This window comes from Streptomyces deccanensis, from assembly GCF_022385335.1.
GTDB lineage: Bacteria > Actinomycetota > Actinomycetes > Streptomycetales > Streptomycetaceae > Streptomyces > Streptomyces deccanensis.
This window is the reverse complement of sequence record NZ_CP092431.1, coordinates 7153964-7211634: the sequence shown is the minus strand read 5'-3', so window position 1 is coordinate 7211634 and position 57671 is coordinate 7153964. Positions and strand designations below refer to the sequence as shown.

Below are 57671 nucleotides of genomic sequence, written 5' to 3'. Positions count from 1 at the left end.
CGCGCCGCCTGGGTCCGACGCGCCACCGGCCTCCACCGTGTCACCGGCCACGGACGGACGACCGACCTCCGCCGCATCGCCCGCGTCCGCCGCATCGCCCGCCTCCGACGTGCTGCTCTCCGTGCGCGGGCTGCGGGTCGCGTTCGGTGGGGTCGAGGCCGTGCGGGGGCTGTCCTTCGACGTGCGGCCGCGCGAAGTGCTCGCGCTGGTGGGCGAGTCGGGCGCGGGCAAGTCCCTCACGGCCCGGGCGCTGCTCGGGATGCTGCCCGAGGGCGCGACGAGCAGCGGAACCGTACGACTGCGCGGGGACGCGGACCTCGCCGCCCAGCGGGGCCGACGTATCGCCCTGGTCCCCCAGGACGCGTTGTCGGCGCTGTCCCCCGTGCACCCCGTGGGCGACCAACTCGCCGCGGCCGTACGGTCGGTGGCGCGCGTCTCGCGCAAGGAGGCCCGCGCCCGGGCGGTCGCCGCGCTCGACCGGGTGGGCATCCCCGATGCCGTACGCAGGGCGCGGGCGTATCCGCACGAGTACTCCGGCGGCATGCGCCAGCGGGCCGTGATCGCCATGGCGACGATCAACGAACCCGATGTCGTCGTCGCGGACGAGCCCACGACCGCGCTCGACGCGGAACTCCAGGAACAGGTGCTGCGGGTCCTCGCCGCCCAGCGGGAGGCCGTCGGCGCCGCGCTCGTGCTGGTCACCCATGACCTGGGCGTGGTCCGGGAACACGCCGACCGCGTGCTGGTGATGTACGCCGGACGTCAGGTCGAACAGGGCCCGGCGGCGACCGTGTGGGGCCGCCCCCGGGCGCCGTACACGGCGGGCCTGCTGGCGTCGCTCCCACCGGACGACGGCGACCTCGGCGGAGGCAACGGCGATCGCGACCACGATGACACCGGTCCCGGCCGCCGCCGTCGCCGTCGGCTGCCCTCCATCCCCGGATCCCCGCCCGCCCCCGACGCCCTCCCGCCGGGCTGCGCCTTCGCGCCGCGCTGCCCGCTCGTGGAGGACCGCTGCCGCCGCGAGGAACCGCGGCCGTGGACGGCCAGGGACGGGCATGAGGTCTCCTGCCACCGCTGGGACGAAGTCCCGCACCCCGCGACCGACTTGTTCCTGGAGCCCGCGTGAACCCGAACGCCCCGCTGCTCGACGTGCGCGACCTGGTCGTCCGCTACGGCCCGGTCACCGCCGTCGACCGGGTGTCCTTCACGGTGGAGGCGGGCGAGACGCTGGCCCTGAACGGCCCGTCCGGCTGCGGAAAGTCCTCCACGGTCGCCGCCGTGCTCCGGCTGCGCCGCCCTGACGGTGGCGAAGTCCACTTCGAGGGGCGGGAGTTGACCTCCCTGACCGAACGCGAGCTGCGCGCGCTCCGGCCCCGTATGCAGCCGGTCTTCCAGGACCCGTACGGCTCGCTCAGCCCTCGCCACCGCGTCCGGGAGGCGGTGGCGGAACCCCTGCGCGTGCAGGGCCGCTGGGACGCCACGGGCCCCGCCCGGGTCGCCGGACTCCTGGACCGGGTCGGCCTGAGCCCGGCCCTCGGCGACCGCTTCCCGCACGAGTTGTCCGGCGGTCAGTGCCAACGGGTCGGCATCGCACGGGCGTTGGCGTCCGAGCCACGCCTGCTGGTGCTCGACGAGCCGGTGTCCGCCCTGGACCCCTCCATCCGGGCCGGCGTCCTCAACCTGCTCGCCGACCTCCAGGACGAGCTGAACCTCGGCTACCTCTTCATCTGCCACGACCGCGCGGTCGTACGCCACTTCGCGGACCGCTCGATCGAGATGCGCGCCGGAAGACTCGTACCGGCCGCCCGGACCGCCACGGCCTAGACGATGCCGCCCCGGTCCTTCGCCGCGACGCCACCCTGGCCCTTCGCCACCTCCATCACCTGGCGGAGCCCCTCGGTGAGGGCCTCGGCGTCGGGTGCGGTGTCGGGGTCGAAGGTCCACTGGGCGACAAGGCCCAGCAGAAGGGTGAGGTAGAAGCGGCCGAGCGTGTCCGCCGCCGCGTCCGTGATCTCCTCGTCCCGGCCGCCCATGAACAGCGTCACGATCCCGCGCGCGGCCTCCCGCTGGGCCCGCGCCAGATGCTCGCGCACCTCCGGGAGTTGGTCCCCCATGGCCAGCACCTCCATGCTGAGCCGCCACATCGAACCCGGCGCCCGCATGGTCTCCACGGCGTTCGCCCACACCTCGCGGAACCGTTCGACGGAGCCGGGATCACTGTCGCTGCCGACCGCCCCGCCGCCCTCGAAGGTGTCCGAGACCTCCTCGACCATCGCCACGTACGCCTGCGCCAGCAACGCGTCCTTCGAACCGTAGTGGTAGCCGATGGACGCCAGGTTCGTCCCCGACTCCCTGACGACGTCGCGCGCGGTCGTCCGCGCGAACCCCTTCTCCAGCAGGCAACGCTTGGCGCCTTCGAGCAGATCCTCACGGTGTCCCATGGGGTCAGCGTAACCGCGCGCCTGAACAAGCGTCCAAGACGCACGTTTTACACATACGTCCCATGCCCCGCGCGGTTCCGGCGATCAGCGGTCAGGTCGGCGAGCCGGTGGTGATCAGCCCCTGCCGGTAGGCGACGGCCACCGCCTCCGTACGGCTCGTCGCCCCCAGCTTGGCCAGGATGTTGGACACATGGACGCTCGCGGTCTTCCCGGTGATGAACAGCTCCTCGCCGATCTGCCGGTTGGTCCGGCCGAGCGCGAGCAGCCGCAGGACATCGCTCTCCCGCGCGGTCAGCGCGGGCACCTCCCCGCCTCCCGGTGCCTCGCCCAACCGTCCCCGCCGGGCCAACGCGTCCAGGGCGGCGCGCAGCGGCACGGCGCCCAGCCGGTCGGCGGTCTCCCCCACCGCCCGCGCCTCGGCCTCCGCCTCCTCCCGCGCCCCCGCCGCCAGCAACGCCTCCGCCAGCCGCAGCCGGCAACGGGCCGACTCGTACGGATCACCGAACGCGAACGCGTCCACCGCCCCGCGCCAGACGTCCACCTCGGGGCCGGTACGCACCCGCGTCCACTCCGCCTCGGCCCGCGCCAGCCAGGCCAGCCCCTCGGGGCCCTGCTCGCTCCCGTCCTCCCCCACGGCGGCCGTGTCCCTCGCGGCCCGCACCAACTCCTCGGCCGTGGCGGTCCAGCGCCGCACCGCCTCCTCGTCCCCGGCCGACCGCCGCTCCGCCACCGCGTCCGCGATCGCCCCGAGCGTGAGCGCGGCGAGCCGCACGGTCGCGTCGGGCCGGGCCCCCACCTGCTCGGTGAGGGTGGCGACACTCGCGCGGAACTGCGCGACCGCCGCCTGGGGATCGTGCCGCAGGACGGCCGCCTCGACGAGCGTGATGCCCGCGACCAGGGCCGCCATGAAGTCGTACTGCCCCTCCAGGAGCGCGCGCGCCCGGTCGACGGCGCCCTGTTCGTCACCCCGGGCGAGGGCGACGTACAGGGCGGGACCCACCGCGTAGCCGGCGTCCGCGGGCAGCCGGTCGGCGTCGGCGGCCGAGCGGAGGCACTCGTCCCAGCGGCCCAGCGTGTAGAGACAGAGGGAGTGGAGGTACCGCATCTCCACCGGGTACGGGGAGGAGAGCAGGCCGGTGCGGCCCGCCCGGTCCAGCCCCTCGGAGAGCCAGGCGAGGCAGTCGTCGAGGTCGCCGGATTCGAAACAGCCGACGGCCAGGTTGAACAGGGCCCGCATCTCCACCGGGACGTTGCCCGCGCCACGGGCCAGCTCGCGGGCGTCACGCAGCCGCGCCCGGCCCCGCGGCGTACGCCGGTTGCTCCGGGGGTCGAGGCCCACCACGGAGATGACCAGATCGGCCTGTGCGTCGGCCAGTCCGAGACGCTCGGCGACGGCGAGCGCCTCCCTCGCCACCCGCCCGGCCTCCTCGTCCTCCCCCACGTACCGCGCCGCCATCACATGCGTGGCCGCCGCCCACACCCAGGTACGGGACGGCGGCTCGGCGGGGATCATCGCCAGCGCCTCGCTGCTGTACCGGAACGCGGCCTGAAGATGGTCCACGCGCATCAGGTCGCCGGCGAGGGTGTAGCGCACCCGGGCGGCCAGCTCGGAGTCCGCGTCCGGGCCCGCTCCGGCGAGCGCCGAACGGGAGAGGGAGACCGCGCGGTGGTTCTCCCCGGCCCGCGCGGCGGCGGCCGAGGCGCGCAGGGTCAGGGTCACCGGGTCCAGGTCCCGGGGCCGTGCCCCGGCGTCCACGGACGACCACAGGTCCAGGGCGCCCTCCAACTGCCGCAGTTCCTCGGCGGGCGCCCCGATGCCGTGCGCGTGGTCGGCGGCCTCGACGGACGCCGTCAGCGCGTCGGCGAGGTCATGGCTCTCGCGCGAGTGGTGGGCACGCTCGGCGCTCTCCCCCGCCCGCCCCCGGCGGGCCAGCAGCTTGGCGAACACCCCGTGCAGCCGGACCCGTTCGCCCGGCAGCAGATCCGCGTAGACGGCCTCCCGGGTGAGGGCGTGCCGGAACTCGTACGTCGATCCCTCGCCCGGCAGCAGCAGTTGGCGGCCGACCGCCTCGCGCAGCGCCGACTCCAGCTCGTCGTCGGAGAGTTGCACGGCGTCCCGCAGCAGCTCGTGCTCGACCCTGCGGCCCGCGACCGCGGCCGTGCGCAGCACCTGCTGGGCCGCGCCGGGCAGTTGCTCGATCCGGATCAGCAGCACGTCGGCCAGCCCGCTCGGCAGCACCGCGCCGGGCTCCTCCGCCGTCGCGGCCAGCAACTCCTCCGCGTAGAACGCGTTGCCCTCCGCCCGCTCGACGATCCGGCCCACCGTCGCCTCGGGCAGCGGCTCGGCGCGCAGCGAGCGCACCAGCCGGGCCACCTCCGTGTCCGGCATCGGCCTCAGCTCCAGCCGTTCCACGGCGGGCAGCCGCACCAGTTCGGCGAGCAGGGGGCGCAGCGGGTGGCGACGGTGCAGATCGTCCGCGCGGTACGAGGCGAAGACGGCGAGCCGGTGGGCGGGGGCGCCGGGGGTGGGCCGCTGGAGCACGGGTCGGCTGAGCAGGAAGCGCAGCAGGTCCCGCGAGGACTGGTCGGCCCAGTGCAGGTCCTCCAGCACGAGCAGGACGGGCGTCGTGCCGGCGAGGTCCGTCAGCAGCGCGGCGACGCCCTCGAAGAGCTGGAGCCGGTCGCTGCCGTCCGCTCCGCCGCCGAGGAGGCGTGCGGTGGCCGGGTGCGCCTCCAGCAGCGGCGCGAAGCGCTCGTCGGCGGCGAGGGCGCCGAGGATCTCGGTGAACGGGAGATAGGGCAGGCCGACGTCGCCGAGGTCGACGCAGTGGCCGGTGAGGACGACGGTGCCGTTGCGTGCCGCGTACGCCGCGGCCTCCGCCAGGGTCCGGCTCTTCCCGACCCCCGCGTCCCCCGCGACCAGCACGGCCCGGGGCTCCCCGGCGCCGGCCCGGTCCAGCATGTCCCGCAGCCGGGCCATCTCGGTGTCCCGCCCGACGAACGGCGCGTGCACGATGCTCTGAGCCACGCGGCCATCCTGGCATGCGGCCGGGGGTGGGTTGTCGGGTGCGGGTGCGTGGGGGCTGGTCGCGCAGTTCCCCGCGCCCCTAAAAGCGACAGGCCCTGCGGGCCTGAAAAAAGCCGGGGCGCAGCCCCGCTTTTTTCAGGGGCGCGGGGAACTGCGCGAGAAGCCCCACCGGACGGACGCATGGGGGTCAAAGGGGCGCAGCCCCTTGGGGATGGGACGGGTAGGGGCGGCGGGGGCGCAAAAGGCGGGGCCCAGCCACCCACAGGCGACCAGGCCCCGCCCCAGCGGAACAGCGACCTCAGACCAGGTTGACCGACCGCGCCGACGTCGCCCCGATCTCCTCGGCGACCTCGGCAAGCACCGCCGGCGGCACCGTGTCGTCCACCGTCAACACCGCCAGCGCCTCCCCACCGGCCGCGGAACGCGCGACCTGCATCCCGGCGATGTTGATACCGGCCTCACCGAAGACCCGCCCCACGGTGCCGACGACACCGGGCCGGTCCACGTAGCTGAGGACGACCATGTGGTCGGCGAGCGCGAGATCCACGTCGTACTCACCGACCGCGACGATCTTCTGGTGGTGCTTCGGCCCGGCAAGCGTCCCGGACACCGACACCTCCTCGCCGCTGCCGAGCGTGCCGCGCACGGTGACGACATTGCGGTGGTCCGGCGACTCGGACGACGTCGTCAGCCGCACCTCCACGCCGCGCTCCTGCGCGAACAGCGGAGCGTTGACGTACGACACCGTCTCGTCGACGACGTCCTCGAAGACACCCTTGAGCGCGGACAGCTCCAGCACCTTCACATCGTGCTGGGTGATCTCGCCGTACACCTCGACGTCGAGGCGGACCGCGACCTCACCGGCGAGCGCGGTGAAGATCCGGCCGAGCCGCTCGGCGAGCGGCAGACCCGGCTTGACGTCCTCGGCGATGACACCGCCCTGCACGTTCACCGCGTCCGGGACCAGCTCACCGGCGAGGGCGAGGCGCACGGAGCGGGCCACGGCGATACCGGCCTTCTCCTGGGCCTCGTCGGTGGAGGCGCCCAGGTGCGGGGTGCAGACGACCTCGTCCAGCTCGAACAGCGGCGAGTCGGTGCAGGGCTCCTTGGCGTACACGTCGAGGCCGGCGCCGGCGACGCGGCCCTCCTTGAGCGCCGAGTACAGCGCGGCCTCGTCGACGATCCCGCCGCGCGCGGCGTTGACGATGCGCACCGAGGGCTTGACCTTCTGCAGCGCCTCGGCGCCGATCAGGCCGACCGTCTCGGGGGTCTTCGGCAGGTGGACGGTGATGAAGTCGGAGACCTCCAGCAGCTCGTCCAGCGACAGGACCTTCACGCCCATCTGCGCGGCGCGCGCGGGCTGCACGTAGGGGTCGTAGGCGACGACCTTCATGCCGAAGGCGGACATGCGCTGGGCGACCAGGGCGCCGATGCGGCCGAGGCCGACGACACCGAGGGTCTTCTCGGCCAGCTCCACGCCCGTGTACTTGCTGCGCTTCCACTCGCCGTTCTTCAGCGCCGTGTTCGCCTGCGGGATGTGGCGGGCGGTGGCGAGGAGCAGACCGCAGGCCAGCTCGGCGGCGGTCACGATGTTCGAGGTGGGGGCGTTGACGACCATCACGCCGGCCTTGGTGGCGGCGGAGACGTCCACGTTGTCCAGGCCGACGCCGGCGCGCGCGACGACCTTCAGCTTCTTCGCGGCGGCGATCGCCTCGGCGTCGACCTTGGTGGCCGAGCGGATCAGGATCGCGTCGACATCGGCGATGGCGGGGAGCAGTTCGGCTCGGTCCGCTCCGTTGACGTTCCGGATCTCGAAGTCCGGGCCCAGCGCGTCGACGGTGGCGGGCGACAGCTCTTCAGCGATCAGTACGACTGGTTTCGAGCTCACGTGAGTCCTCACAAATCCAATGCTGCGGACGGCCGTCCCGACGGCCGCAGGCGGTGGAGGGTGGTGTCCGCGTGGAAGACGCACGACGCTGTGGGCCCGACGCGTATGTAGTGCAGCAGTGTAGTGGCGCCGGGGGCGTCGTCCCACGCCACCGGGGAAAGGTCACCCGGACGTGAAAACGAGGCCGGTCACGGCACCGGGTGAACCCCGCCGTGACCGGCCCCTCGGATCACGCCTCTTCGTCGTTGACCCAGCTCATGAGCTTGCGCAGCTCCTTGCCCGTGGTCTCCAGCAGGTGCTCGGAGTCCTGGGTCTTGTACTCGTTGTACTTCTTCAGACCGCCGTGGTACTCGTCCATCCACTGCTGGGCGAAGGTGCCGTCCTGGATCTCGGCGAGGACCTTCTTCATCTCGGCCTTGGTGGCGTCCGTGATGATGCGGGGACCGGTGACGTAGTCGCCCCACTCGGCGGTCTCGGAGATCGACCAGCGCATCTTCTCCAGGCCGCCCTCGTACATGAGGTCGACGATCAGCTTCAGCTCGTGCAGGCACTCGAAGTACGCGATCTCCGGCTGGTAGCCGGCCTCGGTCAGCGTCTCGAAACCGGCCTTGACCAGCGCGGCCGTACCACCGCAGAGAACGGCCTGCTCGCCGAAGAGGTCGGTCTCGGTCTCCTCGGTGAAGGTCGTCTTGATGACGCCGGCGCGGGTGCCGCCGATGCCCTTGGCGTACGACAGCGCCAGCGCGAACGCGTTGCCCGTGGCGTCCTGCTCGACGGCGGCGATACACGGAACGCCGCGGCCCTCCTCGTACTGGCGGCGGACCAGGTGGCCCGGGCCCTTGGGGGCGACCATGCAGACGTCGACGCCGGCCGGGGGCTTGATGAAGCCGAAGCGGATGTTCAGGCCGTGACCGAAGAACAGCGCGTCGCCGTCCTTGAGGTTGTCCTTGATGTGGTCCTCGTAGACCTGGGCCTGGATCGGGTCCGGGACGAGGATCATGATGACGTCGGCCTCGGCGGCGGCCTCCGAGGGGGTCACCACGCGCAGGCCCTGCTCCTCGGCCTTCGCCTTGGACTTGGAGCCCTCGTGCAGACCGACGCGGACGTCCGCGCCCGAGTCGCGCAGGGACAGCGCGTGGGCGTGGCCCTGGCTGCCGTAGCCGATGACCGCGACCTTGCGGCCCTGGATGATGGACAGGTCGGCGTCAGCGTCGTAGAACAGCTCGGCCACTTTGGGTTCTCTCCTTGAGTGCAGGTGTTGCGTCCCACCGTATGACGGCGGGCGGAATGAAGGTCTGCGGGTCTCGGCATACGGGCGGCCGCGCGTCGTCGGCCGCCCGTTCGACGCGTCAGGCCGATCGGTCCAGGGCGCGCAGCGAGCGGTCCGTGATCGAACGGGCACCGCGGCCGATCGCGATCGTGCCGGACTGGACCAGCTCCTTGATGCCGAACGGCTCCAGCATCTTGAGCATGGCGGACAGCTTGTCGCTGGACCCGGTGGCCTCGATGGTGACGGCCTCCGGGGAGACGTCGACGGTCTTGGCGCGGAACAGCTGGACGATCTCGACGATCTGGGAGCGCGTCTCGTTGTCGGCGCGCACCTTCACCAGAACGAGTTCCCGCTGAACGGCGGAGCCCGGCTCCAGTTCGACGATCTTCAGGACGTTGACGAGCTTGTTGAGCTGCTTCGTCACCTGCTCCAGGGGCAGTTCGTCGACCACCGTCACGACGATGGTGATGCGGGAGATCTCGGGGTGCTCGGTGACACCGACCGCGAGCGAGTCGATGTTGAAGCCGCGGCGGGAGAACAGGGCGGCGATCCGGGCGAGGATGCCGGGGGTGTTCTCCACCAGGACGGAGAGCGTGTGCTTGGACATGGTCGGGTTCCTTTACCTACGGCTCTCAGTCGTCTTCGTTGTCGCCGAAGTCGGGGCGGACGTCCCGGGCGGCCATGATCGTGTCGTTGGAGGTGCCGGCGGCGACCATCGGCCACACCATCGCGTCCTCGTGGACGACGAAGTCGATGACGACCGGGCGGTCGTTGATCGAGTTCGCCTCCTCGATGACCTTGTCGAGGTCGTCCGGGGACTCGCAGCGGATGGCGTAACAGCCCATGGCCTCCGACAGCTTGACGAAGTCGGGGACGCGGGTGCCGCGGGCGTTGGGGTTCACGTCGTCCGGGCCGCTGTGCAGGACGGTGTTGGAGTAGCGCTGGTTGTAGAACAGCGTCTGCCACTGGCGGACCATGCCGAGGGCGCCGTTGTTGATGATGGCGACCTTGATCGGGATGTTGTTCAGGGCGCAGGTGGTCAGTTCCTGGTTGGTCATCTGGAAGCAGCCGTCGCCGTCGATCGCCCAGACCGGCCGGTCCGGGGCGCCGGCCTTGGCGCCCATGGCGGCCGGGACCGCGTACCCCATCGTTCCGGCGCCGCCGGAGTTCAGCCAGGTGGCGGGCTTCTCGTACTGGATGAAGTGGGCGGCCCACATCTGGTGCTGGCCGACGCCCGCCGTGAAGATCGTGCCCTCGGGGGCGAGCTGACCGATGCGCTCGATGACCGCCTGCGGGGAGAGCGAGCCGTCGGCCGGCTGGTCGTAGCCGAGCGGGTAGGTCTCGCGCCAGCGGTTGAGGTCCTTCCACCAGGCGCTGTAGTCGCCCTGCGCGCCCTCGCTGTGCTCCTTCTGCACCGCCTGGATCAGGTCGGCGATGACCTCGCGGGCGTCCCCCACGATCGGCACGTCGGCGGCGCGGTTCTTGCCGATCTCCGCCGGGTCGATGTCCGCGTGGACGATCTTGGCGAACGGCGCGAAGCTGTCCAGCTTGCCGGTGACGCGGTCGTCGAAGCGGGCGCCGAGCGCGACGATCAGGTCGGCCTTCTGCAGGCCGGTCACGGCGGCCACCGAACCGTGCATGCCGGGCATGCCCAGGTGCTGCGGGTGGCTGTCGGGGAACGCGCCGAGCGCCATCAGGGTGGTGGTGACGGGGGCGCCGGTCAGCTCGGCCAGCACCTTCAGCTCGGCCGTGGCCCGCGCCTTGAGGACACCGCCGCCGACGTACAGCACGGGCCGCTTGGCGGCGGTGATCAGCTTGGCGGCCTCACGGATCTGCTTGGCGTGCGGCTTGGTGACGGGCCGGTAGCCGGGCAGGTCCATGGCGGGCGGCCAGGAGAAGGTGGTCTTCGCCTGGAGGACGTCCTTGGGGATGTCGACCAGGACCGGTCCCGGGCGGCCGGTGGAGGCGATGTGGAACGCCTGCGCGATCGCCCGGGGGATGTCCTCCGCCTTGGTCACCAGGAAGCTGTGCTTGGTGATCGGCATGGTGATGCCGACGATGTCCGCCTCCTGGAAGGCGTCCGTGCCGATCGCCTTGACCGCGACCTGCCCGGTGATCGCGACCAGCGGCACGGAGTCCATGTGCGCGTCCGCGATCGGGGTGACCAGGTTGGTGGCGCCCGGCCCGGACGTCGCCATGCACACCCCGACCTTGCCGGTGGCCTGCGCGTAACCGGTGGCCGCGTGGCCGGCGCCCTGCTCGTGGCGGACCAGCACGTGGCGCACCCGCTTGGAGTCCATCATCGGGTCGTACGCCGGCAGGATGGTGCCCCCGGGGATGCCGAACACGGTGTCGGCCCCGACCTCCTCAAGCGAGCGGATGAGGGACTGCGCACCCGTGACGTGCTCGACGGGGGTGGTCGGTCCTCCGGATCGGGGCCGCGGCTGCGGATGGTGGGCCCCGGTGGCCTGCTCGGTCATCGGCATTCTCTTCTCGATGCTGAGGGTGTTTTGCGAGGTTCGTGCGGTGTGCGGCTCACGCCGACTGGTGCCCGTGCAACAAAAAACCCCTCCTTGCCACGAGGCAAGCGAGGGGAGCGCGCCGGGAACGGTCGCTGGGGATTCCGGAACACGGTCCGGTGGGTCCCAGCTTCAGCCGACGCGCTTTCCAAGTACGAGGATTCGGGTGCGCATGGCACTGACCCTCCCCCTCGCGCGCACCGCGTGTCAAGCGGGTGGGACGGGAGTCTCATTATGTGAGCGAAGGGCACTTCCGCCTCCATAAACAGCGGGTACACCACTTGTGTACACCCCCGCGCTCCGCCATGCCCGCTCACCCCCGACACGCCCCTCGGGCTCTCTCGCGCCACCCGCGAACGCGGGTTCCGCGGGCCCTCCGGGCACCGGGTAGTGCCCGAGGGACAGGGCCCGGCGGAGCCGGTACTCGTCCAGTGGTCCGGAGAAGGCCGCGCCCTGCCCGTGGGTGCAGCCCATCGCGCGCAGGACGACCACCTGCTCGGGCAGGTCCACGCCGTCGGCGACGGACTGGAGCCCCAGGTCGTCGGCGATGCGCAGCAACCCCCGGGTGATCTTGTGCAGCCGGGTGGACTCCACGATGCCCTCGACGAGGCTGCGGTCGAGCTTCAGCACGTCGACGGGGAGACGCCGCAGCGCGGTGATGGCCGCGTGTCCGCTGCCGAGGCCGTCCAGGGCGATCCGGACGCCGAGTCGCCGCAGGTGGTGCAACCGGCGCTCCAGCTCGTCGAGCGGGCCCTTGAGCTCGGTGTCGGAGAGCTCCACGACCAGGGAGCCGGAGGGCAGCCCATGGCGGGCCAGGAGCGCCTCCAGCGAGCCCGGGGGCAGTGAGCGGTCCAGCAGGCGCCGGGCGCTCATCCGGACGGACACCGGCACGTTCAGCCCGTTGGTGAGACGGTCGGCGGCCTGCTCGACGGCCTGTTCCAGCATCCAGCGGCCCAGCTCGGCGGTCTTGTCGCTGTCCTCGGAGACCCGCAGGAACTCCGCGGGCGTGAACAGCACCCCCTGGGACGAACGCCATCGGGCGGCCGTGGCGACCGACGAGATCCGGCCGGTCTCCAACTCCACCACGGGCTGGTTCAGCAGCATGAACTCGCCGTCGTGCAGCGCGGCCCGCAGCCGGGTGGCCAGCTCGGCCTTGCGTACGACGTCCTGCTGCATCTGGGGCTTGTACAGCTCGACGCGGCCCTTGCCGGACGCCTTGGCGCGGTACATGGCGAGGTCGGCGTTGCGCAGCAGCTCCCCCGCGCCGAGGCCGGGCTCGGCGAAGGAGACCCCGATGGAGGCGGCCACCCGGACGTCGTTGCCGTCGATGGTGTACGGCTGCGAGAGGGCGATCCTGAGGCGGTCGGCGAGCTCCAGGATGTGCTGCTCGCGGGCGGCCCGGTCGCGGGAGCCGTCGCCGACGATGAGGGCGGCGAACTCGTCGCCGCCGAGGCGGGAGGCGGTGTCCCCCTGCCGGACGGCGTCCTGGAGTCTGCGGGCGGCCTGGACGAGCAGCTCGTCCCCGGCCTGGTGCCCGATGGTGTCGTTGACGGCCTTGAAGCCGTCGAGGTCGATGAAGAGGACCGCCGTGTTGCGCAGGGCGGCGCCCCGGTCGGAGGAGCGGCGGCCGGAGAGCGCCTGCTGGACGCGCTTGGTGAACAGGGCGCGGTTGGGCAGGTCGGTGAGCGGGTCGTGCTCGGCGTTGTGCTGCAGCTGGGCCTGCAGGCGCACTCTTTCGGTCACGTCCCGGCTGTTGAAGATCAGGCCGCCGTGGTGGCGGTTGACCGTGGACTCCACGTTCAGCCAGCCTCCCCCGCCGGCCTTGAAGCGGCACTCGATGCGGGTGGTGGGCTCCTCGGCGGGGCTGGCGGCGAGGAAGCGGCGCACCTCGTGGACGACGCAGCCGAGGTCCTCGGGGTGGATGATCGAGGCCAGCTCCTTGCCGACGAGGTCCTCCGCGGGGCGGCCGTAGACCCCGGCGGCGGCCGGGCTGACGTAGCGGAGGATGCCGTTCGGCGCGGCGATCATGATGACGTCGCTGGAGCCCTGGACCAGGGAGCGGAAGTGGTTCTCCTTCTGGGCCAGTTCCTGGGTGAGGGTGATGTTGTCCAGGAGCATGATGCCCTGGCGGACGACCAGCGCGAGCACGACGGTGCAGGCGGTGATGAGCACGACGCGGTCGACGCTGCGGCCGTTGAGGACGTTGTAGAGGATGCCCAGGGTGCAGACGGCTGCGGCCAGGTACGGAGTGAGTGCGGCCAGGGATCCGGCGATGGGGCGGTTGGCCGGATACCGACCGTGGCCTCCTCCCTGGAGGAGCACATGGACGTGCCCTCCCGGAGAACCGTCGTGCCGGTGGCCCGGGTGCGTCTCGTGCCGGTGGCCCGGCTGCGCTTCGTGGCGGTGGCCGGGGTGCGCCTCGTGGCGGTGGCCCGCGTGCACGTCGTGCCGCTGGCCGGGGATGTGTTCGTGCACCACGCGCCCGTGCCCGCCCTCGTCCGCCTGTCCGCCGCGCTGGCCGGCCCAGGGAGCGTAGGCGAGGAGCAGGGAGCCCGCGAACCAGCCGGCGTCCAGGAGCTGACCGGACTGGTAGCTGGTGTGCAGCAGGGGCGAGGTGAACAGGGCGTCGCACATCACGGTGAGCGCGAGGGCGCCGATCGCCGTGTTGACCGCGGAGCGGTGCATCGAGGAGCGGCGGAAGTGCAGCGCGAGCACCATGCTGACCAGCGCGATGTCGAGCAGCGGGTAGGCCAGCGAGAGCGCGGTGTGCGCCGTGTTGGAGTCCTCCAGCTGGGCGTTCTGGGCGAGCGCCAGGCTCCAGGAGAGGGTGACGAGGGAACCGCCGATGAGCCAGGAGTCCAGGGCCAGGCAGACCCAGCCGGCCTTGGTCACGGGCCTCTTGGCCAGCACCAGCAGGCCGACGATGGCGGGTGGCGCGAAGCAGAGGAAGAACAGGTCCGCGTAGCTCGGTTCGGGCACGGGCCGCTCCAGGACGACCTCGTACCACCCCCAGACGCCGTTGCCCAGGGCCGCCATGGCGGAGGAGAGGGCGAAGAGCAGCCAGGCGGGTCGAAAGCGGCTGCGGCGGCTGCGCGCGTAGCGGAAGCAGGAGACGGCGGCGGCCGCCGCGGCGGCGCTGAGCCCGAAGTCACCCATGACGAGGGCGACTTGCTCATTGCCCCAGCCGAACGCGGCGCCGACGGCGTAGGCCGCGCAGAGCAGGGCGAGGACGAGCTGGGCCCGCAGGCTCCCGCCACCGCGGCCGGACGCCTGCCCGCCGGGCGACAGCGATCCGGACGACGGCTTGGCGGCCCGGAGCGTGGGGTCCAGCGTGGAGGCGGAGGACGGGCGGGTGCTCACGGGGTCTCCCCGGTGAGCGCCGCTCCCGTGTCCCGCCGGTCCCGCTGCGTCGGGTGGGTGTGCTTTCTGCGGCTGCTGTGCCTGCGGTACTGACCGTGACCGCCGCTGCCGCCGTGGCTCCCGTGCGGGTGCCTCCGCGTCGCAGCTCGCCAGGGTCGCCGTCGCCGGCTCCGCCGCGTCGGATCGTTCGTCCATAGGCCGTGCATCGCCCGTCGCCCCCCTCGCTGTCTCAAGTCCGTCCCCGGCGCCGAACGGTGCGCGGCGCAGCCCCTGTCGGGGACGATACACCAGTCTCGTCACTCAGGGACATAGTTCCTCTACGCTCAGTGACCACCTGCGGCAACACGAGCACGTTCCGCTTCCGAAGGAATGCGGAGGGTGCCCGAAGTGGATTACGCGTCGTCCGTCTCGCCTGTCGTAAGGACCACGTTGCGCAGTGGCTCCCGGTTCACGAAACGCCCCAACTGGTCCACCAACAGCCTTTTGGCACGCGGCAGGAAGGCCGACGTGGGACCGCCGACGTGCGGGCTGATGAGCACCCCGGGCGCGCGCCAGAGCGGGTGCCCCGGCGGCAGCGGCTCGGGATCGGTGACGTCGAGCGCCGCGGTGATGCGGCCGTTGTCCAGTTCTGTCAGCAGCGCCTTGGTGTCGACGACGCCTCCGCGGGCAACATTCACCAAGAGGGCCCCGTTCTTCATGTGGGCCAGGAAATCGGCGTTGACCAGGCCTTTCGTCTGTTCCGTGAGAGGCGTGGACAGGATCACGACATCCGCCTGCGGCAGCAGGGAGGGCAGTTCGGTGAACGAATGCACCGGTCCGCGCGCCGTGGTGCGCTCAGAGCGCGCGACGCGCGCCACCCGCGCCACCTCGAAGGGAACGAGCCGGTCCTCGATGGCGGCGCCGATCGCGCCGTAACCGACGATCAGCACCGTCCTGTCGGCGAGCGCGGGGCGGAAGTCGCCCTGCCAGCGCTCCTGTTGCTGGGCCCGGACGAAGTCGGGGACACCGCGCAGCGAGGCGAGGGTCAGGGTGAGCGCGAGTTCGGCCGTGCTGGCCTCGTGCACTCCGCGGGCGTTGCACAGCTGGACACCGGGAGCGACCACGGACAGCCGGGCCGTGATGTCGTCGACCCCGGCCGTGAGCGTCTGGACGACGCGCAGGTTCCGCATGGCCGCCAGCGGGTTGGCCGCCACCGCCCGGCGCTTCATATAGGGGACCACGTACAGGACGCAGTCGGCGGGGTCGCCCGGATAGGGCTGCGTGCCGTCCTCGCCCCCGTCCCAGAAGAGGTAGTTGGGGCCCTTCGGGAGCCCCTCGATCTCGTCCGGCGGGATGGAGAGCCACACGTCGGCGGTCACGTCCGGGGTCGGGTCTGCGGTCGCGTCAGCAGTCATGCTCCGGAGGCTATGTCAGGTACCCGCTACGGCAGAGGTTAGGTTGGGGGTTCGGGAGAGGGAGGGTCACGACCAGGTGGAGCGCAGGACGATCGGCGCGGCGACGCTCGAGGTGGGGGCCGTAGGACTCGGGTGCATGCCGATGAGCTGGGCGTACACCGGGTCGCGGCAACGGGGCGACGAGTCGATGCGGACGGTGCACCGGGCCCTCGACCTCGGCACCACGCTGCTGGACACGGCCGACATGTACGGCCCCTTCACCAACGAGCTGCTGGTGGGCCGGGTGCTGAAGGAGCGCCGCGCGGAGGCCTTCGTCTCCACCAAGGTCGGCCTGCTGGTGGGCGAGCAGCACATCGTGGCCAACGGCCGCCCCGGCTATGTGAAACGTGCCTGCGACGCCTCGCTGCGCCGGCTCCAGACCGATGTCATCGACCTCTACCAGCTCCATCGCGCGGACCCCGAGGTGCCCGTGGAGGAGACGTGGGGCGCGATGGCGGAACTCGTCCAGGCCGGGAAGGTGCGGGCGTTGGGTCTGTGCGCGGTGGGCGCGCGGGCGGGCCGTCGGCCGGGAGCGGGGGTGCACGACACCACGCTCCGCCAGCTCCAGCGGGTCCAGCAGATCTTCCCGGTGAGCGCGGTGCAGGCGGAGTTGTCGGTCTGGTCGCGGGAGGCGCTGGACGCCCTCCTTCCGTGGTGCGTGGCCCGTGGCATCGGCTTTCTCGCGGCCATGCCTCTGGGGAATGGTTTCCTCACCGGCACCCTGACGCCCGGCGAGGGCTTCGAGCCGGACGATCTCCGGGCCCGCCACCCCCGCTTCACCGCCGAGATGATGGCGGCCAACCAGCCCCTCGTCGTCGGACTGCGCCGGGTCGCGGCCCGCCACGGGGCGACGGTGACGCCGGCCCAGGTCGCCCTCGCCTGGATCCTGTCCCTCGGCCCCCACGTGGTCCCGGTGCCGGGGACGAAGCAGGCCCGGTGGGTGACGGAGAACGCGGCCGCCCACGCGCTGCGCCTGACGCCGCAGGACCTGGCCGAGGTGGCGGCCCTGCCGCCCGCGCGGGGATCCTGGGACTGAGGCGCGCGGGACTTTCGGACCAGGGCCCAGGGGCCATGGGGCCAGGGGCCAGGGACTCAGGAGGCGGCCGTCGGCCCGCCGCGCGGCCTGCATCCGGCGAAAGATCCGCTGGTTCGGGCGGAGGTGGAACTTGTGGGGCACTCGCGGTGTAAGACAAGTAGAAGTTCCACGCCGAAGGGATCGTGATGGTGCAACGTCGAGTGGTGACGGCCGCGTTGGCCGCAGCCCTGCTCCTGGTGACGACCGGCTGCTCCTCCGACGACGGGGAGAAGACGGACGCGGCAGGCAGCTCACCCCCGAGCAGCAGCAGTGCCGGTTCGTCCCCGCCCGGCAAGGCGGCGGACGAGACACCTCCCGCGAAGGGCTCGGTGAAGGTGGTCCGCACCGTCGCCGAAGATCTCGATTCCCCCTGGGGCCTCGCGCCCCTCCCCGAGGGCGGCCTCCTCGTCTCCTCCCGTGACGAGGCCACGATCAGCAGGATCGACGAGAAGACCGGCAAGCGGACCGAGCTGGGCGAGGTCCCCGGCGTCGCCCCGGCGGGCGAGGGCGGCCTCATGGGCATCGCCGTCTCCCCGGACTACGCCTCCGACCACATGATCTACGCGTACTTCACCTCGGAGTCCGACAACCGGATCGTGCGGATGCTCTACGACCCCGAGAAGCCGGCCGGCGAACAGCTCGGCGCCCCCGACACCATCCTCCGGGGCATCCCCAAGGGCACCAACCACAACGGCGGCCGGCTCGCCTTCGGCCCCGACCGGATGCTGTACGCGAGCACGGGCGAGCGGTACGAGGGCCCCCTGGCCCAGGACAAGAAGTCCCTCGGCGGCAAGATCCTCCGTATGACCCCGGAGGGGCAGCCGGCCCCCGGCAACCCCTTCGACGACTCCGTCGTCTACTCGTACGGCCACCGCAACGTCCAGGGCCTCGCCTGGGACTCCGAACAGCGCCTGTTCGCCTCGGAGTTCGGTCAGAACACCTGGGACGAGCTGAACCACATCCGCCCCGGCGGGAACTACGGGTGGCCGGAGGTCGAGGGCGAGGGCGGCGAGTCCGGCTATGTCGACCCGGTGGCCGTGTGGAGCACGGAGGAGGCCTCCCCGAGCGGCATCGCCATCGCGGAGGGCTCGGTGTGGATGGCAGGCCTGCGCGGCCAGCGTCTGTGGCGCGTCCCCCTCGACGGCACGAAGACCGCCGCCGACCCCCAGCCCTTCCTGGAGGGCGACTACGGCCGCCTCCGCACCGTGGTCTCCGCCGGTGGCGACAAACTCTGGCTGGTGACCAGCGAGACGGACGGACGGGGCTCCCCGGAGAACGGCGACGACAAGATCCTCGAGCTGGAGGTGACGTAGGCCTCCGCCTACTCCTCGGCCGTCGTGGCCGACTCGGCCTCCTTCTCCACGGGCTCGGGCGGGCGTATGACGACCTTCCCGGACGCGAGGTCTATCGGTCCGCGTCCTGGATCGTTGTCCCCGACGTCCTCACGGGTCAGTGCCAGCCGGTTCTCCTCGTCACGGGTGTGCTTGCGGGCAGGTGCGAACAGTTCCTCGAAGGCGTTGAACACTGTGCTCCCTCCCCCAGGGCCACGAGGCGGCGGGCGGGCGGTCCCGGTCGAACGGCGGAGCCTCGGTGGTCCTCCCTTCCATCATCCCGCTGCGAGCCGGTCTCCGGCCCCTGTCGGGGCCAGTCCCACCCGGTGGGCCACCGCCGCCGCCTCGCCGCGGCTGGAGACGCCGAGCTTGGCGAGGATGTTGGAGACGTGGACGCTCGCCGTCTTGGGGGAGATGAAGAGTTCCTCGGCTATCTGGCGGTTGGTGCGGCCGGCGGCGACCAGGCGGAGGACGTCGTCCTCGCGGTCGGTGAGGCCGAGCGCGGCCACGGGATCGGCGGGTGTGAGCGCCGGCTCGGGGGCGCGGCTCAGGGTGAGGCGGGCTCGGCGGGCGAGGAGGGCGACCTCGTCGGCGAGGGGGCGGGCGCCGAGGTGGTCGGCGACGGCGGCGGCCAGCCGCAGCAGTTCCGTCGCCCGGTCGCGGACCTCGTCGCCTGTGCCGTCGGCCAGCAGCGCCTCGGCGAGGCGGTGGCGGACGCGGGCCAGGTCGTAGGGCCGGTCCAGGGGCTCGAAGGCGGTGACGACGTCGGACCAGATGTCCGGGGCCACGGTCCCCTCGGCGCGTTGGAGTTCGGCGCGGACCCAGCGTTCGTGGGCGAGCCAGATCGGTGAGCCGGTGGTGAGCTTCTTGGCCACGGTGAAGATCCGGTCGAGGCTCTCGGCGCGGCCGGGCTCGGCGGCCGGGAGTGCGCGGGCGTCGGCCTCGGCGGTGGCGGAGGCGAGGAGGAGGGGCCAGGCGTAGCGCTGGGTTCCGACGGCGAAGCCGGTGTCGAGGACGCGGGCCAGTTCCGCGCGGGCGTCCGTGAGGCGCTCCTCGGCGGCGGCGATGCCGAGGGCGAGACTGGAGAGGGGCAGATCGTTCTGGGGCGTGGGGTTGTGGTGGCCGTAGTGGCCGCGGGCGGCGGCGAGGTGACCGCGGGCCTCGGCGATGTCGCCGCGGGCGAGGGCGATGGAGGCTTGGATGAGGGTGCTGAGGCCTCGGGGTTTCTGGCTGGAGACGACGTTCTGGGCCATTTTCACCGCTTCCAGGGCCTCGTCCCAGCGGCCCAGGGAGAGCAGGGACTCGGCGAGGTTGCCCCACACCCAGGCCTCGGACTCCAGCAGGCCCCGGCGTCGGGTGACGTCGATGCCTTCCTTCAGCAGGCGCACGGCGTCCTGGGAGCGTCCGATGCCCTCCAGGCAGGACGGGAGGTTGACATAGGAGCGGCCCACGACGGCGGCGGGGCCGCGTTCGAGGGAGCGGCGGCGGACGTCCTCCATCACGGCGATGCCCGTCTCGACGTCGCCGGCGTCGACCATCAGGCCGCCGAGGGTGAGGCGGGCGTTGAGTTCGATGTCCTCGGCGCCGACCATACGTGCGTAGTCGACGGCGCGCTGGGCGTCGGAGAGCGCGTCGGGGCCGGGGGCGTGGAGCATGGACCAGCCGGCCACCCGGGAGAGCACTTCGGCGTGCACCTCGGAGGGGGGAAGGCCGCGTACGAGGTCCTGGGCGGTGGCGAGTTCCTTCCAGCCGTCGCCCCGGGCGAGGCCCTCGGTGAGCATGGAGCGCTGGACCCAGAACCAGGCGGTGCGCAGCGGGTCGCCCCCGTCCGCGAGCAGGTCCAGTGCGCGCCGGGTGATCCGCATGGCTCGCTCCCGCTCTCCGCAGAGTCGTCCGGCGACGGCGGCCTCGGCCATGAGGTCGAGGTAGCGCAGCGGGGTGGTGGCCGGGTCGCAGCCGCAGGGCGGGAAGACCTCGGTGTAGTCGACGGGGCGCAGCGCGGCGCGCACGGCCTCGGGGGCGGCGTCCCACAGCTCCATCGCCCGTTCCAGGAGGCGGAGTTGTTCGGCGTGGGCGTGCCGGGAGCGGGCCTCGGCGGAGGCGTCGAGGACGGCGGGCAGGGCCTTGGCGGCGTCGTGGGCGTGGTACCAGTAGCTGGCCAGGCGGGTGGCGCGGCCGTCGGTGGGGACGAGGGCGGGGTCGGCCTCCAGGGCCTCGGCGTAGCGGCGGTTGAGGCGGGAGCGTTCGCCGGGCAGCAGGTCGTCGCTGACGGCCTCGCGGACCAGGGAGTGCCGGAAGCGGTAGCCGTCGCCGCCGGGGGCGGCGAGCAGGAGGTTGGCGCCGACGGCGGCCCGCAGGGCTTCGATGAGGTCGTCCTCGGGGAGCCCGGCCACTGCGGCGAGCAGGGCGTACTCCACGGTGGAGCCGCCCTCGGCGACGATGCGGGCGATCCGCTGGGCGTCCTCGGGGAGCCGTTCGACGCGGACGAGGAGCAGGTCGCGCAGGGAGTCGGTGAGGCCGGGGCAGCCGCCGTCGTGAGCGGCGGCGGCGAGTTCCTCGACGAAGAAGGCGTTGCCGTCGGAGCGGTCGAAGATCTCGTCGACGCGCTCCGGTTCGGGTTCGGTGGCGAGGATGCCGGCGAGTTGGTGGCCGACCTCGGCGCGGTTGAAGCGGGGCAGTTCGACGCGGCGGACCGTGCGGAGGCGGTCGAGTTCGGCGAGGAGGGGGCGCAGGGGGTGGCGGCGGTGGATGTCGTCGGAGCGGTAGGTGGCGAGGACGACGAGGCGGCCGGTGCGCAGCGTGCGCAGGAGGTAGGACAGGAGGTGGCGGGTGGAGGCGTCGGCCCAGTGCAGGTCCTCCAGGACGAGGACGACCGTGCGGTCGGCGGCGAGGCGTTCCAGCAGGCGGGCGGTGAGTTCGAAGAGGCGGGCGGTGCCCTCCTCGTCGTGCCGGGCGCGCGGGGCCTCGCCCAACTCGGGCAGCAGCCGGGCCAGTTCCTGTTCCTGTCCGGCGGCCGCGGCGGCGAGTTCGTCGGGCAGTCGGCGGCGCAGGGCACGCAGGGCGGTGGAGAAGGGTGCGTAGGGCAGGCCGTCGGCACCGATCTCGACACAGCCACCGACGGCGACGACCGCGCCCCCGCGCGCGGCCTCGCCGGTGAACTCCTCGACGAGGCGGGTCTTTCCGACCCCTGCCTCGCCGCCGAGCAGCAGCGCCTGCGGGCCGCCGCCCCCGTCTCCCCCGTTCCCCGCCGCGCCTGTGGCGCCGCCGTCGGCGCGGGCCAACGCCTCGCGCAACACGTTCAGTTCGTCGACACGACCCACGAACACCGGACTGACGGACCTGGTCTCCACATCGCCGAGCATCGCACGGCCCGCGGATACTTCGGCACCGATTATCCGGGGCCCCCGGGCGGCCGGACGGCGACCGTCCGCCCCGGGGAGGGGTCCCGTGCCGGCGCGGCCGGCGGTCCCCGTCACGCGGCGCGTGGGAAGCGGAGCCGGCGCGGGCGGTGGCTCGGCACGCTCCCCTCCGCGTCCTGTTCCCCCTCCCCCGTGGCGGACCTCGTGGCGGTCGTGGAGTCGTGTGCGGCCGCGCGGCGGGCGCGGCGGGCCTCGCGTACCTGGCGGTAGTGCTCGGCCTCGCGGATCAGCTCGGCGGAACGGATCTGCTGGAGCTCGTACTCGAACATCTCGTACCCCTCGTGAAGAGTCGGTCTCGGCTCGCTTGCTGCGATGCCTCGACTTTCGTCCGTGAGGGGGGTGCGCCACATCGGGAGAGTTCCGCATCTTGAAAGGCGGGAGGGGCCTTAGGACCGCCGTAGGGATGCCTACGACGGGCCTAAGGCCCCTCAGAAGCCGCTCGGTCCGCCCTGTCCGGGCGGGTGTGCGTCCGGGTCAGGTCTTCGGCAGTGCCAGGATGAGGTCGGAGTACTTCAGGGCGGCCAGCACCAGCCCGATGAAGCCGACGGAGACACCGGCCCAGGCCACCGACTTGATCCACGGCGTCTGCACCTGGTCGGGGTCGCCGAACGCGGGCCGCACCAGCACGGCCACACCGACGATCAGGCCGACGAGAGCGAAGAGGCCGCCCCACAGGGCGGAGGCCTGCCAGGCGTCGCCGTAGACGGCCTGGAGCTGGGTGGAGACGGTCGCGTTCGTCGCGGCCTGCATCTCCAGCTGCCCGGTGATCTCCTCACGCGCGGAGGCGACGCTGCCGACCCAGCCCCCGGTCAGCGAGACGAGGCCCAGCACCACGGACACGATGCCGGCGGCACCCTGGCCGACGCCCGGCGTCGCCTTCGCGGTGGCCGGCGGGAACTCCTCGTCGAACTCCGCGGCCTCCTCGGAGTCGTCGGCCGGGGTCTGGCCCTCGGCTTCCGTCGCGGCATCCTCCTTCGCCGCGTCCTCCTTGGTGATGTTCACCGCCTCGTCGTCGTTCCTGGCCTCGGCGCCCGTGTCGGCCCCGGTCTCGTCCACTGTCTTGGTTCCCATACCTCGCACCGTACGAATGTTGTCTGAGAGGTTTCTTAACGATCCTTGTGGGCGCTGCGGGCGCGTGCCGCACGCCATTCGGGCGCCAGGACGGACCATATCTCCAAGTCGTGCCGGACACCCCGGTGGGGATATCTCTCGCGCTGCACACCGTCCCTGACCATGCCGAGCCGTCGTGCCACAGCGAGGCTCGGCTTGTTGCCGGAGGCCGCGATCCACTCGACCCGGTGGACGGCGCGGACGTCGACGGCCCAGTCGATGAGGATCCGCATGGCGCGGGTGACGAGCCCTCGCCCGGTGCCGGCGGGCTCCAGCCAGCAGCCGACCTCGCAGTTGGCGTTCTCCGCGTCGAAGTTGAGGAAGAGGACCCCGCCGACGAGTGTGCCGTCGAGCCAGATGCCGTGCAGGGAGCCGGTGTCGGCGGCGCGCATGTCGGCGTACCGCTGGAGGACGGCGCGGGCGCCGTCGACGTCGGTGGCGCTCTGGCCGAAGGGGACGTACTGGTTGATGAAGTCCCGTCCCCGTTCCAGGTGGGTGAGGAACTCCTCGGCGTGCCAGGGGTCCAGGGGCCGCAGTTCGGCTCCGTCGTCACCCAGGGATATCGCGTACATCCTTCGGCCGCTCCTTCTCCAGATCGTCCACCACGACGTCCGCGAGCCTCTCATGGGCGGCGCGGGTCTCGGGCGGTTCGATGCTGATGCGGGGCATGCGCCGGTCCAGCCAGCGGGGGAGCCACCAGTTGGCGCCGCCGAGCATGTGCATGAGGGCGGGGACGAGGAGCGTGCGCAGGACGAAGGCGTCCAGGGCGACGGCGGCGGCGAGCGCGATGCCGAACATGGCGATGACGCGGTCGCCGCTGAGCACGAAGGCGAGGAAGACGGAGATCATGATGACGGCCGCGGAGTTGATCACCCGGCTGGTCTCGGCGAGGCCGACGCGGACCGCGCGCCGGTTGTCGCCGGTCTCCAGCCACTCCTCGTACATCCGGCTGACCAGGAAGACCTGGTAGTCCATGGAGAGCCCGAAGAGGACCGAGACCATGATCACGGGGAGGAAGGGTTCGATCGGCCCGGCCCGGCCGAGGCCCAGCAGCTCGCTCCCCCAGCCCCACTGGAAGATCGCGACGACCACGCCGAACGCGGCGGCGACGGCGGCGACGTTCATCGCGGCGGCCTTGAGCGGTATCCCGACGGACCGGAAGGCGAGCAGGAGCAGCAGACAGCCGAGGCCGATGACGACGCCGACGAACAGCGGGAGCTTGCCCACGATGACGTCCGCGAAGTCGTCGTATCCGGCGGTCACCCCGCCGACGTGCAGATCCAGCGAGGTGCCGGTCTCGGCACGCGGCAGTACCTCGTCGCGCAGCCGTTCGACCAGCTCGCTGGTCCGCGCGGACTGCGGGGAGGAGTCGGGGACGACGGTGAGGTACGCGGTGTCGCCGCCGGTGTTGTACGTCACCGGGGTCACCGCCGAGACGCCCTCGGTGGCCCGGAGCGTGCTGTCGAGGTTGTCGAGGGCGAGCTTGTCGGCGGCGCCGTCGACCTCGGTGACCAGGGTGAGGGGGCCGTTCATCCCGGGCCCGAAGCCCTCGGCGAGGAGGTCGTAGGCCTGGCGGGTGGTGGTCGTCCTCGGGTCGTTGCCCTGGTCGGAGGTGCCGAGGCGCAGTCCGAGGGTGGGCAGGGCGAGCAGGGTCATGACGACGAGGGCGAGCGCGCCGAGCTTCTTCGGGTGCCGCTCGACGAAGGCGGACCAGCGGGCGGCGAAGCCGGTGGGCAACTCGGGCTCGGGGCCGTGTTCGGCGAGGCGGCGGCGCTCGCGGCGGCTCAGCGCCCGCATGCCGATGAACGACAGCAGGGCCGGCAGCAGCGTCACGGACGCGGCGACGGTGAGGACCACGGTGAGGGAGGCGGCGATCGCGACGCCGTTGAGGAAGCCGAGCCGCAGGATCAGCATGCCCAGCAGGGCTATGCAGACCGTGGCGCCGGCGAAGACCACGGCCCGTCCGGTGGTCGCGACGGCGCTCCGCGCGGCCTCCTCCACGGACAGGCCCCGTTTCAGCCCCCGGCGGTGCCGGGTCACGATGAACAGCGCGTAGTCGATGCCGACGCCGAGGCCGATGAGGGTGCCCAGCATGGGCGCGAAGTCGGCGACCGTCATGGCGTGCCCGAGCAGGGTGATCCCCGCGTAGGCTGTGCCCACGCTGACGAGCGCGGTGGCGATCGGCAGCAGCGAGGCGGCGAGCGAGCCGAAGGCGAGGAAGAGGACGACGGCGGCGACGAGCACGCCGACGATCTCCGCGAGGTGCCCGCCGGAGGTCTCGGTGAGGCCGATCGAGGTGCCGCCCAGCTCCACCTGGAGCCCGTCGCCCTCGGCGGCCTTCGCCGTGTCGACGACGGCCTCGGCCTGCGCCTTGTCCACGTCCTCGGCGGGCTTGTCGAAGGTGACGGTGGCGTACGCCGTACGGCCGTCCTCGCTGATCCGGCCGCCGTCGGCGCCGTCGTAGGGGTCGGTCACGGCGGCGACGCCCGGCAGGTCGGCGATCTCGTCGAGCGTCTTCGTCATGGTCTGCTCGACGGCGGCGGCCCGCACACCCGCGGTCCCGTCGCCGGCCGTCCCGTCGCTCGTGTGCCAGACGACGGTGGCGCTGTCGCCGCTGACGCCCGGGAAGCCCGCGTTCAGCAGGTCGGTGGCGCGGCTGGACTCGGTTCCGGGGGTCTTGTAGTCGTTCGAGTACGCGGCTCCCGCGACGGCGGCGCCGGCGGCCGTGCCGGCGAAGGCGAGAAGCCACAGAAGGACGGCGACAAGACGGTGCCGGACACACCAGCGCGCGAGGGCTGCCACGGGTCGTGCTCCTGAGGGGGGAGGCGTGAGGGATTCCCGCAACTCTCGCACCACAATGTGATCGTTTGGCCCCTTTGAGGGTCTCCTCACACGGGATGGGAGGCACCTCACAGGACAGACGGCGGCACTCTGTCACCCTGCCTCACGACCGGACGCACGCCTGAGGGCGGCACATCGCAGGGATGCGCCGCCCTCAGGGATACGCGACGGAACCGCCGGCCGTTCAGCCCTCGCCGACGCCCAGCTTCTCCAGGATCAGCTCCTTGACGCGGGCCGCGTCCGCCTGGCCGCGGGTGGCCTTCATGACCGCGCCGACCAGGGCACCGGCCGCGGCCACCTTGCCGCCGCGGATCTTGTCCGCGATGGCCGGGTTGCCCGCGATGGCCTCCTCGACCGCCGTGGTCAGGGCGCCCTCGTCGGAGACGACCTTCAGACCGCGCTTGTCGACGACCTCGTCCGGGGTGCCTTCGCCCGCGAGGACGCCCTCGATGACCTGACGGGCGAGCTTGTCGTTCAGGTCGCCCTTCGAGACCAGCTCGGTGACCCGCGCGACCTGCTCCGGCGTGATGGCCAGCTCGTCCAGCGCCTTGCCCGACTCGTTGGCGCTGCGGGCCAGCTCGCCCATCCACCACTTGCGGGCGGAGGCGGCGTCCGCCCCGGCCTCGATGGTGGCGACGATGAGGTCCAGCGCCCCGGCGTTGAGGATCGCCTGCATCTCGGTGCCGGAGATGCCCCACTCCGCGAGGAGCCGGTTGCGGCGGACCAGCGGCAGCTCGGGCAGCGCGGCCCGCAGCTCCTCGACCCACTCGCGCGAGGGGGCCACCGGCACGAGGTCCGGCTCGGGGAAGTACCGGTAGTCCTCGGCCTCCTCCTTCACACGGCCCGAGGTCGTGGACCCCGTGTCCTCGTGGAAGTGCCGGGTCTCCTGGATGATCGTCCCGCCGCCGCTCAGCACGGCCGCGTGCCGCTGGATCTCGAAGCGGGCGGCCCGCTCGACGGACCGCAGCGAGTTGACGTTCTTCGTCTCCGAACGCGTACCGAACTTCTCGGTGCCGTGCGGGCGCAGCGACAGGTTCACGTCGCAGCGCATCTGGCCCATCTCCATCCGGGCCTCGGAGACACCGAGCGCCTTGATGACCTCGCGCAGCTCACGGACGTACGCCTTGGCGACCTCGGGAGCCCGCTCGCCCGCGCCCTCGATCGGCTTGGTGACGATCTCGATGAGCGGGATGCCCGCGCGGTTGTAGTCGAGCAGCGAGTGCGAGGCGCCGTGGATACGGCCCGTCGCGCCACCGACGTGCGTCGACTTGCCGGTGTCCTCCTCCATGTGGGCGCGCTCGATCTCCACGCGGAAGGTCTCGCCGTCCTCCAGCTGGACGTCGAGGTAGCCGTTGAAGGCGATCGGCTCGTCGTACTGGGAGGTCTGGAAGTTCTTCGGCATGTCCGGATAGAAGTAGTTCTTCCGGGCGAAGCGGCACCACTCGGCGATCTCGCAGTTCAGCGCGAGACCGATCTTGATCGCCGACTCGACGCCGATCGCGTTGACGACCGGGAGCGCGCCGGGCAGGCCGAGGCAGGTGGGGCAGGTCTGCGTGTTGGCGTCCTGACCGAGTTCGGTCGAACAGCCGCAGAACATCTTGGTCTTGGTGCCGAGTTCGACGTGGACCTCGAGGCCCATGACGGGGTCGTACGACGCCAGCGCGTCCTCGTACGACACCAGGTCGGTCGTGGTGGTCACGGTGGAAACTTCCCTCTCAGCCCAGCAGGACGTCGTCGTCGCCCAGCCGCTTCAGTTCGCGGTACAGGATGGCGAGGCCGGTGACGATGCCGACGGCGGCCACGGACGCGTCGATCAGCCGCAGCGTGTCCTGATCGGCGCGGGCCTTCTTGATCCGCTTGGCGATGCCCCACGCGCCGAACGCGGTGGTGGCGATGGACACGTACGTACCGGACTTGGACTTCTGGAAGTCCTTGGCCTTGGACAGTGCGTTGCTCACAGCGACGGAGCCTCCTCGAGAAGCGGGTGTCCCCACTTTTCCACGAAGGCGGCCTCGACGGCGGCGCCGACCTTGTAAAGACGGTCGTCCTTGAGCGCCGGGGCGATGATCTGCAGTCCGACCGGCAGCCCGTCCTCCGGCGCGAGGCCGCAGGGCAGGGACATCGCGGCGTTGCCCGCGAGGTTGGTCGGGATGGTGCAGAGGTCCGCCAGGTACATCGCCATCGGGTCGTCGGCGCGCTCGCCGATCGGGAAGGCGGTGGTGGGCGTGGTCGGCGAGACGATGACGTCGACCTTCTCGAACGACTTCTCGAAGTCCCGCGTGATGAGCGTACGGACCTTCTGGGCGCTGCCGTAGTACGCGTCGTAGTAGCCGGAGCTGAGCGCGTACGTGCCGAGCATGATGCGGCGCTTCACCTCGGGGCCGAAGCCCGCCTCACGGGTGAGGGAGGTGACGGCCTCGGCCGAGTTCGTGCCGTCGTCGCCGGTCCGCAGGCCGTAGCGCAGGCCGTCGAAGCGGGCGAGGTTGCTCGAACACTCGCTCGGCGCGATCAGGTAGTACGCGGCCAGCGCCAGGTCGAACGACGGGCAGTCCAGCTCGACGATCTCGGCGCCCAGCTCCTTCAGCAGCTCGACCGACTCGTCGAACCGCTGGACCACACCGGCCTGGTAGCCCTCGCCGCGGAACTGCTTGACGACACCGACGCGCATCCCGGCGACGCTGCCGTTGCGGGCGGCCTCGACGACCGGCGGGACCGGGGCGTCGATGGAGGTGGAGTCGAGCGGGTCGTGCCCGGCGATCACCTCGTGCAGCAGCGCCGCGTCCAGGACCGTACGGGCGCAGGGCCCGCCCTGGTCGAGGGAGGAGGAGAACGCGACCATGCCGTAGCGGGAGACCGCGCCGTACGTCGGCTTGACGCCGACCGTGCCGGTGACGGCGGCCGGCTGACGGATCGAGCCGCCGGTGTCGGTGCCGATGGCGAGGGGCGCCTGGTAGGAGGCGAGCGAGGCGGAGGAACCGCCGCCGGAGCCGCCCGGGATGCGGGTGAGGTCCCACGGGTTGCCGGTGGGCCCGTAGGCGCTGTTCTCGGTGGAGGACCCCATGGCGAACTCGTCCATGTTGGTCTTGCCGAGGATGACGACGTCCGCGTCCTTGAGCCGCTTGGTGAGCGTGGCGTCGTACGGCGGGATCCAGCCCTCCAGGATCTTCGACCCGACGGTGGTGGGAATGCCGACCGTGGTGAAGATGTCCTTGAGCGCGAGCGGGACACCGGCGAGCGGGCCGAGCTTCTCGCCCCGGGCCTTCTTCTCGTCGACGGCGCGGGCCTGAGCGAGGGCGCCCTCGCGGTCGACGTGCAGGAAGGCGTGCACCTTCTCGTCGACGGCCTCGATCCGGGCGAGGTGGGCCTCGGTGACCTGCACTGCGGTGAGTTCGCCGGAGGCGATCTTCGCGGCGATCTCCGCCGCGGTGAGCTTGATGATGCTGTCGGTCATGACGTGATCAGTCCTCCCCCAGGATCTGCGGCACCTTGAAACGCTGCTGCTCCTGGGCCGGGGCGGCGGAAAGCGCCTGCTCGGGGGTGAGCGACGGACGGACCTCGTCCGCGCGCATGACGTTCGTCAGCGGCAGCGGGTGCGAGGTCGGCGGTACATCTTGGTCGGCGACCTCGCTGACGCGGGCGACCGCGCCGATGATGTCGTCCAGCTGGCCCGCGAAGTGTTCGAGTTCTTCGGGCTTCAGCTCCAGACGCGCCAGCCGGGCGAGGTGGGCGACCTCCTCGCGCGTGATGCCAGGCATGCAGCGATCCTCTGGGGTGAGTGTGTGTGGTTTGGCGCCAATCCTATGGGGCGCGGGGCGTTGTCCGCGCACGGGTTCTTCGCCCCCGCCGCCCCTACCCGTCCCATCCCCAGGGGCTGCGCCCCTTCGACCCCCACACGTCCGCCCGGTGGGGGCTGGTCGCGCAGTTCCCCGCGCCCCTGAAAAAGCGGGCTGCGCCCTGCTTTTTCGGGCCGAAAGGCCGGAGGCCTTTCAGGGGCGCGGGGAACTGCGCGAGAAGCCCCACGCACCCGCACCCGCCGACGAAACCCGCACCCCCGAGCTGCCAGGCGCCCCCGCTACTCCTCGGCCGTAGCCGCCGGCAGCGCCGCCGTCGGGCGCTGCCACCCCCGAGACCCCCGCGCCCGCAGCCAGGCAGTCGCCTCCTCGGGAGGCATCGCCGCGGCGACGAGCCACCCCTGCACCGCGTCGCACCCCAGGTCCCGCAACCGCTCCCACGTCTCGTCGTCCTCGACGCCCTCCGCCACGACGAGCAGCCCCAGCGAGTGCGCGAGGTCGACCGTGCAGCGCACGATCTCCGCGTCCTCGTTGTCGATCGCCAGCCGCGCCACGAAGGACCGGTCGATCTTCAGCTCGCTGACCGGCAGCCGTCGCAGATGGACCAGTGACGAGTACCCCGTCCCGAAGTCGTCGAGCGACATCTTCACCCCGTGCCCGGTCAGCCCGGCGAGCGTGTCAGCGGCACGCTGCGGGTCCTCCAGGAGCACGTGTTCCGTTATCTCCAGCTGCAACGCGCCCGCCGGCACCCCGTGCCGGGCCAGCCGCGCGGCCACCGCCCCCGCGAACCCGGGCGTGTGGACGTCGCGCGGGGACACGTTCACCGCGACCGGCACGTGCAGCCCCTGTGCCCGCCATCGCGCCACCTGCCCGAGCGCCGTCTCCAGGACGTACTCCGTCAGGTGCGGCATCAGCCCGGACGACTCGGCGATCGCTATGAACTCGTCCGGCGGTACCTTCCCCCGCTCGGGGTGCACCCACCGCACCAGCGCCTCGAGACCGGCGACCTGCCCGTCGAAGCGGACCTTCGGCTGGTAGTGCAGTTTGACCTCGTGCGCGTCCAGCGCGCGCCGCAGGTCACCGAGCAGACCGAGCCGGTCCGGGGTGTTGGAGTCCCGCTTGGACTCGTAGACCTCGACGCCCGTACGGTCGCGCTTGGCCTGGTACATCGCCACGTCCGCCCGCCGCAGCAGCCCCTCCGCGTCGAGCGCGTGGTCGGGGAAGACGGCGAGCCCGGCGCTGGCCTCCAGGACGAGGGTGAGCCCGTCGAGGTCGAGCGGTGAGCCGAGCGCGGCGACGAGGTTGCGGGCGACGCGCGACGCGGACGTGGTGGAGTCGGCGACGGGCAGCAGGACGGCGAACTCGTCGCCGCCGAGCCGCGCGGCCTCCGCTCCGCGGGGCAGGGCGACCCGCAGCCGGTCGGCTATCTGCAGCAGCAGCCGGTCCCCCGCGAGGTGCCCGAGCGTGTCGTTGACGGAACGGAAGCGGTCGAGGTCGATCAGCATCAGCGCCGACCTCGCCCCGATGCGTTCGGCGTCGTCCAGGGCGGTCCAGGTGCGCTCCAGCAGCCACTGGCGGTTCGGCAGCCCGGTGAGCGGGTCGCGCAGCTGCTCCTCGGCCCGGGCGCGGGCGATCCACAGGGTGGAGTCGAGCGCGATGAGGGGGATGGCGAAGAGCGGCAGCAGCAGCGGCTGGGCCAGGGCGACGACGCAGATCAGCGGGGCGATACCGAGCAGCGCGACGGCGACGAGGCCCTGTCTGACCAGGGCCGTGCGCGCGACGGTCGGCAGGCCGCCGCGCGGTGCGGCCAGATGCCAGAGCAGGACGCGGCTGACGACGAGGTAGGCGATGGCGACCAGGGCGACCTGGGGCGCCGAGTAGAGGTTCCAGCTGTCCGGGTCCCAGGGCCGCTCCACCGAGGGGACACGGCCGAAGACCCGGAGGACGAGCGCGGCGGCGCCGATGCCGAGGATGTCGACCGCGCCGTGCAGCACGCCCTGCCGCCAGCGCCCCCGGCGGGCGACGCCGACGAGGACGACGACCGTGAGGCTGACCATCCCGGCCGCCACCCAGCCGTAGAGCAGCAGGACGGCGAGGGTGAGGGCGGCGCCGGAGCCGGTGCCGCCCCACCAGCGGGCGCGGCCCATGGCGACGAGGTGGCCGACGATGATGCCGGTGAGCAGGGCGAGGGACCAGCCGACCGCCCCGGCCGGGAAGAGGGCGTGCTGTCCGACGAACGCCCGGTAGAACCCGGCGCCCAGGATGGCGCCGGCGAGCCCCACGATCACGGCGGGCAGAGCGGGCCAGGACAGGTGCCGATCGGCGTCGTGGTCCGGCAGTTCGTGGCCGCGGCTCTCACCGAGCGCGCCGGTGAGGGAGGGCGCCCCGCCCGTGCCGGCCCCGGTGCCGGAGGTGAGCTGCGCCGGGCCCGGTACGAGGGGGCCGCGTGCGCTCGCGCCCGCACGGCCCGGCGGCCAGGCGGCCCCTGCCCTGGACTCCGCCGCCGTCGCCGCCGCCGTCCGGCCGGGGTCACGCTCCCGGCCTCCCGGCATCCGGCCTCCCGGCTCCCGACTTCCGGACTCCCCGTTCCGCGGCTCCCGGTGTCCCTCGAACGGGCGTCCTCCCATGAGCAGGGAGCGTCCCCGTCGCCAGGCCCCGGACACCCGGCGCAGGCGCAGCCGCGAGTCCGGGGCGACGCTCTCGGTCGGTTCCATTCCCGTCCCTCTCACAGCCGGCGGTGCCCACGCCACGCGGCCCGTTGCTCCCGAACAACCCGGGGCGGCACCGCGTCCGAGAACCCACCACGCGTCCGGGCACGGCAGGCGCACACCTCAACAGTAGGCCGCACAAGGCTTCCACGGGCAGCGGTCGGGGTCGGTTGCCCGAATGCGACCGGCCACCCGTATGCATCTGGTATGCGCCGAACGGGTGGCCTTCAACCCCTACTCCTCGATCGGGAGCGCGACTTCCGCGGCCGCGTCCGGCCCCTGTTCGAGCAGGACGGCGAAGCCGTCCTCGTTCAGGACGGGCACCTTGAGCTGCATCGCCTTGTCGAACTTGGAGCCCGGGTTCTCGCCGACCACGACGAAGGAGGTCTTCTTGGACACCGACCCGGTGACCTTGGCGCCCCGGCTCTGCAGCGCCTCCTTGGCCCCGTCCCGTGTGTGGTGTTCGAGTGTTCCGGTCACCACGACCGTCAGCCCTTCGAGGGGCCTGGGGCCCTCGTCCTCGCCGGAGCGCTCGTCCTCCAGGCGGACGCCGGCCGCCTTCCACTTGCGGAGGATCTCCTGGTGCCACTCCACCGCGAACCACTCCTTCAGGGAAGCGGCGATGATCGATCCGACACCGTCGGTGGCGGCGAGCTGTTCCTCGCTCGCCTCCCTGATGGCGTCGATGGAGCGGAACTCGCGCGCGAGCGCCTCGGCGGCCACCGGGCCGACGTGCCGGATCGACAGACCGGTGAGGATGCGGGCGAGCGGCCGGTTCTTGGCCGCCTGGATGTTCTCCAGCATCGCGACCGCGTTCTTCTTGGGCCCGCCCTCCTTGTTGGCGAAGACCATGGCGTGCTTCTCCTCGCCGGTCTCCGGGTCCCGCTTGGGCAGGCCGCTGTCCTGGTCGAGGACGTACGCCTTGATGGGCAGCAACTGCTCGATGGTGAGGTCGAACAGGTCGCCCTCGTCGAGGAGCGGCGGCTCGGACGGCTCCAGCGGCTTGGTGAGCGCGGCGGCCGCGACGTAGCCGAAGTGCTCGATGTCGAGGCACTTGCGGCCGGCGAGGTAGAAGAGACGCTCACGCAACTGGGCCGGGCAGCTACGGGAGTTGAGGCACCGCACGTCGATGTCGCCCTCCTTGGCCGGCGCCAGGGGCTCGCCGCACTCCGGGCACTCGGTCGGCATCTCGAACGCGCGCGTCTTCGTCTCGTCGCGCAGTGCCACGACCGGGCCGAGGATCTCGGGGATGACGTCACCGGCCTTGCGGATGACGACCGTGTCGCCGATGAGGACGTTCTTGGCCTTGACGACCTCCTGGTTGTGCAGGGTCGCGAACTCGACCTCGGAGCCCGCCACCGTGACCGGCTCGACCTGGGCGTACGGGGTGACCCGACCGGTGCGGCCGACGCCCACCTTGATGTCGATGAGCTTGGTGTTGACCTCTTCCGGCGCGTACTTGTAGGCGATCGCCCAGCGGGGTGCGCGGGCCGTCGACCCGAGGCGGCCCTGCAGCCGGATCTCGTCGAGCTTGACGACGGCGCCGTCGATCTCGTGCGCCACGGAGTGGCGGTGCTCGCCGTAGTAGGCGATGAACTCCCGTACGCCGTCGAGGTCGTCGACCACCCTGTTGTGCTCGGCGGTGGGCAGGCCCCACGACTTGAGGAGGTCGTAGGCCTCGGAGAGGCGGGTGAAGCCGCCGTCGAAGCCCTCCAGGGCGCCGATGCCGTGGACGACCATGTGCAGCGGCAGGGTGGCGGTGACCTTGGGGTCCTTCTGGCGCAGTGAACCCGAGGCGGAGTTGCGGGGGTTGGCGTACGGCTTCTCGCCGGCCGCCACCCGGCGTTCGTTGAGGCCCTGGAAGGCCTCCATCGGGAAGTAGACCTCGCCCCGGATCTCGACGAGCCGGGGGACGCGGTCGCCCTTCAGCCGGTGCGGGATCTCGGCGATCGTCATGACGTTGGGTGTGATGTCCTCGCCGGTCCGCCCGGTGCCGCGGGTGGCGGCCCGGGTGAGCCTGCCGTCCTCGTACGTCAGGTTGACCGCGAGGCCGTCGATCTTGAGCTCGCACAGCAGGTGGTAGTCGGAGGTGCCGACGTCCTTGGCGACGCGCTCGGCCCAGGCGGCGAGACCCTCGTCGTCGAAGACGTTGTCCAGGGAGAGCATGCGCTCGCGGTGCTCGACCTCGGCGAGGTCGGTCTCGTACTCGACGGCCACCTTCTGCGTCGGCGAGTCCGGGGTGCGCAGCTCGCTGTACTCGTCCTCCAACGCCTCCAGCGTGCGCAGGAGTTCGTCGAACTCCGCGTCGCTGACGATCGGGTCGTCCTTGACGTAGTACCGGAAGCGGTGCTCCTCGATCTGTTCGGCGAGCCGCGCGTGCTTCTCGCGGGCCTCGGCGGGCACCGCTGCCTCGGCGGGTACCGATGTGGGCTGTGCGTCCTTGTCGCCGGCCACCGTGTTGTCCTCCGTCACTCTGGGTTGTCCGCGAGGGATCTCGCCGCCTTGACGCAGTGGGCGAGCGCCCGGCGTGCGTACGCCGGGGAGACCCCCGCGAGCCCGCACGTCGGAGTGACCGTGACCGCCTCCGCGAGCAGTCCCGGATGCAGCCCCAGCCTGCGCCACAGCGTCCTGACCCCCATGACGCTACCGGCAGGGTCCGACAACGCCCCCTCGGTGGTCGGCACGACACCGACGAGGAGCTTCGTGCCCCCTTCCACCGCTTCCCCGATCATGTCGTCGTCACGTTCAGTGAGCAAGGTGAAGTCGAAGGAGATACCGGTGGCACCGGCGCGGCGCAGGAGCGCGAAGGGTACGTCGGGGGCGCAGGAGTGCACGACGACCGCGCCGTTCTCCGCGTGGACGCCGATGACGTCCCTGAGGGTGGCCTCGACGAGCTGGCGGTCCACGGCGCGGTGGGTGCGGTAGCCGCTGGCGCTCTTGACCTGGCCGCGCAGGACGGCGATGAGGGACGGCTCGTCCAGCTGGAGCACGATCCTGGCGCCCGGGACGCGCCGCTGGACCTCGGCGAGGTGCTGGCGCAGGCCCTCGGCGAGCGAGCCGGCGAGGTCGCGGCAGGCTCCGGGGTCGGAGAGGGCGGCCTCGCCGTTCTTCAGCTCCAGCGCGGTCGCGAGGGTCCAGGGGCCGACGGCCTGGACCTTCAGCGGGCCCTCGTACCCCTGGGTGAACTCCTCCAGCGCGTCCAGGTCCTCGCCGAGCCACGACCTGGCCCGCTTGGTGTCCCGGCCGGGGCGGTCGCCGATGCGCCAGCCGCTGGGCTCCACGCGGGCGTACAGCTCGACGAGCAGGCCGGCGGTTCTGCCGATCATGTCGGCGCCGGGGCCTCTGGCGGGGAGTTCGGGGAGGTACGCCATGCCTGTCTCCGGCCACTCGAAGGTGCCGGTGACTGTTTTGGCGGCTTCTCGGGCGTCCCCGCCCGGCATGGACCCCACGCCGGTGGCCGGGCCGAAACTGAAGTCTTCACTCACACCTTGAAGCCTACGGTTCCCTTGGGGGTGCGTCGTCGGGTGCGGGTGCGTGGGGGCTGGTCGCGCAGTTCCCCGCGCCCCTGAAAAGCAGGGGCTGCGCCCCGTGCTTTTCACAGGCCCGCAGGGCCGGGGCTTTCAGGGGCGCGGGGAACTGCGCGAGAAGCCCCACCGGGCGGCACCCGCCAACGCACCGAACCCCCGAGCTATTGGGGGCCAGGCCGGACCGTGAGGTCGTTCACTTCCGCGTCGCGGGGCAGGTCCAGGGCCATCACGATCGTCGTGGCGACCGACTCCGGCGCGATCCACCGCGACGCGTCGTACTCCTTGCCCTCCTGCTGGTGCACCTTCGCCTGCATGGGACTGGCCGTGCGCCCGGGGTAGACCGTGGTCACCCGCACCCCGTTGCCGTGCTCCTCCCAGCGCAGGGAATCGGCGAGGGCCTTGAGCCCGTGCTTGGAGGCCGCGTAGGCGGACCAGTCCGCGTGCGCGTTCAGCCCCGCACCGGAGTTGACGAACACCACATGCCCCCGCGCGGCCCGCAGTTGGGGCAGGAAGTGCCGGGTCAGCTCGGCGGGCGAGACGAGGTTGACGTTGAGCTGGTGCCGCCAGGACTTCGGCGTCAGGTCGCCGACCGCGCCGAGGTCCACCACGCCCGCGATGTGCAGCAGCGAGTCCACCCGGTCGGGCAGCGTCTGGTGGGAGAAGGCCCAGGACAGCTTGTCCGGGTCCGCCAGATCGCCGACCAGCGTCCTCGCCCCGGGGAACTCCGCCGCCAGCTCCTTCGCCCGCCCCGCGTCGCGCGCGTGCAGCACGAGGTCGTCCCCGCGCTCGTGCAGCCGGCGGGCGACGACCGCGCCGATGCCGGAACCCGCCCCGGTGATCACATGAGTAGCCATGCGGTCATGCTCGCATCATCCAGGGCGCACCCTCACGCCCACCCGACCGCACGCTGCCCCCGCCGCAGGCTCACCCGGCCTCAGGCGACGCCCCGGCTCTCCTCCAGATACGCCATCGCCCCCACCGGCTCCTCCGCGAAGAAGACCAGGTCGGTCAGCGGGCGGGGCAGGAAGCCCTCGTCCTCCATGCGCCGGAACTGTTCCTTCAGCCCGTCGTAGAAGCCGGCGGTGTTCAGCAGGACCACCGGCATCTCGGTGTGGCCGTGCTTCTTCAGCTCCAGGATCTCCGTCGCCTCGTCGAGCGTGCCGGTGCCGCCGACCATGATGACGACCGCGTCGGCCTTCTCCAGGAGCAACCGCTTGCGCTCGGCGAGGTCCCGGGCGACCACCATCTCGTCGGTGCCGGGCCGTGCCTTCGCCGAGAGGAACTCGACGGAGACACCCAGCAGTCTGCCGCCCGCCTCCTGCACTCCGTCCGCGACCACCTTCATCAGCCCGACGTCCGAGCCGCCCCACACCAGGGTGTGCCCGCCCTTGCCGATCAGCTTGGCGAACTCCTTCGCGGGGCCCGTGTAGCGGTCGGCGAGGTCGGCGGCGGAGAGGAAGACACAGATGTTCATGGGTCCACGTTAGGGGGCGGCACCGACATCGGGGGCCGCTCGTCCACCGGGTCCCTCCGCCACGGTCGCGCGGATCTTCGACTGGCGGTGCGGCAGGTCCTCCCAGTCGTCCATGAGACGGGCGGACAGGCCGTGTTGCCGGGCGAGTTCGACGAGGGTCTCGGTCCGGTAGTAGAAGTCCTCGTGCAGCACCTGGTGTTCGGGTCCCTCGGTGCGGCCGAAGGTGAAGTCGAAGTAGCCGCCGGGGGCGAGGACGCGGCCGACGTGGGCGAGGCACTGCTCGATGACGTGCGGCGGCGAGTGGGAGAACACACTGTGCGCGTGGACGACGTCGAAGTACCCGGCGGGCAGGAAGGAGAAGGTGAGGTCGGCGACGAGTGCCAGATGCGGGAGCTTGGCCTGCAGGCCCTCGCGGGCGAGGGTGCGCTGGGCCTCCATGAGGATGGCGGGCGAGATGTCGATGCCGTAGTAGTTCCCGGTGTCCAGGTGGTCGATGAACAGCCGCCCGGCGCGCAGGTTCCCGCAGCCGATCTCCAGCATCCGGTGCCGGGGCTCCAGACCGTGTCGCAGGAGATAGTCGAACTGCATCCGGCCCAGGCGTTCCCACTTCTCGACCGACGGGTTGTGCCCGACGGCGGCCTCCGGGCTGCGCGCCGTGTCGGCGGCCATCACGGCACGGTAGTAGGAGATGTGGTCGCGGTGCTTGAGCTGCAGCCAGGTGTCCCGCGCGACCCGTCGGGCGTGCGCGGGCACCCGGCGGGGGTGACGCAGCGCGTAACGCACCCGGTGGGTGAGGCTCCGGCGGTTCCTGGACACGAGCCCGGCTTCCCCCCGGACCCGCTTCTCGCCCTGCCCGGACACGCTCCCACCCTGCGCGGACGGACTCCCACCCTGCCCGGACCCGCTCCCGCCCTGCCCGGACGGGCCCGCGGCCTGTTCGGGTGGCTTTCCGGGCTGCTCGGGCGGGTCCATGGCTGTCATCACGGCCTCCTACACGTCCCCCTGCGGCCCGTCTGGGCCTCCGGCCGGGCTCGGGGAGCCCATCAAGCAGCCTGCGCCGCGCACGCGCGGACGGCTACCCGGGGAGGGACGATCGTGGCCGTGGGCCTACGCCACGCCGGCCTTCGCGCGCGTGGTCGAGGCGATCGTCGCGGAGCCGACGACGCGCGAGCCGTCGTACAGGACGATCGCCTGGCCGGGGGCCACGCCCCGGACCGGCTCGGTGAAGCGGACCTGGAGGGTGTCGTCGACCAGCTCCGCGCGGACCTCGGTCTCGCCGCCGTGGGCGCGCAGCTGGGCCGTGTAGGTGCCGGGGCCCGTGGGGGCCGCGCCGCACCAGCGGGGCCGGATCGCGGTCAGCGCGTCGACGTCGAGCGCGGCGGCCGGGCCGACCGTCACCGTGTTGTCCACCGGCGAGATGTCGAGGACGTAGCGCGGCTTGCCGTCGGGGGCGGGCGTGCCGATGCGCAGGCCCTTGCGCTGGCCGATGGTGTAGCCGTAGGCGCCCTCGTGGGTGCCGAGGACGTTGCCGGACTCGTCGAGGATGTCGCCCTCGGAGCGGCCCAGCCGATGGGCGAGGAAGCCCTGGGTGTCGCCGTCGGCGATGAAGCAGATGTCGTGGGAGTCGGGCTTCTTGGCGACGGCCAGCCCCCTGCGCTCGGCCTCCGCGCGGATCTCGTCCTTCGTCGTCACCGTGTCACCCAGCGGGAACATCGCGTGGGCGAGCTGCCTGTCGTCCAGGACGCCCAGGACGTACGACTGGTCCTTCGCCATGTCGGAGGCCCGGTGCAGCTCGCGGGTGCCGTCCTCGCGCACGACGACCTGGGCGTAGTGGCCGGTGCAGACCGCGTCGAAGCCCAGGGCGAGGGCCTTGTCGAGCAGGGCCGCGAACTTGATCTTCTCGTTGCAGCGGAGGCAGGGGTTGGGGGTGCGCCCGGCCTCGTACTCGGCGATGAAGTCCTCGACGACGTCCTCACGGAAACGCTCGGCGAGGTCCCAGACGTAGAAGGGGATGCCGATGACGTCCGCGGCGCGGCGGGCGTCCCGGGAGTCCTCGATCGTGCAGCAGCCGCGCGCGCCGGTCCGGAACGACTGCGGGTTCGCGGACAGGGCCAGATGGACGCCCGTCACGTCGTGCCCGGCTTCCGCCGCGCGGGCGGCGGCCACGGCGGAGTCGACCCCGCCGGACATGGCGGCGAGGACACGGAGGGGGCGGGTCTGCTGCGAGATCTCAGTCATAACCCTTCCAGGGTACGGGTCGCCGGGAACCGGAACCCGCGAGTATCCGTTGACGGTCTCGTGGGAACGAGAAGGGCTTCGAGGAACGGGTCCGGTGCCGGCGGTGCGAGCGCCTCCGGCGGCAAGGACGGCGACCGCCGCGTCGGCCGCCGCGCGCTGCTCATCGGCACGGCCGTGGCCGCCGTCGGTACGGCCGTGGTGGCGCGGGACGAGCTGACGCGCGCGTGGTGGCGGGTGCCGGGGGTCACGAAGCCGCGCAAGGACGGCGAGGTCGACTACACGGGCGCGAAGTGGGTCGCGGCGTCCGACGCGAACTGGCGGCTGGCGGACCGGCCGGACGACTTCGGCATAGACATGGTGATCATCCATGTCACGCAGGGCAGCTTCGACAGCGCGGTGAAGGTCTTCCAGGACCCGGAGCACGGCGCGGCGGCGCACTACATCGTCCGCAAGGACGGCCATGTCACGCAGATGATCCGCGAGTTGGACGTGGCGTACCACGCGGGCAACCGCGACTACAACGAGCGCAGTGTCGGCATCGAGCACGAGGGTTTCGTCGAGAAGCCCGAGGACTTCACCGACGAGATGTACGAGGCATCCGCGCGGCTGACGGCCCGGATCTGCGCGCGGTACGACATCCCGCTCGACCGTGAGCACATCCTCGGCCATGTCGAGGTCCCGGGGACGGACCACACGGACCCCGGCGAGGGCTGGGACTGGGACCGCTACATGAAGCTGGTGCGCGCGGCGGCGAAGGCCGGGACGACGGCTCCCGCCTGACCCTCGACACCCCGCTCACCGGCAGCCATCAGGCGCCGTCGCCCGCAGTCGGCATGATCCGAACGACAGACCCTGGGGCCGGGTCCGTCCGCTCAGGTCAGGCCCGCGTTGCGGGCGCGTTCCACTGCCGGGCCGATCGCCTTCGCGAGTGCCTCGACGTCCGCCTCCGTGGAGGTGTGGCCGAGGGAGAAGCGGAGGGTGCCGCGGGCCAGGTCGGGGTCGGTGCCGGTGGCGAGGAGGACATGGCTGGGCTGGGCGACACCGGCCGTGCAGGCGGAACCCGTGGAGCACTCGATGCCCTGGGCGTCGAGGAGCAGCAGCAGCGAGTCGCCCTCGCAGCCGGGGAAGCTGAAGTGGGCGTTGGCCGGGAGGCGTCCCGCCGGGGAGGGGTCACCGCCGAGGACGGCGTCCGGCACGGCCGTACGGACCGCTTCGACGAGGGCGTCGCGCAGGGCGCCGATCTCCCGGGCGAACCACTCGTGTTGCTCGGCGGCGAGCCGGCCGGCGACGGCGAAGGAGGCGACGGCGGGGACGTCGAGGGTGCCGGAGCGGACATGGCGCTCCTGGCCGCCGCCGTGCAGCACGGGTACGGGGCTGTACTCGCGGCCCAGCAGCAGCGCGCCGATGCCGTACGGGCCGCCGACCTTGTGGCCGGAGACGGTCATCGCGGCGAGGCCCGAGGCGTCGAAGTCGACCGGAACCTGACCGAAGGCCTGGACCGCGTCGGCGTGCAGCGGGACGTCGAACTCCGCTGCCACGTCGGCGAGTTCACGGACCGGCATGATCGTGCCGATCTCGTTGTTGGCCCACATCACGGTGGCCAGGGCGACATCGTCGGGGTTGCGGGCGATGGCCTCGCGGAGGGCTTCGGGGTGGACGCGGCCGTACGCGTCGACCGGGAGGTACTCGACGGTGGCGCCCTCGTGTTCGCCGAGCCAGTGCACGGCGTCGAGGACCGCGTGGTGCTCGACGGGGCTGGCGAGGACCCGGGTGCGGGCCGGGTCCGCGTCGCGGCGGGACCAGTACAGGCCCTTCACGGCGAGGTTGTCGGCCTCGGTGCCGCCGGAGGTGAGGACCACCTCGCTGGGGCGGGCCCCGAGGGCCTCGCCGAGGGTTTCGCGGGCCTCCTCGACGGTGCGCCGCGCTCGGCGGCCGGAGGCGTGCAGCGAGGAGGCGTTGCCGGTGACGCTCAGCTGGGCGGTCAGGGCCTCTGCCGCCTCGGGGAGCATCGGGGTGGTCGCCGCGTGGTCGAGGTAAGCCATGGTGAGCCGATTCTACGGGGCCACGTCCGGGCGGCCTCGGGGTGCTCCCAGGTGGACCGGGGGTTTCCGGCCTCAGATGCTCCAGGACACCGTGTTCGTCGTCTGCATCAGGGTGGCGAGGACGACCAGGTCGGCGACGCCCAGGCCGAGGCCGAGGAAGGCGCGGCCCCGTCGTGTCGTGCCGCGCTTGAGGGCCACCGCCGCGAGGACGATCGCGATCGGGCCGAGGAAGAGGTTCAGGACGAGGAGGCCCAGGAGACCGAGGACGAAGGAGGCGACGGCCATGCCGTCGGCGTCACGGCCTCGGGGGCGGGCGGTGGTGCTTCCGGTCTGCTGGCGCGGGGCGGTGAGCTGCATGGTCGGTCTGCTCCCAACGGGTTCTCGGGGGACGGTCGTCAGTCGGTGGCGGAGTCGTGGCGGTGGCGCGGTGAACGGTCAGTGCGTGCCGCGGCCGCGGCGGGCGTGGCGCTCGCGGTACGCGAAGATCGCCAGCCAGAGGGCGATACCGACGGCCAGGACGGTCGAGACGGCCGGCGGCACATGCGCCACGGTGCCCAGGACGACACCCAGCAGCAGAAGTGCGGCGACGAGGAACAACATCGTGGGAACGCCTCTCGTTACAGTTGGGTGAACGGTTGTAGTTACACTTGTTCACTGACTGCCAAGTCTAGCGCGCCTCCCGGCTTTGCAATTACGGAGAACAGTTGTTAACTGCATGGCATGAGTCACACTTTCGGCGTCCGGCAGGCGCAGAAGCAGAAGACGAGGCGGGCGCTCATGGACGCCGCCCTCGCCCTGCTGGAGGAGCAGAGCCTCAGCAGCCTGGGACTTCGCGAGGTCACCCGGGCCGTGGGCGTCGCCCCCACCGCGTTCTACCGGCACTTCCGGTCGACCGCGGACCTCGGTGTCGCGCTGGTCGAGGAGGCGCTCGGCAGCCTGCACCCCGTGCTGGCGGATCTGATGTCGGCGGTGGGCGACAGTGACGAACTCATCGAGCGCGCCGTGGATCTGATCGCCCGCCACGTCGACGGGTACCCCGCACACGTCCGGTTCATCGCGCGGGAACGGCACAGCGGGGTCCAGCCGGTGCGGGACTCGATCCAGGGGCAACTGACCCGGTTCGCCGAGGAGGTGCGCGGCGAGCTGGCCAAGCGGCCGGAGACCGAGGGATGGACCGACGACGACCGGCTGATGCTCGCGGGCCTGTACGTCGACCAGATGCTGATGACCGCCTCGCTGTTCCTGGAGGCCCAGCACGAACCGGAGGAAGAACGCCGGCGGGTGACCCGCCTGGCGAGCCGCCGGATGCGACTGATCAGCATCGGCTGCCGCCACTGGCTCGACTGATCCATCGCGCACACGACAGGGAGGGCGCGCCCGATACGCTCGGGCGCGCCCTCCCTGTCGCCGCTCCGCCGGTCGGCAACACTCCCTCGGCGCCGGGCGGTCGGCGCCCGGAGAAGGCGTCTCAGTCGGACAGCCTGGCCCTCGCCAGCTGGCGCGACTGGGCGACCAGGCGGTCGGCGCTGTCCCAGACCTCGGCGTCCTCCTCCAGGAAGCCCCCGGCGAGGTTGCGGGTGGTGATGGCGACCCGCAGCGGTCCCGGCGCCGGGCGGCACCGGATGTGCGCGGTCAGCTCGACCGTCGGGACCCAGCCCTTCAGGCCCATCTCGAAGGCGGTCGGCGGCAGCGCGTCCACCGCGAGGAGCAGAGAGAACGGGTCGGCGTCACGGCCGTCGGCGAGCCCGAACCAGGACCGCATCTCACCCTTGCCGGAGGGCGCGCCCAGGGCCCAGCCCAGGGTGGCGGGGTCGAGCTTCAGGAACAGCCGGTCGGCGATGGCGGAGCCGCCGGGCACGGGGCCGGGGGCGTCCTGCGGGCCGAAGCACTGCTCGATCGGCGGGATCGCGGGCGGCTTCGCCGTCGTCCGGACGTCGTCCGGGAGGGAGTCCAGGTCGCCGTAGGAGGCGAGGACGCGTATCCGCTCGATCTCGCGGCCCTCGTCGTCGTACTGGAAGAGGGAGGCCTGGCCGGTCGAGAGGGTCCGGCCGGTACGGACGACGTCCGTGCGGACGACCGCGGGGCCGGGCTGCGACGCGGTCAGGTAGTACGCGGAGATCGTGAACGGGTCACCGTGCGGGAGCGCGTCGGCGAGGGCGCGCCCCAGGACGGCCAGGAGGTAGCCGCCGTTGACGGCGCCGATGATCGTCCAGCCGGCGGAGAGGTCGATGTCGTAGACGCCGGGCGCCCGCCGGGTGAGCGCGGTGTCCCGGTCGAACTCGCTGTCGCCGACGGTGGCCTGTACGGAAGCTGCTTCGGGCATGGATGAACCGTACAACAGGTCATTACTAAGCGGTAGCTTTATGCCTCGCACCTCGCACCCCGCACCTCACGCCCCGCAGCTCACACCCCGCACCTCACGCCTCTTCGACGGCCGCGGACCGCCTGTTCCACGCGCGCGGGGCGCGCCAGTGGTAGCGCATGGCCAGCAGGCGCAGGACGAAGGCCGTGATCGCGGCGAGGGCCGAGGTGACGGGGTTCAGGGCGTCCAGGCTGATGCACAGGACGACGAGGCCGGCGCCGACCATCGCGGGCACGGCGTACAGGTCGCGGTCCCAGCGCAGCAGTGAGGGGACCTCGTTGGCGAGGACGTCCCGCAGCACACCGCCGCCGACCGCCGTGGCGAGGCCGAGGGTGGCGGAGGCGGTCAGGCCGAGCCCGTGGTCGTACGCCTTCGTCGTGCCCGCGACGCAGAAGAGGCCGAGGCCGGCGGCGTCGAAGACGTTCACCCCGGTCTGGATGCGCTCCACGTGCGGGTGGAGGAAGAAGACGAGGAGGGCGGCGAGCAGCGGGGTGAGGAAGTAGCCGAGGTCGGTGAAGGCGGCCGGCGGCACGGCGCCGATGATCAGGTCGCGGAACAGGCCGCCGCCGAGCGCGGTGACCTCGGCGAGGACGGCGATGCCGAAGATGTCGAAGTTCTTGCGGACGGCCAGGAGCGCGCCGGAGATGGCGAAGACGAAGATGCCGATCAGGTCGAGCGGGTACGGGGACACCCGTACATTCTGCCCTGCGAACAAGTGTGCGCCTTGCAATGCAAGGCGCACACCGTCCGACGTCAGTCTTTACCGGGCTTCTCGGGGCTCTCGGGCTCCTTGGACGCTTCAGGTTCCTTGGGCGCGTCGGGCTCCTTGGGCGCTTCGGGCTCCTTGGCCGCCTCGGGCGCCTCAGGCTTCTCGGAGGCCTCCGGCGCCGCGGCGGCCTCAGGCGTCTCCGGGCTCTCCGGCGTCTCCGGTTCCCCCGTCTTCTTCACCGTGTCCGGCACCAGTTCGCCCGCTTCCTTCGCGGCCGTCAGCAGGACGACGTCCTGCGGCTGCTGGTCCTCGAAGTTCTCCGGGTGGTGGCAGGCGACCCGCTGGCCCGGCTTCAGCTCGGCGAGCGGCGGCTCGGTGGTCTTGCAGACCTGCGTGGCCTTCCAGCACCGGGTGTGGAAGCGGCAACCGCTCGGCGGCGCGATCGGCGAGGGCACGTCGCCCTTGAGCAGGATGCGCTCGCTCTTGGCGCCCCGGCGCGAGGGGTCCGGGATCGGCACGGCCGACAGCAGCGCCTTGGTGTACGGGTGCATCGGCGCCGCGTACAGCGAGTCCCGGTCGGCCAGTTCGACGATCTTGCCGAGGTACATCACCGCGATGCGGTCGGAGACGTGGCGGACGACGGAGAGGTCGTGCGCGATGATCACGTACGTCAGGCCGAGCTCGTCCTGGAGGTCGTCCATCAGGTTGACGACCTGGGCCTGGATCGACACGTCGAGCGCGGAGACCGGCTCGTCCGCGACGACCATCCGGGGCTTGAGGGCGAGCGCGCGGGCGATGCCGATGCGCTGGCGCTGGCCGCCGGAGAATTCGTGCGGGTAGCGGTTGTAGTGCTCGGGGCTGAGGCCCACCAACTCCAGGAGGCGCTGGACCTCCTTCTTCACCCCGCCCTCGGGCTCCACGCCCTGGAGCTTGAAGGGCGCCGAGACGATGGTGCCGATGGTGTGCCGGGGGTTCAGCGAACCGTACGGGTCCTGGAAGATCATCTGGATGTCGCGGCGCAGCGGGCGCATCCCGGCGGTCTTCAGGTGCGTGATGTCCGTACCGTCGAACTCGACCTTCCCACCGGAGGGTTCGAGGAGACGGGTGATGAGCCGGCCCATGGTCGACTTGCCGCAGCCGGACTCGCCCACCACGCCGAGGGTCTCGCCGCGTCGGACCTCGAAGTCGATGCCGTCGACGGCCTTGACCGCCCCGACCTGCCGCTGGAGCAGGCCCTTCTTGATGGGGAAGTGCTTGACCAGGCCCTCGACCCTGAGCAGCGGTTTCTCGTCGGCGTCGGCGCGCGGGGCCGGCACGGCGGCCCGGGTCTCAGTCTCGCTCACAGCTTCGGCGCAATCTCTTCGGTCCAGATCCGCGTACGGTCCTCCTGCGACAGGTGGCAGGCGGTGAAGTGCCGGCCGCCGACCTCGCGCAGGTCGGGGCGCTCGGTGCGGGTGATGTTGTCCTTGGGGACGTCCGCGTAGGGGCAGCGCGGGTTGAAGGCGCAGCCCGAGGGGACGTTGATGAGGCTCGGCGGCTGGCCCTTGACCGGGATGAGCCGGTCGGTCTGGGCGCGGTCGATGCGCGGCATCGAGCCGAGCAGGCCCCAGGTGTAGGGGTGCTGCGGCTGGTGGAAGATGTCGTCGACCGGGCCGCGCTCCACGCAGCGGCCGCCGTACATCACGAGGATGTCGTCGGCGATCTCGGCGACCACGCCGAGGTCGTGCGTGATGATGATGACCGCGGAGCCGAACTCCTTCTGCAGGTCCCGGATCAGGTCGAGGATCTGCGCCTGCACGGTCACGTCGAGCGCGGTGGTGGGCTCGTCGGCGATCAGCAGTTCGGGGTTGTTGACCAGGGCCATGGCGATCATGGCGCGCTGGCGCATACCGCCGGAGAACTCGTGCGGGTAGCCGTCGACCCGCTTGTGGGGCTCCGGGATGCCGACGCGGTCGAGGAGTTCGATGGCGCGCTTGCGGGCGACCTTCTTGCTGACGTCGTGGTGGACGCGGTAGGCCTCCACGATCTGGCTGCCGACCTTGTAGTACGGGTGCATGGCGGACAGCGGGTCCTGGAAGATCATCGCCATGTCGCGGCCGCGCAGCCGGCGCACCTCGTCGGGGCTCGCCCCGACGAGTTCCTTGCCGTCGAGCCAGATCTCGCCGGACATCTGCACGTTCTTGCCGCGTGCCCCGAGCCGGTGCAGGCCCATGATCGCCAGTGAGGTGACCGACTTGCCGGAGCCGGACTCGCCCACGATGCCGAGGGTCCTGCCCTTCTCCAGCTGGAAGGAGAGGCCGTCGACGGACTTGACCAGGCCGTCGTCGGTGGGGAAGTGGACCTTGAGGTCACGCACTTCGAGGAACGCCTCGGGGGCGTCCCCGGCGCGTGCGGGCTCGCCGACGGCGGCCCCGGTCTTGGACAGTTCGGTCACGAGAGCCTCACCCGCGGGTCGATCGTGGCGTACAGCAGGTCCACCACAAGGTTCATGAAGACGACGAAGAACGCCGCGAGCAGGGTCACCCCGAGGATCGGGGGCAGGTCGTTGGCGCTGATCGACTGGACCGCGTACTCGCCGATGCCGTGCAGGGAGAACACGGTCTCGGTGATGAGGGCGCCGCCGAGGAGCAGACCGACGTCCATGCCGAAGACGGTCACCAGCGGGGTCAGCGCGGCCCGCAGACCGTGCTTCACGACCACCTTGCGCTCCCGCAGGCCCTTGGCCCGCGCGGTGCGGATGTAGTCCTCGTTCATCGTCTCCAGCATGCCCGAGCGGGTGAGCCGGGCGTAGATGGCCGAATAGAGGAGCGCCAGCGAACACCAGGGCAGGAAGAGGGTGTTGGCCCACTGCGAGGGGTTCTCGGTGAAGGGGACGTAGGTCCTGCCGAAGATCTCCAGCTGGTAGCTGAACAGCAGCAGGGCCAGCTGACCGGTGAAGAACATGGGCAGGGAGACGCCCGCGAGGGCCACGCCCATGGCGGCCCGGTCGAAGAACGAGCCGGGCTTCAGGGCCGAGATGACACCGGCCGTGATACCGCCCAGCAGCCACAGCACGGCGGCACCGGCGGCGAGCGAGATGGTGACCGGCAGGCGGCTGGTGAGCTGCGGCCAGACCTCCAGGTGGTCCTTGAAGGAGTAGCCGAAGCAGGGCGCGTCGCAGCGGACCGTGGTGGGTCCGAGGTCGTACGTGGCACCGGAGACGATCCCCTTGAGGAAGTTCCAGTACTGCTCGTAGACCGGCTGGTCCAGACCCAGGTTCCGCTTGACCGCCGCGATGTCCTCGGGCGAGGGGTTCTTGCCGATGTACTGCTGTGCCAGCTGGTCGACTGTCTGCCCGGCGAGCTTCGGCAGAATGAAGAAGATGCCGAAGGTGACCGCGGTGACGACGAGCAGCAGGATCACCGCCGCGATCGTCCGGCGGATGATGTACGAGATCACGAGGACCGGCGCCGGCGCCCGCGGGTGTGCTCACCCGCGGGCGCCAATGCCTTCACCTGCCTTCCGGGGCTACTTCTTTTCCGTGGTACCGATGTTGAGGTAGTCGTACTGACCGCTGAAGGCCGAGGACGACACCAGGTTGGTGGCGTACGGCGAGCGGTACAGCAGGACCTTGAAGTAGGTCAGCGGCACGATGGCGGCCTGCTCCATGACCTTCTTGTCGACCTCGGTGTACGCGGCGGTGCGGGCGGCCTCGTCGGTGTTGCCGATCGCGTCGTCGAGCAGCTTGTTGATCGCCGGGTCGTTCAGCTCGGACAGGTTGGTGTTGCCGGACTGGCCGATGGCCTTGCCGTGCACGATCTGCTGCAGGAAGCCGTAGCCGGTGGGCCAGTCGGCGCCCCACTGCATCATGATCAGGCCGATGTTGTTCTTCTTGTTGAACGCCGGCACACCCGCGTAGTCGGAGAAGTACTTGCCCGACGGGTACTGCTTGATGTCGGCCTCGATGCCGACCTTCTTCAGCGCCTCGACGACCGCGGTGGCCGCGTCGACCTCGCCCTGACGGTCGGTGCGCGCGGAGATGGAGGTCTTGAAGCCGCCCTCCTTGCCGCAGGCCTTCAGGTGCTCCTTGGCCTTGGTGACGTCACCCTTGTTGTCCGGGGTGGCGTACAGGTCGGCCTTCTCGTAGCCCGTGACGTCGGTGGGCAGGACGGTGGAGGCGATGTCACCGCGGATCGGGCCGCCCATGGCGGTCTGCACGGCGACCTTGTCGATCGCGTACTGGACGGCCTTGCGGCACTCGACGTTGTCGAACGGCGCGACCTTGGTGTTGATCGCCGTGTAGACGAGACGGCCGCCGAGCGCGTTGTCGGTGTTGGCCTCCTTGTCCTTGTCCTTGAGGACCTGGGCCTGGGTCTGGGCGTCGACACCGGTGCCCTGGATGTCGATCATGGTGTCGCCGGACATGACGTCCTTGTCGATGGTGGCCTTGTTGACCTTCAGGTTCACCACGATCTTGTCCGGGTACTGCTTGCGCAGCGGGTCCGTCTTGGCGTCCCACTCGGGGTTGCGGACCAGGACGATCTGCTTGCCCTCGTCGTACTTCTCGAACTTGTACGAGCCGGTGGAGACGACCTTCTTGGTGTAGTCGACGCCGGTGTCCTTGGCCTTCGGCACCGGAGCCGTCTGCGGCATGCTCGCCAGGTAGTCGAACTCCGAGAACGCCTTGTTCAGCTTGAAGACGATCGTGTGGTCGTCCGGCGTCTCTATGGAGGAGATGCCCTTGTCGCTCTTGTCCGCGTAGGGGCCCTTGTACTTCTTCGGGTCGTCCAGCATCTGCTGGAAGTAGTTCGGACCCAGCGAGAGCACGTCACGCGCGAAGTTCGAGCGCTCCACGGCGTACTTGACGTCCTTGGACGTCACCGGGGTGCCGTCCTCGAACTTGACGCCCTGACGGATCTTGTACGTCCACGTCTTGCCGCCGTCGCTGGGCGTACCCGCGCTCTCCGCCAGGTCGGGGACGAGCTCGTTGCCCTTCTCGCCGGGGCCGGGCTTGAACGTCATCAGCGGACGCGCGTAGAGGCGGCTGAAGTTGAAGCCGTACGCGTAGTACATGTTGCCCGGGTCGAGCGACTCCGGGGCGTCGGAGCTGGCGTACGTGACCGTGCCGCCCTTTTTGGTCGACTCGTTGACGACACCCTTGGTCGCGGCGTTGGCGCCGGCGCCCTTGGGGGTGTCCGTACCGTCTTCCGCCTTGCTGCAGGCGGACAGGAGCAGGCCGGCGCTGCTCACAACCGCGACAGCGGCCATTGCTGACCTTCGCATGATGGTCGGTTTCCCCTTCGTAGTTGGACAGTTGTGTGGGACGACGGCCGCAGACGTCAGCGGCTGCGGGGGTCGAGGGCGTCCCGGAGGCCGTCACCGAGGAGGTTGAAGGCCAGCACCGTGATGAAGATCGCGAGGCCGGGAACGATCATGTACTGCGGATCGACCTCGAAGAAGTCGACCGCCTGGTTGAGCATTCCGCCCCAGGAGGCCTGCGGCGGCTGGATCCCGACCCCGAGGAAGCTGAGCGACGCCTCGAAGATGATGTTGGTCGGGATGAGCAGGGTGGAGTAGACGATGATCGGCGCGACGAGGTTGGGCAGCAGTTCCTTGAACAGGACGTACGGGCCGCCCGCTCCCATGCCGCGCGAGGCGTCGATGAACTCCCGCTCGCGCAGGGCCAGGGTCTGACCGCGCACGATGCGTCCCATGTACGGCCAGTTGAAGAAGCCGATGACGAAGATCAGCACCGAGATGTGCAGCGGCAGCCCTTCGAGGCCGAAGGCGCCGCCCTGGAGCGTCGCGGAGATGGCGATGGCGAACAGCAGCAGCGGGAACGCCAGGAAGGTGTCCATCAGCCGGCTCACGACCGTGTCGACCCGGCCGCCGTAGTAGCCGGCGACCAGGCCGAGCACCACGCCGATGGCGTTGGACAGGATCGTCGCGCCGAAGGCCACCACCAGGGAGACCCAGGAGCCCTCCAGGATGCGGGCGAGGATGTCGCGGCCGAACTTCGGCTCGACACCGAGCGGGTGGTCCCAGCTCATCCCGCCGAAGTCACCCTTCGGCAGGGAGGTGTTGGGGTCGATCAGGTCCTGGTTGAACGCGTTGGGGTCGAGCCCCAGCATCGACTGCAGCGGCCGGGAGAGGGCCGCGATCAGGATCAGCAGGACGACGATGATGCCGCCGGCGACCGCCACCTTGTCGCGCTTGAAGCGGGTCCAGGCGATCTGGCCGAGCGAACGGCCCTCGATCTTCTTGGCCTCGACACCTTCCAGCACGGCCTCGGGCTGTGCCTCGGCCTGCGATCCGGTCGTCTCAATGGGTGCGGTCATCGTCCCTCGTGCTTGCCCGTGCCGGTGGTTGCCGACTGTGCCTGGCGGCCGCCCGGGTCTGCGGTGCGGTCCGTCACCACTACTGCTCTCTTGCTCTGTGACTACTGCTGGGTACGAGAGGGAGGTACGGCACCGAACTTCACCGCATGAACAGCGTGTTCGCCGGATCCCCCCACTGCTCTGGGGGAGTCTTCAACGGTCGCGCGATCAGGCACCAGACTTGACGGCGAATGTATGCGCAACCGTGATGTGGCCAGCACAGTTCCGCTATGCGGACGTGACGCTCTGTTGAGCGGTGGAAACCACGCTCACCCCGGCTCAGTAGCCGCTCGGGTACCCGTATCCGCCCGCAGCCGGGGCCTGGGCGGGCGCCGCGTGGGCCTCGCGGTCGTAGAAGGGGCGTGCGCCCGCGCGCAGCCACATGGCGACCGGGTCGTACTCGTCGGACATGGCGACGGTGGAGACGGGCAGCCCGTCCGGGACCGCGCCGATGGACTGCTGCATCATCGCCCGCACCGAGTCGACGGCCGGCGGCGAGGTGTCGTACACGTCGAGGCCGATGGCGAGGTACGGCGCGCCGAGCGCGGGCTGCACCCAGGCACGGCGCAGGGAGCGCACGGCGGGCGTGCGGTGGGCGTTCTGCGTCAGCAGGGCGTAGAACTGCGGGATCTCGATGGCCGGCTCGGACAGCCGCAGCGGGCCCGCGGGCTGTCGCTCCAGGCCGGTGGCGATCCGGCGCAGGTCGAGCCAGGGGATGCCGACGCCGCCGCCCGGCGCGTGCGGGTTGAGCCAGAGGCCGTAGTGGTCGGGGTAGAGGGTGCGGGCCACGTCGAGGCCGTCGACCACCTCGTAACTGCGGTTCCAGCCACTGGCGGAGAGCTCCTGGGCGGAGGTCACGCACGGGGCGTAGTTGAACCCGTCGACCTCCATGTTCCCGTACTGGGCGTCCGGGGAGCCGGCCTGGCCGTGCCAGAGCAGCATCCAGATCTGGCCGGAGGACGGGGTGGCGAGGGCACGCAGCAGCGCCTCGTAGGCGTCGTAACGCCCGGGCGTCACCTGCCGCAGCATGTGCTCGACCTGCCCGGTGGCGATGCTGCCGCTCACGTTGGCCGTCCTTCGTGTTGGACCCTGGTTATAGGAGACAGCTTAGGTGGTGCGCTGGTTGAGCCGGTCAGGGCTCGAACGTTGCTGTGCGTCGCGGTGCGCGGGCGCGTCGTGGCTGGTCGCGCCACTCCCCGCGCCCTTTTCGGGGCACGCCGATCAGTACCCCTGTTGGTAGAAGGGCCGCACCTTCTCGCGGAGCCAGTCGCCGACCGGGTCCTGGGCCACGTCCAGGAAGACCATGTTGACCGGCCAGGGGACGGGGGTCTTGGCGAGGGCCCGGCCGAGGGCGGCGAGGGGGAGGGCGCGGTCGGCCTCCCAGGAGCCCAGTTCGACCCCGATGAACATGACGGGGTCGGCGGTCTCGATGGTGGCGAGGCAGCGGCGGGCGGAGAGCACGACCCCGGCGTCGGCGAACTCGGCCGAGGCCGCGGCCAGGAAGTCCACCGGGTCGTCCTGCCAGTCCGGTTCGTAGAGCCGGACGCGGGCGCCGCTCGCCGATCCGTCCAGCGAGGTCCGCCCGGCCCGGCACAGCTCGGCCACGGCGGGCGGCGGCAGCGGGATGCCCACGACGCCGTCGGGGTTGAGCGCGAGCCCGATCTGCGGGGGCAGGCCCCGCGCGAACTCGACGGCCGGGGCGATCGTGTACGACATGTGGTTGCCGACGACCTGGCGGAACTGCTCCTCCGAGCTGAAGACCGGCACATACGCCTGCCCGTCGAACTCCATCGTCGGCAGGTCGAGCTGACCGCTCTGCGGGCCGCCGCCCTCCGGCAGCGGCACCCAGACGAAGCTGCGGGCCAGCACCTCCACGATCCGCGCCCCGGCCTGGGGCACCCCGAGCGAGGCGGACAGCACCTCCTCCAGCTCGTTGCCGGGCCATCCGCCGTGCCCATGGGGATACGCCTGTGCCGGAAAGTCCGCCGGGAAGTCCATCTGCTGCCTACCGCTTTGCTCCGTGATGCTGTTGTCCCTGCACCTTAATTGCTTCCGGGGCGGGGGCGCGCCCCTCAGGAGCGCGGGAAGTGGATCCGCTTCAGGACATCGGCGGCGGCCCGGTCGATGAGGACGGCCGCCCCGCAGCCCTGCGGCAGCCTCCCTTTCTCCACCGCCCGCAGCAGCCGGGTCATCGCCCCCCTGTGCCGCGCGAACGCGTACCGGGAGACGCCCCGTCCCCGCTCCCGCTGTCCGTCCCGGGCCTCACCGGGAGTGACGTCGAGCAACAGCAGGTGAAGTGTGCCGCCCCGGCGGCGGGCCTCGCGCGCGAGCCAATTGCGTACCCACGCCTGCGCCCCGCAGTCGTGCACGACGACGCCCTCCCCCGAGCGGAGGGCGCGTCGCAGCGCGGCGTAGTGCGCGAGGCGCACGAAGGGGCGGTAGAGCGCGTACGGCAGGTGCCGGGCGAAGCGCGCGTCGAACCGGTCGCGGGTGTCCTGGGAGTCGATGCGGACGCCGGGCACCGCCCGCCGCATCAGGGTCGACTTGCCGCTGCCGGGGAGCCCGGTGACCACCACCAGGTCGTGGGGCCCGAAGGTCAGCTCGTGGGGGCTGCGCCCGGAACGCGCCCGGAGGTCGCGGACGACCGCCCTCGGGAACGGGCCGCACGCCGCGCCGGCCGGCGCGACGGGCTGCTTGGGCATCGCGATGCCCGACGTCGTCGCGTACGCCGTGGTCCTGTTCACCGTGATCGTCCTCCCCAGGGGCATGGAGGTCCCATCCCCACAGACTGTAAAGAGAAGGTAATGCCCGATCCCTCCTGGTTCAGTCCTCGTATGGCCACAAGTGTGCTACGGACCGCTGTGTCTGCCTTGAAAGCTCCCCCTGCCGCGCCACGTCGATGCGTGCGATGATGTCCGCGCCAACTGCATACCGGCCGCTTGAATCCGCGCGGGAGAGTTCCCGGCAGCACGTCGCTGGGGCGCCGAAGGAGCAAGTCCCTCCCTTGAATCTCTCAGGCCCAGATACCGCGCGGGCGAGGCACATCTGAAAAGCGGGCCGTACCTCTCTTCCATGGGGGCGGCTCCACCCACGGTGCAAGTCACGACCACCGGTACGTACGGTCGTGGTGAACCTCTCAGGTTCCGATGACAGATGGGGAGGAATGTCCTCACCTGTCGCCTGTCATGCCCTGGGAGCGGAAACCGATGAGCAGCCCCACCACTGGACCGCGCCGTACCGCGCTCGATGCCCTGCACCGCTCGCTCGGTGCGACGATGACCGACTTCGCGGGCTGGGACATGCCGCTGCGCTACGGCTCCGAGCGGGACGAGCACCTCGCCGTCCGCACGAAGGCCGGACTCTTCGACCTGTCCCACATGGGCGAGATCACCGTCACCGGACCGCGGGCCGCCGCCCTGTTGGACCACGCCCTCGTGGGCAACATCGGGAGCGTCGGCGTCGGCCGTGCCCGCTACACCATGATCTGCCGCGAGGACGGCGGCATCCTCGACGACCTGATCGTCTACCGGCTGGCCGAGACCGAGTACCTGGTCGTCGCGAACGCCTCCAACGCCCAGGTGGTGCTGGACGCGCTCGTCGAGCGTTCCGCCGGGTTCGACGCCGAGGTGCGCGACGACCGGGACGCGTACGCGCTGCTGGCCGTGCAGGGCCCCGAGTCGCCCGGGATCCTGGCCTCCCTCACGGACGCCGACCTCGACGGGCTGAAGTACTACGCGGGACTGCCGGGCACGGTCGCCGGGGTTCCCGCGCTGATCGCGCGCACCGGGTACACCGGCGAGGACGGCTTCGAGCTGTTCGTGAAGCCGGAGCACGCGGTCGAGCTGTGGCAGGCGCTGACCAAGGCGGGCGAGGGCGTCGGCCTGGTGCCCTGCGGACTGTCCTGCCGGGACACCCTCCGCCTGGAGGCGGGCATGCCGCTGTACGGGCATGAGCTGTCGACCTCCCTCACCCCCTTCGACGCGGGCCTCGGGCGCGTGGTCAAGTTCGACAAGGAGGGCGACTTCGTGGGCCGCGCGGCCCTGCGCGCGGCCGCCGAGCGCGCCGACCACGAGCCGCCCCGCGTCCTCGTCGGCCTGGTCGCCGAGGGCCGTCGTGTCCCCCGCGCCGGGTACGCCGTGGTCGCCGACGGCCAGGTGATCGGCGAGGTCACCTCCGGTGCCCCCTCCCCCACCCTGGGCAAGCCGATCGCCATGGCCTACGTCGACGCCGCGCACTCCGCGCCGGGCACGGCCGGTGTGGGCGTGGACATCCGGGGCAGCCACGAGCCGTACGAGGTCGTGGCGCTGCCGTTCTACAAGCGGCAGAAGTAGACACTGGGCGCGAGGTCGCCCGCCCCCGAGCGTGACACTGGGCACATTCGCGCTGCTCAACAGCGGTTTCAGCAGTACCCCATTCATCACCACTCCCTCGCGTACAGGAGAATTCAGGCCATGAGCAACCCCCAGCAGCTGCGCTACAGCAAGGAGCACGAGTGGCTGTCGGTCGCCGAGGACGGCGTCTCGACGGTCGGCATCACGGAGTTCGCGGCGAACGCGCTCGGCGATGTCGTCTACGCCCAGCTCCCCGAGGTCGGCTCCACGGTGACCGCGGGCGAGACCTGTGGCGAACTGGAGTCCACGAAGTCGGTCAGCGACCTGTACTCGCCGGTCTCCGGTGAGATCACCGAGATCAACGAGGACGTCGTGAGCGACCCGTCGCTGGTGAACACCGCCCCGTTCGAGGGCGGGTGGCTGTTCAAGGTACGCGTCGCGGAGGAGCCGGACGATCTGCTCTCCGCCGACGAGTACGTCGCCCACACCGCCGGCTGAGAAGACGAGGTCGTACGCATGTCGCTTCTGAACACGCCCCTGCACGAGTTGGACCCGGACGTCGCCGCCGCCGTCGACGCCGAGCTGCACCGCCAGCAGTCCACCCTGGAGATGATCGCCTCGGAGAACTTCGCCCCCGTGGCGGTCATGGAGGCGCAGGGCTCGGTCCTCACCAACAAGTACGCCGAGGGCTACCCGGGCCGCCGCTACTACGGCGGCTGCGAGCACGTCGACGTCGCCGAGCAGATCGCCATCGACCGGGTGAAGGACCTGTTCGGCGCCGAGTACGCCAACGTGCAGCCCCACTCGGGCGCCTCGGCCAACCAGGCGGCCCTGTTCGCCCTCGCCCAGCCCGGCGACACCATCCTCGGGCTGGACCTGGCGCACGGCGGCCACCTCACCCACGGCATGCGGCTGAACTTCTCGGGCAAGCAGTTCGAGGTCGTCGCGTACCACGTGGACACCGCGACCGGTCTGGTCGACATGGCGGAGCTGGAGAGCCTCGCCAAGGAGCACCGGCCCAAGGTGATCATCGCGGGCTGGTCGGCGTACCCGCGTCAGCTGGACTTCGCGGAGTTCCGCCGGATCGCCGACGAGGTCGGCGCCCATCTGTGGGTCGACATGGCGCACTTCGCGGGTCTGGTCGCGGCCGGGCTGCACCCGAACCCCGTGCCGTACGCCGACGTGGTCACCTCCACCACCCACAAGACCCTCGGCGGACCGCGCGGCGGGATCATCCTGGCGAAGAAGGAGTTCGCCAAGAAGCTCAACTCGTCGGTGTTCCCGGGCTTCCAGGGCGGTCCGCTGGAGCACGTCATCGCGGCGAAGGCGGTGTCCTTCAAGGTCGCGGCGAGCGAGGAGTTCAAGGAGCGCCAGCGGCGCACGGTCGAGGGCGCGCGGATCCTGGCGGAGCGCCTGACCGCACCGGACGCCCGTGAGGCCGGCGTCGACGTCCTGTCCGGCGGCACCGACGTCCACCTCATCCTCGTCGACCTGCGCGACTCCGAACTGGACGGGCAGCAGGCCGAGGACCGCCTCCACGAGGTCGGCATCACCGTCAACCGCAACGCGGTCCCCAACGACCCGCGCCCGCCGATGGTCACCTCCGGCCTGCGCATCGGCACGCCGGCCCTGGCCACCCGCGGCTTCACCGCCGAGGACTTCACCGAGGTCGCCGACGTCATCGCCGAGGCCCTCAAGCCGGCCTACGACGCCGAGGCCCTCAAGACCCGGGTCAAGGCACTCGCCGACAAGCACCCGCTCTACCCGGGGCTGGGGAAGTAACCCGGGCTTCACCGGCCCGTAGTCCCGCTTTTCCGGGGTACCGCGCACACTGGGGAGTGAGCGCGGTGCCCCACCCCCTGCACAACCCTCCCCCGTTCTGAGGAGTCACCGTGGCCATCTCGGTCTTCGACCTGTTCTCGATCGGCATCGGCCCGTCCAGCTCCCACACGGTCGGCCCGATGCGGGCCGCCCGGTTGTTCGCCCGCCGGCTGCGCAACGAGGAACTGCTCGCGGGCGTGGCCTCCGTGCGCGTCGAGCTGTACGGCTCGCTGGGCGCGACCGGCCATGGCCACGGCACCCCCAAGGCGGTGCTGCTGGGTCTGGAGGGCGCCTCGCCGCGCACGGTGGACGTCGAGTCGGCCGACGACCGCGTGGAGGCGATCAAGGCATCGGGGCGCCTCCGCCTCCTCGACGACCACGAGATCCCCTTCGCCTTCGACGACGACCTGGTCCTGCACCGGCGCAAGACGCTGCCGTACCACGCCAACGGCATGACGATCTGGGCCCACGACGCGTACGGCACCGAACTCCTGTCCAAGACCTACTACTCCGTGGGCGGCGGTTTCGTCGTCGACGAGGAGGCGGTCGGCGCGGACCGCATCAAGCTCGACGACACGGTCCTGAAGTACCCCT

General features: G+C 71.4%; 48 protein-coding genes and 1 riboswitch (1 of these 49 cut by a window edge). Of the genes, 10 read left to right on the top strand and 38 right to left on the bottom strand.

Translation table 11 applies throughout. The features are described 5' to 3' along the window. Positions 1–109 precede the first annotated feature (109 nt). Complete coding sequence (locus tag L3078_RS32100) at positions 110–1129, top strand: ABC transporter ATP-binding protein (protein WP_239760541.1); 1020 nt, start codon at positions 110–112, stop codon at positions 1127–1129. Further along, on the top strand, positions 1126–1827 hold the full coding sequence (locus L3078_RS32095) for an ATP-binding cassette domain-containing protein (protein ID WP_239757431.1): 702 nt from the start codon (positions 1126–1128) through the stop codon (positions 1825–1827). Before L3078_RS32100 ends, L3078_RS32095 begins: the two co-directional genes overlap by 4 nt. On the opposite strand, the gene L3078_RS32090 is transcribed toward L3078_RS32095, so the two are convergent. From L3078_RS32090 to L3078_RS32055, 8 genes are all read right to left on the bottom strand, one after another. Next, entirely contained in the window at positions 1824–2444 is a 621-nt protein-coding gene (locus L3078_RS32090; RefSeq protein WP_239757430.1) for a TetR/AcrR family transcriptional regulator, read from the bottom strand. The genes L3078_RS32095 and L3078_RS32090 overlap by 4 nt on opposite strands. 91 nt (positions 2445–2535) lie before the next feature. Then, on the bottom strand, positions 2536–5472 hold the full coding sequence (locus L3078_RS32085) for a helix-turn-helix transcriptional regulator (RefSeq protein ID WP_239757429.1): 2937 nt from the start codon (positions 5470–5472) through the stop codon (positions 2536–2538). 298 nt (positions 5473–5770) lie between these two features. Next, positions 5771–7360 (bottom strand): phosphoglycerate dehydrogenase, encoded by a 1590-nt coding sequence (serA, locus tag L3078_RS32080; protein WP_045562451.1) that lies wholly within the window; start codon positions 7358–7360, stop codon positions 5771–5773. Between the two features lie 229 nt (positions 7361–7589). Next, complete coding sequence (gene ilvC / locus L3078_RS32075; RefSeq protein WP_033526863.1) at positions 7590–8591, bottom strand: ketol-acid reductoisomerase; 1002 nt, start codon at positions 8589–8591, stop codon at positions 7590–7592. A gap of 118 nt (positions 8592–8709) precedes the next feature. Next, positions 8710–9237, bottom strand: coding sequence for an acetolactate synthase small subunit (gene ilvN, locus L3078_RS32070; RefSeq protein ID WP_239757428.1), 528 nt, complete (start codon positions 9235–9237; stop codon positions 8710–8712). Between the two features lie 25 nt (positions 9238–9262). Further along, positions 9263–11110 (bottom strand): acetolactate synthase large subunit, encoded by a 1848-nt coding sequence (locus tag L3078_RS32065; RefSeq protein ID WP_239757427.1) that lies wholly within the window; start codon positions 11108–11110, stop codon positions 9263–9265. Between the two features lie 246 nt (positions 11111–11356). Next, positions 11357–14509 (bottom strand): EAL domain-containing protein, encoded by a 3153-nt coding sequence (locus L3078_RS32060; protein WP_239757426.1) that lies wholly within the window; start codon positions 14507–14509, stop codon positions 11357–11359. Positions 14510–14901: 392 nt separating this feature from the next. Continuing rightward, positions 14902–15903, bottom strand: coding sequence for a 2-hydroxyacid dehydrogenase (locus L3078_RS32055; protein ID WP_239757425.1), 1002 nt, complete (start codon positions 15901–15903; stop codon positions 14902–14904). A 76-nt stretch (positions 15904–15979) separates the two neighbouring features. On the opposite strand from L3078_RS32055, the gene L3078_RS32050 reads away from it, so the two are divergent. Together L3078_RS32050 and L3078_RS32045 are read left to right on the top strand one after the other, a co-directional pair. Next, on the top strand, positions 15980–16978 hold the full coding sequence (locus tag L3078_RS32050) for an aldo/keto reductase (protein WP_239757424.1): 999 nt from the start codon (positions 15980–15982) through the stop codon (positions 16976–16978). Positions 16979–17163: 185 nt separating this feature from the next. Continuing rightward, on the top strand, positions 17164–18330 hold the full coding sequence (locus tag L3078_RS32045) for a PQQ-dependent sugar dehydrogenase (RefSeq protein ID WP_239757423.1): 1167 nt from the start codon (positions 17164–17166) through the stop codon (positions 18328–18330). An 8-nt stretch (positions 18331–18338) separates the two neighbouring features. On the opposite strand, the gene L3078_RS32040 is transcribed toward L3078_RS32045, so the two are convergent. The 17 genes from L3078_RS32040 to mnmA form a co-directional block, all read right to left on the bottom strand. Further along, complete coding sequence (locus L3078_RS32040; protein WP_239757422.1) at positions 18339–18542, bottom strand: DUF6191 domain-containing protein; 204 nt, start codon at positions 18540–18542, stop codon at positions 18339–18341. An 81-nt stretch (positions 18543–18623) separates the two neighbouring features. After that, complete coding sequence (locus L3078_RS32035) at positions 18624–21710, bottom strand: helix-turn-helix transcriptional regulator (RefSeq protein WP_239757421.1); 3087 nt, start codon at positions 21708–21710, stop codon at positions 18624–18626. A 110-nt stretch (positions 21711–21820) separates the two neighbouring features. After that, positions 21821–22036, bottom strand: a complete 216-nt coding sequence (locus tag L3078_RS32030; protein WP_239757420.1) for a hypothetical protein — start codon at positions 22034–22036, stop codon at positions 21821–21823. A gap of 205 nt (positions 22037–22241) precedes the next feature. Beyond that, positions 22242–22838 (bottom strand): hypothetical protein, encoded by a 597-nt coding sequence (locus tag L3078_RS32025; RefSeq protein WP_239757419.1) that lies wholly within the window; start codon positions 22836–22838, stop codon positions 22242–22244. A gap of 35 nt (positions 22839–22873) precedes the next feature. Further along, positions 22874–23449, bottom strand: coding sequence for a GNAT family N-acetyltransferase (locus tag L3078_RS32020; protein WP_239757418.1), 576 nt, complete (start codon positions 23447–23449; stop codon positions 22874–22876). Beyond that, positions 23427–25679, bottom strand: a complete 2253-nt coding sequence (locus L3078_RS32015) for an MMPL family transporter (protein ID WP_239757417.1) — start codon at positions 25677–25679, stop codon at positions 23427–23429. The genes L3078_RS32020 and L3078_RS32015 overlap by 23 nt, the downstream gene beginning before the upstream one ends. A gap of 223 nt (positions 25680–25902) precedes the next feature. Continuing rightward, the gene (gatB, locus tag L3078_RS32010) at positions 25903–27417 is read right to left on the bottom strand and encodes an Asp-tRNA(Asn)/Glu-tRNA(Gln) amidotransferase subunit GatB (protein ID WP_239757416.1); all 1515 of its coding nucleotides are present in this window, start codon (positions 27415–27417) and stop codon (positions 25903–25905) included. 16 nt (positions 27418–27433) lie between these two features. After that, positions 27434–27676: a hypothetical protein gene (locus tag L3078_RS32005; RefSeq protein ID WP_239757415.1), complete on the bottom strand. Its 243-nt coding sequence runs from the start codon at positions 27674–27676 to the stop codon at positions 27434–27436. After that, positions 27673–29169 (bottom strand): Asp-tRNA(Asn)/Glu-tRNA(Gln) amidotransferase subunit GatA, encoded by a 1497-nt coding sequence (gene gatA, locus L3078_RS32000; RefSeq protein ID WP_239757414.1) that lies wholly within the window; start codon positions 29167–29169, stop codon positions 27673–27675. Before gatA ends, L3078_RS32005 begins: the two co-directional genes overlap by 4 nt. A gap of 7 nt (positions 29170–29176) precedes the next feature. Beyond that, complete coding sequence (gatC, locus tag L3078_RS31995) at positions 29177–29473, bottom strand: Asp-tRNA(Asn)/Glu-tRNA(Gln) amidotransferase subunit GatC (protein WP_005480000.1); 297 nt, start codon at positions 29471–29473, stop codon at positions 29177–29179. Positions 29474–29790: 317 nt separating this feature from the next. Then, positions 29791–32223, bottom strand: a complete 2433-nt coding sequence (locus L3078_RS31990) for a putative bifunctional diguanylate cyclase/phosphodiesterase (protein ID WP_239757413.1) — start codon at positions 32221–32223, stop codon at positions 29791–29793. Positions 32224–32451: 228 nt separating this feature from the next. Next, complete coding sequence (ligA, locus tag L3078_RS31985; protein WP_239760540.1) at positions 32452–34671, bottom strand: NAD-dependent DNA ligase LigA; 2220 nt, start codon at positions 34669–34671, stop codon at positions 32452–32454. A gap of 14 nt (positions 34672–34685) precedes the next feature. Further along, positions 34686–35702 (bottom strand): methionine synthase, encoded by a 1017-nt coding sequence (locus L3078_RS31980; protein WP_239757412.1) that lies wholly within the window; start codon positions 35700–35702, stop codon positions 34686–34688. A gap of 203 nt (positions 35703–35905) precedes the next feature. Continuing rightward, complete coding sequence (locus L3078_RS31975) at positions 35906–36598, bottom strand: SDR family oxidoreductase (protein WP_239757411.1); 693 nt, start codon at positions 36596–36598, stop codon at positions 35906–35908. Positions 36599–36678: 80 nt separating this feature from the next. Continuing rightward, positions 36679–37218, bottom strand: coding sequence for an LOG family protein (locus L3078_RS31970; RefSeq protein ID WP_184899694.1), 540 nt, complete (start codon positions 37216–37218; stop codon positions 36679–36681). A 9-nt stretch (positions 37219–37227) separates the two neighbouring features. Next, positions 37228–38001 (bottom strand): class I SAM-dependent methyltransferase, encoded by a 774-nt coding sequence (locus L3078_RS31965; protein ID WP_239760539.1) that lies wholly within the window; start codon positions 37999–38001, stop codon positions 37228–37230. 324 nt (positions 38002–38325) lie between these two features. Then, positions 38326–39456, bottom strand: a complete 1131-nt coding sequence (mnmA, locus tag L3078_RS31960; protein WP_239757410.1) for a tRNA 2-thiouridine(34) synthase MnmA — start codon at positions 39454–39456, stop codon at positions 38326–38328. A gap of 60 nt (positions 39457–39516) precedes the next feature. Here mnmA and L3078_RS31955 point away from each other — a divergent pair, with 60 nt between their 5' ends. After that, on the top strand, positions 39517–40236 hold the full coding sequence (locus L3078_RS31955; protein WP_239757409.1) for an N-acetylmuramoyl-L-alanine amidase: 720 nt from the start codon (positions 39517–39519) through the stop codon (positions 40234–40236). A gap of 92 nt (positions 40237–40328) precedes the next feature. Here L3078_RS31955 and L3078_RS31950 read toward each other — a convergent pair whose 3' ends face one another. The 3 genes from L3078_RS31950 to L3078_RS31940 form a co-directional block, all read right to left on the bottom strand. Further along, entirely contained in the window at positions 40329–41498 is a 1170-nt protein-coding gene (locus L3078_RS31950) for a cysteine desulfurase family protein (RefSeq protein ID WP_239757408.1), read from the bottom strand. A gap of 72 nt (positions 41499–41570) precedes the next feature. Beyond that, the gene (locus tag L3078_RS31945) at positions 41571–41855 is read right to left on the bottom strand and encodes a DUF4190 domain-containing protein (RefSeq protein ID WP_239757407.1); all 285 of its coding nucleotides are present in this window, start codon (positions 41853–41855) and stop codon (positions 41571–41573) included. Between the two features lie 78 nt (positions 41856–41933). Beyond that, positions 41934–42098, bottom strand: coding sequence for a hypothetical protein (locus L3078_RS31940; RefSeq protein ID WP_184899684.1), 165 nt, complete (start codon positions 42096–42098; stop codon positions 41934–41936). A 120-nt stretch (positions 42099–42218) separates the two neighbouring features. Here L3078_RS31940 and L3078_RS31935 point away from each other — a divergent pair, with 120 nt between their 5' ends. Next, positions 42219–42845, top strand: a complete 627-nt coding sequence (locus L3078_RS31935; protein WP_239757406.1) for a TetR family transcriptional regulator — start codon at positions 42219–42221, stop codon at positions 42843–42845. Between the two features lie 121 nt (positions 42846–42966). Here the strand turns inward: L3078_RS31935 and L3078_RS31930 are convergent, their stop codons facing one another. The 10 genes from L3078_RS31930 to L3078_RS31885 all read right to left on the bottom strand — a co-directional run bounded on the left by L3078_RS31930 (position 42967) and on the right by L3078_RS31885 (position 53627). Next, positions 42967–43821, bottom strand: coding sequence for a thioesterase family protein (locus L3078_RS31930; RefSeq protein ID WP_239757405.1), 855 nt, complete (start codon positions 43819–43821; stop codon positions 42967–42969). 94 nt (positions 43822–43915) lie between these two features. Beyond that, complete coding sequence (locus L3078_RS31925; RefSeq protein ID WP_239757404.1) at positions 43916–44551, bottom strand: trimeric intracellular cation channel family protein; 636 nt, start codon at positions 44549–44551, stop codon at positions 43916–43918. Positions 44552–44613: 62 nt separating this feature from the next. After that, on the bottom strand, positions 44614–45912 hold the full coding sequence (locus L3078_RS31920; protein WP_239757403.1) for an ABC transporter ATP-binding protein: 1299 nt from the start codon (positions 45910–45912) through the stop codon (positions 44614–44616). Beyond that, a complete protein-coding gene (locus L3078_RS31915; RefSeq protein ID WP_239757402.1) occupies positions 45909–47003 on the bottom strand; it encodes an ABC transporter ATP-binding protein in 1095 nt (364 codons plus the stop codon). The genes L3078_RS31920 and L3078_RS31915 overlap by 4 nt, the downstream gene beginning before the upstream one ends. Continuing rightward, positions 47000–48007 (bottom strand): ABC transporter permease, encoded by a 1008-nt coding sequence (locus tag L3078_RS31910; protein ID WP_239757401.1) that lies wholly within the window; start codon positions 48005–48007, stop codon positions 47000–47002. The genes L3078_RS31915 and L3078_RS31910 overlap by 4 nt, the downstream gene beginning before the upstream one ends. Before the next feature lie 69 nt (positions 48008–48076). Next, positions 48077–49831, bottom strand: a complete 1755-nt coding sequence (locus L3078_RS31905) for an ABC transporter substrate-binding protein (protein ID WP_239757400.1) — start codon at positions 49829–49831, stop codon at positions 48077–48079. Between the two features lie 56 nt (positions 49832–49887). Then, positions 49888–50886, bottom strand: coding sequence for an ABC transporter permease (locus L3078_RS31900; protein WP_239757399.1), 999 nt, complete (start codon positions 50884–50886; stop codon positions 49888–49890). A 318-nt stretch (positions 50887–51204) separates the two neighbouring features. Next, the gene (locus tag L3078_RS31895; RefSeq protein WP_239760538.1) at positions 51205–51954 is read right to left on the bottom strand and encodes an enhanced serine sensitivity protein SseB C-terminal domain-containing protein; all 750 of its coding nucleotides are present in this window, start codon (positions 51952–51954) and stop codon (positions 51205–51207) included. 192 nt (positions 51955–52146) lie between these two features. Continuing rightward, complete coding sequence (locus tag L3078_RS31890) at positions 52147–52923, bottom strand: enhanced serine sensitivity protein SseB (RefSeq protein ID WP_239757398.1); 777 nt, start codon at positions 52921–52923, stop codon at positions 52147–52149. Between the two features lie 74 nt (positions 52924–52997). After that, positions 52998–53627 (bottom strand): AAA family ATPase, encoded by a 630-nt coding sequence (locus L3078_RS31885; RefSeq protein ID WP_392310582.1) that lies wholly within the window; start codon positions 53625–53627, stop codon positions 52998–53000. 238 nt (positions 53628–53865) lie between these two features. Beyond that, positions 53866–53964, top strand: a riboswitch (glycine riboswitch). A gap of 167 nt (positions 53965–54131) precedes the next feature. Here L3078_RS31885 and gcvT point away from each other — a divergent pair. The 4 genes from gcvT to L3078_RS31865 form a co-directional block, all read left to right on the top strand. Continuing rightward, a complete protein-coding gene (gcvT, locus tag L3078_RS31880; RefSeq protein WP_239757396.1) occupies positions 54132–55256 on the top strand; it encodes a glycine cleavage system aminomethyltransferase GcvT in 1125 nt (374 codons plus the stop codon). Between the two features lie 120 nt (positions 55257–55376). Next, positions 55377–55754 carry a glycine cleavage system protein GcvH gene (gene gcvH / locus L3078_RS31875; RefSeq protein ID WP_045562486.1) on the top strand — a complete coding sequence of 126 codons (378 nt, stop codon included), beginning with the start codon at positions 55377–55379 and terminating at the stop codon, positions 55752–55754. An 18-nt stretch (positions 55755–55772) separates the two neighbouring features. Further along, positions 55773–57038, top strand: a complete 1266-nt coding sequence (gene glyA, locus L3078_RS31870) for a serine hydroxymethyltransferase (RefSeq protein ID WP_239757395.1) — start codon at positions 55773–55775, stop codon at positions 57036–57038. Between the two features lie 110 nt (positions 57039–57148). After that, a protein-coding gene (locus L3078_RS31865) for an L-serine ammonia-lyase (protein WP_239757394.1) crosses the window boundary here: on the top strand, positions 57149–57671 show its start. The gene runs 845 nt beyond the window's last position; only the first 523 of its 1368 coding nucleotides appear in the window; it begins with the start codon at positions 57149–57151; its stop codon lies off the right edge, out of view.

Excerpts from the sequence above, each read along its gene's own strand:
- L3078_RS31900 (WP_239757399.1), bottom strand. The coding sequence starts at position 50,886 with ATGACCGCACCCATTGAGACGACCGGATCGCAGGCCGAGGCACAGCCC.
- L3078_RS32025 (WP_239757419.1), bottom strand. The coding sequence starts at position 22,838 with ATGGGAACCAAGACAGTGGACGAGACCGGGGCCGACACGGGCGCCGAG.
- ilvN (WP_239757428.1), bottom strand. The coding sequence starts at position 9,237 with ATGTCCAAGCACACGCTCTCCGTCCTGGTGGAGAACACCCCCGGCATC.
- L3078_RS32055 (WP_239757425.1), bottom strand. The coding sequence starts at position 15,903 with ATGACTGCTGACGCGACCGCAGACCCGACCCCGGACGTGACCGCCGAC.
- glyA (WP_239757395.1), top strand. The coding sequence starts at position 55,773 with ATGTCGCTTCTGAACACGCCCCTGCACGAGTTGGACCCGGACGTCGCC.
- gcvT (WP_239757396.1), top strand. The coding sequence starts at position 54,132 with ATGAGCAGCCCCACCACTGGACCGCGCCGTACCGCGCTCGATGCCCTG.
- L3078_RS31975 (WP_239757411.1), bottom strand. The coding sequence starts at position 36,598 with ATGGCTACTCATGTGATCACCGGGGCGGGTTCCGGCATCGGCGCGGTC.
- L3078_RS31895 (WP_239760538.1), bottom strand. The coding sequence starts at position 51,954 with ATGCTGCGGCAGGTGACGCCCGGGCGTTACGACGCCTACGAGGCGCTG.
- L3078_RS31940 (WP_184899684.1), bottom strand. The coding sequence starts at position 42,098 with ATGTTGTTCCTCGTCGCCGCACTTCTGCTGCTGGGTGTCGTCCTGGGC.
- L3078_RS32045 (WP_239757423.1), top strand. The coding sequence starts at position 17,164 with ATGGTGCAACGTCGAGTGGTGACGGCCGCGTTGGCCGCAGCCCTGCTC.
- L3078_RS31945 (WP_239757407.1), bottom strand. The coding sequence starts at position 41,855 with ATGCAGCTCACCGCCCCGCGCCAGCAGACCGGAAGCACCACCGCCCGC.
- L3078_RS32065 (WP_239757427.1), bottom strand. The coding sequence starts at position 11,110 with ATGACCGAGCAGGCCACCGGGGCCCACCATCCGCAGCCGCGGCCCCGA.
- L3078_RS32020 (WP_239757418.1), bottom strand. The coding sequence starts at position 23,449 with ATGTACGCGATATCCCTGGGTGACGACGGAGCCGAACTGCGGCCCCTG.
- L3078_RS31970 (WP_184899694.1), bottom strand. The coding sequence starts at position 37,218 with ATGAACATCTGTGTCTTCCTCTCCGCCGCCGACCTCGCCGACCGCTAC.
- L3078_RS31905 (WP_239757400.1), bottom strand. The coding sequence starts at position 49,831 with ATGCGAAGGTCAGCAATGGCCGCTGTCGCGGTTGTGAGCAGCGCCGGC.
- mnmA (WP_239757410.1), bottom strand. The coding sequence starts at position 39,456 with ATGACTGAGATCTCGCAGCAGACCCGCCCCCTCCGTGTCCTCGCCGCC.
- L3078_RS31935 (WP_239757406.1), top strand. The coding sequence starts at position 42,219 with ATGAGTCACACTTTCGGCGTCCGGCAGGCGCAGAAGCAGAAGACGAGG.
- L3078_RS31990 (WP_239757413.1), bottom strand. The coding sequence starts at position 32,223 with ATGGAACCGACCGAGAGCGTCGCCCCGGACTCGCGGCTGCGCCTGCGC.
- L3078_RS31950 (WP_239757408.1), bottom strand. The coding sequence starts at position 41,498 with ATGGCTTACCTCGACCACGCGGCGACCACCCCGATGCTCCCCGAGGCG.
- gatA (WP_239757414.1), bottom strand. The coding sequence starts at position 29,169 with ATGACCGACAGCATCATCAAGCTCACCGCGGCGGAGATCGCCGCGAAG.
- L3078_RS31885 (WP_392310582.1), bottom strand. The coding sequence starts at position 53,627 with ATGCCCAAGCAGCCCGTCGCGCCGGCCGGCGCGGCGTGCGGCCCGTTC.
- L3078_RS32035 (WP_239757421.1), bottom strand. The coding sequence starts at position 21,710 with ATGCTCGGCGATGTGGAGACCAGGTCCGTCAGTCCGGTGTTCGTGGGT.
- L3078_RS32030 (WP_239757420.1), bottom strand. The coding sequence starts at position 22,036 with ATGTTCGAGTACGAGCTCCAGCAGATCCGTTCCGCCGAGCTGATCCGC.
- L3078_RS32090 (WP_239757430.1), bottom strand. The coding sequence starts at position 2,444 with ATGGGACACCGTGAGGATCTGCTCGAAGGCGCCAAGCGTTGCCTGCTG.
- L3078_RS31930 (WP_239757405.1), bottom strand. The coding sequence starts at position 43,821 with ATGCCCGAAGCAGCTTCCGTACAGGCCACCGTCGGCGACAGCGAGTTC.
- gcvH (WP_045562486.1), top strand. The coding sequence starts at position 55,377 with ATGAGCAACCCCCAGCAGCTGCGCTACAGCAAGGAGCACGAGTGGCTG.
- L3078_RS31890 (WP_239757398.1), bottom strand. The coding sequence starts at position 52,923 with ATGGACTTCCCGGCGGACTTTCCGGCACAGGCGTATCCCCATGGGCAC.
- gatC (WP_005480000.1), bottom strand. The coding sequence starts at position 29,473 with ATGCCTGGCATCACGCGCGAGGAGGTCGCCCACCTCGCCCGGCTGGCG.